The organism is Streptomyces sp. NPDC004327 (assembly GCF_042873935.1).
Taxonomy (GTDB): Bacteria; Actinomycetota; Actinomycetes; order Streptomycetales; family Streptomycetaceae; genus Streptomyces.
Window position 1 is genome coordinate 910458 of the sequence record NZ_JBIAME010000002.1, and the last position, 40605, is coordinate 951062.

Sequence of the window (40605 nt, forward strand, 5' to 3'; positions counted from 1 at the left end):
GGTCCACCGCGCCCGAGCGCCCCACCGGCACCTCGGTCACCGTCCCGCCCGCCGCCGCGTGCGCCTCGCCGGCGTGCAGCACGGAGGAGTGCTCGACCGCCGACACCACGAGCCGGTCCCCGGCCCGCCGGCGCCCGGCGAGCGCCCCGGCGACGCCCGCGTGAACCGCGCGCGTCCCCGAAGGAGTGAACACGAGCTCGTCGGGCCGGCAGCCGACCGCCTCCGCCGCCGCCTCCCGCGCCGCGTCGAGCAGCATCCGGGCCCGCCGCCCCTCCCGGTAGAGCCGGGCCGGATCGGCCCAGCCCTCGTCCAGGGCGGCGAGCAGCGCCTGACGGGCGACGGGGTGCAGCGGAGCCGCCGATGCGGCGTCGAAGTACGGCATCCCGTCACGCTATCCCCGCCCGGGCGACTGGCCGTCAGAAGCCCCGCCCGTGCGGCCCGTACGCCGCCGAACGGCCCCCTGGTACCCGCCTCCAACACGCCGGAGTCCACCCCTTCGGGGGCTCGGACGGCGCGTTGGGCACCCTCCCCGCGCGACCCCAAATAGCGTCCAGTAGGGTTTGGTCCGCATAAACATCCAAACCCCTGCCCGCGGCCGGGGCGGCGACCGACCAGCGAGACGGACGGCCGTGGCAGCCGACCTCGCGGGCCGAGACTCTCGGGAAGGCGCTACGTGAGTCCCAACGGCTCCGACCGCTCGTCGCGGCGCCCGATGCGGCGGAAGCTGCCGCAGGTGCTGACTGCGGGCCTGATCCTGGCGACAGCCACCGGCTGCTCGTACAACTGGAAAGACTTCCCCCGCCTTGGCATGCCCACCCCGGTGACGGAAGAGGCTCCGCGGATCCTCTCCCTGTGGCAGGGTTCCTGGGCCGCCGCGCTCGTCACCGGCATCCTGGTGTGGGGCCTGATCATCTGGGCCACCATCTTCCACCGGCGCAGCCGCACCAAGGTCGAGGTACCTCCGCAGACCCGTTACAACATGCCCATCGAGGCGCTGTACACGGTCACGCCGCTCATCATCGTGTCGGTGCTCTTCTACTTCACCGCGCGCGACGAGTCCAAGCTCCTCGAGCTCACCCCGAAGCCGGCACACACGGTCAACGTGGTCGGCTACCAGTGGAGCTGGGGCTTCAACTACATCGAGAACGTTCCCGGTGTGACCGGTGACGCCAAGAAGGACAAGAACCTCTCGGCGATCCCGGACAAGTTCCAGAACGATTTCCCGGACAGCGCGGGCGGCGTCTACGACGCCGGCATCCCCGGCACCCGGAACCCGCAGACCGGCAACCCGGGCCCGACCCTGTGGCTGCCGAAGGGCGAGAAGGTCCGGTTCGTCCTGACCTCGCGTGACGTCATCCACTCCTTCTGGGTGGTGCCCTTCCTGATGAAGCAGGACGTCATCCCGGGTCACACCAACTCCTTCGAGGTCACCCCGACCCAGGAGGGCACGTTCCTCGGCAAGTGCGCCGAGCTGTGCGGTGTCGACCACTCCCGGATGCTCTTCAACGTCAAGGTGGTCTCCCCGGAGCGCTACCAGGCGCACCTGAAGGAGCTCGCGGCGAAGGGGCAGACCGGCTACATCCCGTCGGGCATCGAGCAGACGGACCCGGCTCGGAATGCGGAGAAGAAGTCGCTGTGAGCATTCTCAACGAACCCCATGGGGCGGCCGCGGCTGAGGACTCGTACGAGAACGAGCTCCCGGTCAGCCGCAAGCAGCCCGGCAACGTCGTGGTCAAGTGGCTCACCACCACCGACCACAAGACGATCGGCACGATGTACCTGCTGACGTCGTTCGTGTTCTTCATCATCGGCGGCATCATGGCGCTCTTCATGCGCGCCGAGCTGGCCCGTCCGGGCACGCAGATCATGTCGAACGAGCAGTTCAACCAGGCGTTCACGATGCACGGCACGATCATGCTGCTGATGTTCGCGACGCCGCTGTTCGCCGGTTTCGCGAACTGGATCATGCCGCTGCAGATCGGCGCGCCCGACGTGGCGTTCCCGCGGCTGAACATGTTCGCCTACTGGCTGTACCTCTTCGGCTCGATCATCGCCGTCGCCGGCTTCCTCACCCCGCAGGGTGCCGCCGACTTCGGCTGGTTCGCCTACTCCCCGCTGTCGGACGCCGTCCGCTCGCCGGGTGTCGGCGCCGACATGTGGATCATGGGTCTGGCCTTCTCCGGCTTCGGCACGATCCTCGGCTCGGTCAACTTCATCACCACGATCATCTGCATGCGCGCTCCGGGCATGACGATGTTCCGCATGCCGATCTTCACCTGGAACGTGCTGCTGACCGGTGTCCTGGTCCTGCTCGCCTTCCCGGTCCTGGCGGCCGCGCTGTTCGCCCTGGAGGCGGACCGCAAGTTCGGTGCCCACGTCTTCGACGCGGCCAACGGCGGCGCACTGCTCTGGCAGCACCTCTTCTGGTTCTTCGGACACCCAGAGGTGTACATCATCGCCTTGCCCTTCTTCGGCATCATCTCCGAGGTCATCCCGGTCTTCAGCCGCAAGCCGATGTTCGGCTACATCGGTCTGGTGGCCGCGACCATCGCGATCGCCGGTCTGTCCGTGACCGTGTGGGCGCACCACATGTACGTCACCGGTGGCGTGCTCCTCCCGTTCTTCTCCTTCATGACGTTCCTCATCGCCGTTCCGACCGGCGTGAAGTTCTTCAACTGGATCGGAACGATGTGGAAGGGCTCGCTGTCCTTCGAGACCCCGATGCTCTGGGCCGTCGGCTTCCTGGTCACCTTCACCTTCGGTGGTCTGACCGGCGTCATCCTGGCCTCGCCCCCGATGGACTTCCACGTCTCCGACTCGTACTTCGTCGTGGCGCACTTCCACTACGTGATCTTCGGCACCGTGGTCTTCGCGATGTTCTCCGGCTTCCACTTCTGGTGGCCGAAGTTCACCGGCAAGATGCTGGACGAGCGCCTCGGCAAGATGACCTTCTGGACGCTGTTCGTGGGCTTCCACGGCACGTTCCTGGTGCAGCACTGGCTGGGTGCCGAGGGCATGCCGCGTCGTTACGCGGACTACCTCGCCGCCGACGGCTTCACCACGCTGAACACGATCTCGACGATCTCGTCGTTCCTGCTCGGCCTGTCGATGCTGCCGTTCTTCTACAACGTGTGGAAGACCGCCAAGTACGGCAAGAAGATCGAGGTCGACGACCCGTGGGGCTACGGCCGTTCGCTCGAGTGGGCGACGTCCTGCCCGCCGCCGCGGCACAACTTCCTCACCCTGCCGCGGATCCGTTCCGAATCCCCGGCGTTCGACCTGCACCACCCTGAGATCTCGGCTCTCGACCAGCTCGAGAACAAGCCTCACGAGGTGGCGGCCCTCAGCGGCGGCAAGGAGGCCGGCAAGTGAAGATCCAGGGCAAGATGTTCATCTGGCTGAGCGTCTTCGTCCTCGCCATGGCGATCGTCTATGGCGTGTGGTCGAAGGAGCCGGTCGGTACGACGGCGCTGTTCCTGGCGTTCGGCCTCTGCATCATGATCGGCTACTACCTGGCCTTCACGGCCCGGCGGGTCGACGCCATGGCGCAGGACGACAAGGAGGCCGACGTCGCGGACGAGGCCGGCGAGGTGGGCTTCTTCGCCCCCCACAGCTGGCAGCCGCTCTCGCTGGCCATCGGCGGTGCGCTCGCGTTCCTCGCCATCGCGATGGGCTGGTGGCTGCTGTACTTCTCGGCGCCGCTGATCCTCGTCGGCATCTGGGGCTGGGTCTTCGAGTTCTACCGCGGTGAGAACCAGAACCAGTAGCAGGCAGCAGCACGAGCAGGACCCCGCAACACCCCGAGGGGCCCGGTCACTTCGCTTCGGAAGTGACCGGGCCCCTCGTTTGCTCCGCTCGGCGCGCCGGGCGCGGGGATTGTTCTTAACGTGAAGTCATGAACGACACGCCGCGCATTCGGACTGTTCTGAGCTGCACCCTTCTGGCCCTCACCGTCACCGCCGGTGCCACCGCGTGTGCGGGCTCCGAGGACCATCCGCTGTCGGCGAGGCCCTACGACGCGTCCGACGAGATCGCCTTCAACGCCCCCGGCGGCGGGAAGAAGGCGGACCCCGACAAGCCCCTGGAGATCACCGCCAAGGCCGACGACGGGCGGATCACCGACGTCACCGCCACCGACGAGACCGGACACCACCTGGCCGGCGAACTCAGCGCCGACGGCCGCAGATGGCGCTCCACGGCCGCTCTCGCGGCCGGCGCGCGCTACACCGTCCAGGTGGCCACCGAGGACGCGGACGGCGCTCCAGGGACCCGTACGTTCACGTTCGAGACGGCACCGGCCAAACGGGCCCTCACCGTCGCGTTCGGCCCCGAGGCGGGCAAGTACGGCGTCGGGCAGCCGATCACGGCCGAGCTGAGCGTCCCGGTCAAGGACAAGGCGGCCCGCGCCGTCGTCGAACGGGCGCTCAAGGTCCGCTCCACGCCCGCCGTCGAGGGCGCCTGGTACTGGGTGGACGACAAGGAACTGCACTTCCGTCCGAAGGAGTACTGGCCCACCGGCGCCACCGTCACCGCCACCGGCAACCTCGACGGCCTGAAGGTCGGCGACAAGCTCTACGGCGGCGCGTCCAAGCCGCTCACGCTCACCATCGGCGACCGCATCGAGGCGACCGCGGACGCGAGCGAGCACCAGATGACGGTGAAGCGGAACGGAGAAGTGATCAACACCATTCCGGTGACCACCGGAAAACCGGGCTTCTCCACCCGAAACGGCATCAAGGTGGTGCTCGGCAAGGAGTACTACGTCCGGATGCGGGGCACCAGCATCGGCATCTCCGAGGGCAGCTCCGACTCGTACGACCTGCCCGTCTACTACGCCACCCGGGTGACCTGGAGCGGCGAGTACGTGCACGCCGCCCCCTGGTCGGTGGGCTCCCAGGGCGTCGCCAACGTCAGCCACGGCTGTGTCGGCATGTCGACCGACAACGCCGCCTGGTTCTACGAGACCGTCCGCCCCGGCGACATCGTCCAGGTCGTCAACAGCGAGGGCGAGATGATGGACCCGTTCGGCAACGGCTTCGGCGACTGGAACGTCTCCTGGGCCAAGTGGCGCAAGGGCAGCGCCCTGGTGACGGACGGCGGCTCGGACCCCGGCGCCACCGAGGACGCCAAGGCCCGCCTGCGGCCCTCCCTCTAGCCCCTGCGGGCGCCCCGCGCGCCCACAGGCCTTCCTAGGCGTCCACGGACAGCCGTGAGCGCAGCAGACCCGCCAGCGACGCCGCGAACTCCACCGGTTCCACCGGAAGGGTGATCGCGGCGTCCGCGCGGCTCCAGGTGGCCAGCCAGGCGTCCTGCGGACGGCCGATCAGCAGCAGGACGGGAGGGCAGTGGAACACCTCGTCCTTGATCTGCCGGCACACGCCCATGCCGCCGGCCGGCACCGCCTCGCCGTCCAGCACGCACACGTCGATGCCGCCCCGGTCCAGCTCCTCCAGGACCGCCGGCAGCGTCGCGCACTCGACGAACTCGACCGGGGGAACATCGGTGGCGGGCCTGCGCCCGGCCGCCAGACGCACCTGCGCCCGGGTGTTGGCGTCGTCGGAGTAGACCAGGACCGTGGCGCTCGACTGCATCGTTCCTCCGTGAAGGTGGTCGGCCGTTGCGCGGATGCTACTCCGGTCCACACCTCGTCAACACCCGTTCAACACCTGTTCGAAGGGTGTCGGAACCCCGCCGCGATGGGCCGTTCGGGCAGGACACGCGGCCCGGACACTCCGAACGGCACCCCCCGGAGTGAGGGCGGGATAAGCGACCGACATAATGTCGGTCGTGGCGACAGTAACGACAGTAGAAACCGGGCACGCGCACCCGTCGGTCAATCGACCGAACCTCACCAGCGTCGGAACCATCATCTGGCTGAGTTCCGAGCTGATGTTCTTCGCGGCCCTCTTCGCGATGTACTTCACCCTGCGATCCGTGATGGGTCCGGAGTTCTGGGCGGAAAAGGCTCATGCCTTGAACCTCCCGTTCTCCGCGACGAACACCACGATCCTGGTGCTCTCCTCCCTCACCTGTCAGCTCGGCGTCTTCGCCGCCGAGCGGGGCGACGTGAAGAAGCTCCGGACGTGGTTCATCATCACCTTCGTGATGGGCGCGATCTTCATTGGCGGCCAGGTCTTCGAGTACACCGAGCTGGTCAAGAAGGACGGCCTCTCGCTGTCCTCGGACCCGTACGGCACGGTGTTCTACCTGACCACCGGCTTCCACGGCCTGCACGTGACGGGCGGTCTCATCGCCTTCCTGCTGGTCCTCGGCCGGACGTACGCCGCCAAGAGGTTCACTCACGAGCAGGCAACCGCCGCCATCGTCGTGTCCTACTACTGGCACTTCGTCGATGTCGTCTGGATCGGCCTCTTCGCCACGATCTACTTGATCAAGTAATCGGGCTCCGCCCTCCGGGCGGAGACACATCCAGCAAGCATCGACGCAGAAGATCCTGACACCGGGGTAATCCGTGAAAAAGCTCTCCGCACGACGACGCCATCCGCTGGCGGCGGTCGTCGTCCTACTTCTCGCGCTGGCGGCAACTGGGGGGCTGTACGCCGCGTTCGCGCCCGCGGGCACGGCCAAGGCCGATGACACCGCCCAGTCCCTCGCCATCGAGGAGGGCAAGAAGCTCTACTCCGTCGGCTGCGCCAGCTGCCACGGAACCGGCGGTCAGGGCACCTCTGACGGCCCGTCCCTGGTCGGCGTGGGTTCGGCGGCGGTGGACTTCCAGGTCGGCACCGGCCGTATGCCCGCCCAGCAGCCGGGCGCCCAGGTCCCGAGGAAGAAGGTCATCTACACGCAGGCTCAGATCGACCAGCTTGCGGCGTACGTCGCCTCTCTCGGCGCCGGCCCGATCGCGCCGAAGGAAAGCCAGTACAGCCCTGACGGCGCCGACATCGCCAAGGGTGGCGAGCTGTTCCGCAGCAACTGCGCCCAGTGCCACAACTTCACCGGCGAGGGCGGCGCGCTGACCTACGGCAAGTACGCACCCTCCCTCGAGGGCGTGGACCCGAAGCACCTCTACGAGGCCATGCAGACCGGCCCGCAGAACATGCCCTCCTTCCCCGACACCACGATGCCGGAGAAGCAGAAGAAGGACATCATCGCCTACGTCCAGGCCGTCAACAGCGACAAGGCCGACAACCCGGGTGGTCTCAAGCTCGGTGGCCTCGGCCCCGTCAGCGAGGGTCTGTTCGCGTGGGTCTTCGGCCTGGGCGCGCTGATCGCAGTTGCCATCTGGGTCGCGGCCCACACCGCTAAGGCCAAGAAGTCATGAGTACCCAAGAGAATCCAGAAGAGAACCTGCCGACCGTGCAGGACACCGCGCACGGCGCGGTGAAGGTCGCCGACGACCCGTTCGCCGACCCGGGCCTTCCGCCCCACAAGCCGCGCATCCAGGACATCGACGAGCGGGCCGCCCGCCGGTCCGAGCGTGCGGTCGCCTTCATGTTCGCGCTGTCGATGCTGGCCACGATCGGCTTCATCGCCTCGTACGTGATCTTCCCGGTCGACCAGATCGTGTACATCTGGCCGCTCGGCCGGGTGTCCTCGCTCAACTTCGCGCTGGGTCTGACCCTCGGTGCGGCGCTGTTCTTCATCGGCGCGGGCGCGGTCCACTGGGCCCGCACCCTGATGTCCGACGTCGAGATCGCCGACGAGCGTCACCCGATGGCGGCGTCGCCCGAGGTCAAGGCGAAGGTCATGGCGGACTTCGCGGCCGGTGCCGCCGAGTCCGGCTTCGGCCGCCGCAAGCTGATCCGCAACACGCTCTTCGGAGCGATGGCGATGGTTCCGCTGTCCGGCATCGTCCTGCTGCGTGACATGGGTCCGCTGCCCGAGGAGAAGCTCCGCAGCACGCTGTGGTCCAAGGGCAAGCAGCTCATCAACATGAACACGCACGAGCCGCTGCGTCCCGAGGACGTCGCGGTGGGTTCGCTGACCTTCGCGATGCCCGAGGGCCTCTCGGAGCACGACGAGCACTTCCAGACCCAGATCGCCAAGGCCGCCCTGATGATCGTCCGGATCCAGCCGGACGACATCAAGGACAAGCGCGAGCTCGAGTGGTCTCACGAGGGCATCGTCGCCTTCTCGAAGATCTGCACCCACGTCGGCTGCCCGATCTCGCTGTACGAGCAGCAGACGCACCACGTGCTCTGCCCGTGCCACCAGTCCACCTTCGACCTGTCCGACGGCGCCCGCGTCATCTTCGGCCCGGCCGGCCACGCCCTGCCGCAGCTGCGGATCGGCGTGAACGACAAGGGTTACCTCGAGGCGCTCAGCGACTTCGAAGAGCCCGTCGGTCCTGCCTTCTGGGAGCGCGGATGAGCACCGTGACCAACACGCGTAAGCAGGCGCCCCGCGGTGAGCGGATCGCCGACTGGGCCGACGGACGCCTGGGGATCTACACGCTGGCCAAGGCCAACATGCGGAAGATCTTCCCGGACCACTGGTCCTTCATGCTGGGCGAGGTCTGCCTCTACAGCTTCCTCATCATCATCCTGACCGGTGTCTACCTGACGCTGTTCTTCCACCCGTCTATGAACGAGGTGGAGTACATGGGGCCCTACGTCCCGCTCCAGGGTCAGCTGATGTCCGAGGCGTTCAACTCGACCATGCACATCTCCTTCGAGGTGCGCGGTGGTCTGCTGATCCGGCAGATCCACCACTGGGCGGCGCTGATCTTCCTCGCCGGCATGTTCGTGCACATGATGCGCGTCTTCTTCACCGGCGCGTTCCGCAAGCCGCGTGAGATCAACTGGCTGTTCGGCTTCCTGCTGTTCTTCCTGGGCATGTTCACCGGCTTCACCGGTTACTCGCTCCCGGACGACCTGCTCTCCGGCACCGGTGTCCGCTTCATGCAGGGCGCGATCCTGTCCGTGCCGATCGTCGGCACGTACATCTCGATGTTCCTGTTCGGCGGCGAGTTCCCGGGCGGCGACTTCGTCGCGCGCTTCTACTCGGCGCACATCCTGCTGCTCCCGGGCATCATGCTCGGCCTGGTGGTCGCGCACCTCATCCTGGTGTTCGTCCACAAGCACACCCAGTTCGAGGGCCCCGGCCGCACGAACAAGAACGTCGTCGGCATGCCGCTGCTGCCGGTCTACATGGCGAAGGCCGGAGGCTTCTTCTTCCTGGTCTTCGGTGTGATCGCGGTCGTCGCGGCCATCGCCTCGATCAACCCGATCTGGGCCATCGGCCCGTACCGGCCGGACCAGGTGTCCACCGGCGCCCAGCCCGACTGGTACATGGGCTTCGCCGAGGGTCTGATCCGTGTCATGCCGGGCTGGGAGATCAACCTGTGGGGCCACACGCTGGTCCTCGGCGTGATGATCCCGCTGGCGATCTTCCCGCTGGTCCTCGCGGCCATCGCGGTGTACCCGTTCATCGAGTCGTGGATCACCGGCGACAAGCGCGAGCACCACATCGCGCAGCGCCCGCGCAACGCTCCGACGCGCACCGCCTTCGGTGTCGCCTGGATCACCGCGTACATGGTCATGCTCGTGGGTGGTGGAAACGACCTCTGGGCGACCCACTTCCACCTGTCGCTGAACTCGATCACCTGGTTCGTCCGGATCTTCTTCTTCCTCGGCCCGGTCATCGCGTTCATCGTCACCAAGCGGATCTGCCTCGGCCTCCAGCGCCGGGACAAGGACAAGGTGCTGCACGGACGCGAGTCCGGCATCATCAAGCGCCTGCCGCACGGTGAGTTCGTCGAGGTCCACACGCCGCTCAGCCAGGGTCAGCGCTACAAGCTCACGGCGCACGAGCAGTACGAGCCGGCCGCGCTGCCGCCGGCCGTCGACGAGAACGGTGTGGAGCGCAAGGTCGGCCGCATGGAGAAGCTCCGGGTCAAGCTGAACCGGGGTTACTACGGCGGCGACAGCCAGGTCGCCAAGCCCACCGTCGAGGAGTTCAAGGAGATCGAGAGCGGCCACGGCCACCACTGATCACCGCTGACCTCCTGACCCAGGTCGCCACGGCGAGAGCCCCGTCCATTCGATGGACGGGGCTCTTTGCCGTCACCGCGGCTCGATAGGGTGAGTCCATCACCTATTGCGTGCGCCGTAGGTCATAGGTCGTGGACCAGAAGCCCTGGAGCTGTCATGAGTGCTGTGAACCCCGCTGGAGGCGACACCGCGGCGGGCCGCTCCTGGCCCGTCCTGCTGAACGGACTCCTCGAAGGCCGGAACCTGTCCGCCGACGACACCGCCTGGGCGATGGACCTGATCATGCGCGGCGAGGCGACCGACGCGCAGATCGCCGGGTTCATGGTGGCCCTGCGGGCCAAGGGGGAGACGGTCGAGGAGATCACCGGCCTCGTCCGGACCATGTACGCGCACGCCAACGTCATCGAGGTGCCCGGCCCGGCCGTCGACATCGTCGGCACCGGCGGCGACGGCGCCAAGACGGTGAACATCTCCACCATGGCGTCGATCGTGGTGGCCGGCACCGGCGTGAAGGTCGTCAAGCACGGCAACCGCGCCGCGTCCTCCGCCTCCGGCTCCTCCGACGTGCTGGAGAAGCTCGGCATCAACCTCGACCTCACCCCGCAGCGGGTCGCCGAGGTCGCCGGGGAAGCCGGCATCACCATCTGCTTCGCGGTGAAGTTCCACCCCTCGCTGCGGCACGTGGCCACCGCCCGCGGCCAGCTCGGCATCCGGACCACCTTCAACGTGCTCGGTCCGCTGACCAACCCGGCGAAGGTACGGGCCCAGGCCGTCGGCGTCGCCGACCCGCGGATGGCGCCGATCGTGGCCGGCGTGCTCGCCCAGCGCGGCAACTCGGCCCTGGTCTTCCGCGGTGACGACGGCCTGGACGAGCTGACCACCACCGGCACCTCCCGGGTGTGGGTGGTCAGGGACGGCGCGGTGCGCGAGGAGCGCTTCGACCCGCGCGACGTCGGCATCGAGACGGTGACCCTGGACGCGCTGCGCGGCGGCGACCCGTCGTACAACGCCGACGTCGCCCGGCGGCTGCTCGCCGGCGAGACCGGGCCGGTGCGCGACGCCGTGCTGCTCAACGCGGCGGCGGCGCTGACCGCGCTCGCGCCCGGCGAGGGCACCCTCGCGGAGCAGCTGTCCGCCGGCATCGCGAAGGCCGCCGAGTCCGTCGACTCCGGCGCCGCCCGGCGGTCCCTGGAGCGCTGGATCGCCGCCAGCAACGCCTGACGTCGTATGAACGGACTGTTGCGACCCCGTCCCGGATGCCGGGACGGGGTTGCGGCGTCGTGATCGTCTGGCATAGGTTTTTCAACAGGTCATGAGTGACAGCTACAAGCCCCGGCTGGCTGTCCGGCAACCCTCCGTCCGTGGCGGGGTGCCCCGGGTGAAGACCAGGCCGTACGTGCAGAAGCCTGCGGCAAGCGCGGACCCCTGCGCACCACCCTGGGGTCCTTGGTCCTCTAGGGAGCGGTGTCTCGTGAGCAAGCGAATGCGTTAGGGCCCCTCGGCCCCTCATCGGATCAACACCCGTCCGCGGCACACCTTTCCGCGCCCTCGCGCGCTGCCGCCCCACGGGCCTCGTACGCCTTTTCGCGCCCTTTTCGTCCCGGGAGACTCCGCTATGTCCGCACGCCCGAACGCCGCCGTCGCCACCGCCGCCGCCACCGAGTCCGAGCCCTGCTGCGACGCCCCGCTGCCCGTCCTCGGCCGCGACGTCACCGTCCCGCTCGTCACCGGCGGCGAGGTCACCTACGCGGCGCTCGACTACGCCGCCAGCGCCCCGGCCCTGCAGCGCGTCTGGGACGACGTCGCCGCCTACGCCCCGTACTACGGCAGCGTCCACCGCGGCGCCGGCTACCTCTCCCAGCTCTCCACCGACCTCTTCGAGAACAGCCGCGCAACCGTCGCCGAGTTCCTCGACTGCCGCCCCGGCGACCAGGTCGTCTTCACCCGCTCCACCACCGACTCGCTCAACCTGCTCGCCCAGGTCGTCCCCGCCGACTGCCGGGTCTTCGTCTTCGAGACCGAGCACCACGCCTCGCTCCTCCCGTGGCGCGATGCCCAGGTGACCTACCTCGACGCGCCGCGCACCCCGCGCCAGGCCGTCGAGATCCTGGAGCGGGCGCTCGCCGGCCGAGAGCCCTACGGCCCGGCCCTGGTCTGCGTGACCGGCGCCTCCAACGTCACGGGCGAGCTGTGGCCGGTACGCGAACTCGCCGCCGCCGCCCACGCGCACGGCGCCCGGATCGTCCTGGACGCCGCCCAGCTCGCGCCCCACCACCCCGTCTCCGTGCGGGAGTTGGACGTCGACTGGGTCGCGTTCTCCGGGCACAAGCTGTACGCGCCGTTCGGCTCCGGCGTGCTCGCCGGCCGGGCCGACTGGCTCCAGGACGCCGAGCCCTACCTCGCGGGCGGCGGCGCCTCCCGCAAGGTGGCCCGCCGGGCCGACGGTGGTGTGGACGTGGAGTGGCACACCACCGCGGCCCGGCACGAGGCCGGCTCGCCCAACGTCATCGGCGTCTACGCCATCGCCGCCGCCTGCAAGGCGCTCACCGACGCCGGCTTCGACCGCCTCGTCGCCCGCGAGAAGCACCTGATCGCCACCGTGCGTGCGGGCCTGGCCGAGGTCCCCGAGGTCCGGGTGCTCTCCCTCTTCGGCGACGACGCCGACCGCGTCGGCGTGATCTCCTTCGTCGTCGACGGCTGGAACAGCTCCCACTTCGCCGCCGCGCTCTCCGCCGAGTACGGCATCGGCGTCCGCGACGGCCTGTTCTGCGCCCATCCGCTGGTGCGCACCCTGCTCGGCAGCGACCCGCAGGACCCGGGCGAGTGCGGCGCCCCCGAGGCGGCGCCCGGCGAGAGGTCCCTCAACGCCATTCGCGTCAGCTTCGGCGCGGGCACGCCCGACGAGCACGTCGAGCGCTTCGTCGGCGCGGTGAAGGAACTGGTCCGCGACGGCGCCCAGTGGAAGTACCGCACCGAGGACGGCCGCTGCGTCCCGGACCGCGGCTGACCGCGGGGGCTCTGATCCCTCATACGGGTGAAGCCGGCCTCCCGCGGGGGAGAGGCCGGCTTCAGCTGCTTTCAGCCGCCTACGACTCCAGCCCGATGGCGAAGGCCGCGTCCAGGTCGTTCTGCGAGTAGGCGCGGAACGCGACGTGCGTGTCGGTGCCCTCGACGCCCGGGATCTTGGAGATCTGGCCGGGGATGACGTCGGCCAGGTCGTCGTGCCGGCCCACCCGGACCATGGCGATCAGGTCGTACGTGCCGGTGACGGAGAAGACCTCGCTGACGCAGTCGATCGCGGCGATCTCCTCGGCGATCTCCGGGATGCGGTCCACGCTGGTCTTGATGAGCACGATCGCGGTGATCACGGCTGGCTTTCTCCCTCAATGGCCGCGGCTGATGGCTTCACTCTAGCCCGCCCGTCACCCGCCACCACCCTTCCAGCGAATCGCTTCGCGAGCCCCTCTCCTCACCCTGTACCGCGCCCACGCGTAGAGGAAGCCGAGCGCGAAGCCGATCACGTGCGCCAGGTACGCCACCCCCGGCCCCGCCCCCGCCGAGCGCGCCGCCAGCCACTGGAGCACGAACCAGAAGATCAGCACGATCCAGGCGGGGAAGCGCAGCGGCAGGAAGAAGAGGAACGGGAACAGGCTGGTCACGCGGGAGCGCGGGAAGAGACAGAGGAACGCCCCGAGCACCCCCGAGATCGCCCCCGACGCCCCCACCAGCGTCTGCTCGCTGTCCGCGTGCGCCGCCGCGTACCCGAGCAGCGCGACGTAGCCGCAGCCCAGATAGAACAGGCCGAACTCGGCCGCGCCCATCCGTTCCTCGGCCATCGCCCCGAACACGTACAGGAACAGCATGTTCCCGAGCAGGTGCAGCCAGCTGCCGTGCACGAAGAGCGCGGTCAGCGGGGTGAGCAGGGCGCCCGGCCGGCCCGCCGTCAGCTCGGCCGGGATCACTCCCCAGCGCTGGAAGTACGCGCCCTGCGCCGCGAGCAGCCCGTCGCCCGTGCCGTAGCCGGGGTTCAGGCCCGACACCGGGCTCAGCGCGAAGAGCAGCCCGCAGGCGGCGATGATTCCGTACGTCACGGTCGGTCCGTTGCGGGCGCCCCGCCACGCGTCGAGGGCCGCGCTCCGCCAGTCGATCATGGACAGATCATGGCGTACCGGGGCCCACCTGGACAGAGTGCCTCGCCGTGACACGGGGTACCCGGGAGGCCGTAGGGTTACGGGCAGTACCCCCGCAGTTCGACGGCGCACCGCGGGCCCGTAATGCCTCGTATAAAGCCTCACACTGAGCCTCGTACGGAAAGAGGACGGCAACGATGACGACGGTTCCCCTGCCGACCGCCGAGACCCGCTGGCGCTGCACCCTGTGCGGCAATCTGACCCGCTTCGACGTGACGCGCTCGTCCAAGGTCGTCGAATACGTCCATCTGGACCTCGCCGGAGACCCGAAGGTCGAGGAGCGCGAGGTGGTCAGTGAGACCATCGAGTCGGTCCGCTGCCGGTGGTGCAACGCGGTGGACCAGATCGAACTGGTGGACAGGCCGGGCGCCGCTTCCTGAGAAGCGGCCCGGCGAGGGCTTCGGAGCCCCGGCGAGGGCGACGGACAGGGAGAGGGTGACGGATCGTGGAGCAGCCCGCGCGCGGTGATGAACCGGCGGGCGGCGGCCCGGCAGGCGACGCTGCCGCCGAGGCGCTCGACCGACCGCTTCCCGAGGCCGTACGGCGCAAGGTGGTCGCGCTCGTGGCCGACGCCTTCGGCGGTCTGACCGTCGGCGAGCTGCCCGCGCCGCTGCGCCAGTACGCCCGCTTCACGGCCTCCCGGCGGGCCAAGTTCGCCGGGAACGCGATGGCCGCCGCCCTGGAGAGCGACCCGCTGTTCCGGCAGCGGATCGGCGAACGCTTCAAGGAGGCGCAGCCCGAACTGGCCGGCGCCGTCGAGTCCGGCGCCCCGCCCGCCGCCGCCGATCCGGTCGACGTGGCCGCGGCCGCCTATGTGCTGCGCCCGGCCGGCTGGGGCAAGCTCGTCGCCGCCGCCGGCGAGGAGGCCGAGCGCGCCGACGCCGAGCGCGCCGACGAGCTGAGCCGGCGTGAGCTGGAGCGGCTGCGCGAGGAGGTCGTGGCAGCCAAGGACCGCTCCAGGATCGAGACCGAGCAGCTGCGGCACGACCTGGAGGCCGCCCGCAAGGAAGCGGAATCGCTTCAGCGCAAGCTGCGCAGCGCCCAGAGCGACGTCAAGCGCGGCGAGGCGGCGCTGCGCCGGGTGCGGGCCGAGATCGACGCCGTTCGCACCGAGGCCGCCGCCCAGGTGTCCGCCGCCGAGAGCGAGACCCGGCGGCTCAAGGCCCGGCTCGGCGAGGCCGAGGCCGCCCTGGAGGCCAGCCGGCGGGCCGCCCGCGAGGGCCGCTCGGTGGAGGACATGCGGCTGCGGCTGCTCCTGGACACCGTGCTCGACGCCGCGCAGGGCCTGCGCCGCGAACTCGCCCTGCCGCCGGTGTCGGTGCATCCGGCGGACACCGTGGACGCCGTGGAGCCCGGCCGGATGTCGCCGAAGGACATCGCGGCCCGCGCGCTGTCCGAGACCGACCCGGCGCTCCTCGACCAGCTGCTCGAACTGCCGCAGGCGCACCTGGTGGTGGACGGCTACAACGTCACCAAGACCGGCTATCCGACGATGCCGCTGGAGAAGCAGCGGCTGCGGCTGCTCGGCGGTCTGTCCGCGCTCGCGGCCCGCTCGGGCGCCGAGATCACCTGTGTCTTCGACGGTGCCGAGCTGGCCGCGCCGGTGCTGCTCGCGCCGCCGCGCGGCGTGCGCGTGCTGTTCTCCAAGCCCGGTGTCACGGCGGACGAGTTGATCCGCCAGCTGGTCCGGGCGGAGCCGCCGGGCCGTCCGGTGGTCGTGGTGTCCACCGACCGGGAGGTGGCCGACGGGGTCGCCAAGTCCGGTGCGCGGCCGGTCGCGTCCGCCTTGTTGCTGAAGCGGCTTTCGCGCCTCTCGTAACTCCTTGCCGGTTCTGCCTGTTGCGTCCGATTTCTGATCCGCGCAGGGTCAACTGACCATTACTGCCCGTGCGATGTCGGTAAATAAGTTGTGGCGTGAGGCAGATTTTGACCCTTGGGATTTGAACTGATCACAAGATGGTCACTAGGGTCGGGGCTCGAACCTACGCGCGGTCGATCATCCATCCGGGGTGTCAGCGTTGGTACCGCCTGCCGTTGACCGGTCGGGCGGCTCGAGGAAGAAGGAGCTCGCCCCCGTGGCGTCCCACCGTCGTCCCAAGCAGCCGAGCCGCACCCGTGTGACCGTGCTCACCGCGACCGCCGCAGCGGCCGTCGCGCTCTCCGCCCAGTCCGGTGCCCAGGCGGCCCCGAAGCCGAAGATCGACGAGGTCAAGGCCAAGGTCCACACCCTCAACGAAGAGGCCGAGGTCGCCACCGAGCAGTACAACCAGGCCAACGAGCGCCGGGAGACGCTGCAGAAGGAGATCAGCGCCCTCCAGGACAAGGTGGCCCGCGGCCAGCAGGAGCTCAACACCCTGCGCGACCAGATCGGTTCGGTCGCCACCGCGCAGTACCGCTCCGGCGGCATCGACCCGGCGCTCCAGCTCTTCCTCTCCGCCGACCCGGACACCTACCTCGACAAGGCGTCCGCGATCGACCAGATCGGCGCCAAGCAGGCCGACGTGCTGGCCACCATCCAGGCCAAGCAGCGCACCCTCGCCCAGGAGCGGACCGAGGCGGCGACCAAGCTCGCCGACCTCGAGGACGTCCGCAAGACCCTCGGCGAGAAGAAGAAGCAGTTCCAGGGCAAGCTCGCCGAGGCGCGCACCCTGCTCAACACGCTGACCGCCGCCGAGCGCGCCAAGATGCAGCAGGACGAGCAGCGCGCCAGCCGCGGCGCCGCCGACCGCGTCGACCTCGGCAACGAGGTGCCGGCCTCGCAGCGCGGCGCCGCCGCCCTCAACGCCGCCGCCACGCAGCTCGGCAAGCCGTACGTCTCCGGCGCCGAGGGCCCCAACTCGTACGACTGCTCCGGCCTGACCATGTGGTCCTACCGCCAGGCCGGCGTCGGCATCACCCGCACCACCTACACCCAGCAGAACGACGGCGTGAAGATCGGCCGCAGCCAGCTCAAGCCGGGCGACCTGGTCTTCTTCAACAACCTGGCGCACGTCGGCCTCTACGCGGGCAACGGCCAGGTCCTGCACGCCCCGCACTCGGGCGCGGTGGTCCGCTACGAATCGATGAGCACCATCGGCAGCTTCATGTTCGGCGTCCGTATCTGACGTACCCCGCACCTTCGGTGACACGCCCTCCGAACGGGTGGTTTGCCGGAACCCCGACTGACGTGACGCCCCGCCGGTGACCTTTGGTCCCACGGCGGGGCGTCATTTTGTGTGCCCGGCGGCCTCGTTGGAGGGGGCGGCGCGAGCGGCTACTGTCTGGCGCTGCCAGTCCGACCAGCCGAACGGAGCGCGATCCGTGTCGTCCCACCGACGACCCGCCAGGGTCACCGTCCTCACCGCAGCCGCGGCCACCGCGGCCACGGCCCTCGGTGCCGTACCCGCGCACGCCGACCCGGGCGGCAACCCGCCGCAGACCACCCGCGCCACCGTCGACCGGCTCTTCGAGGAGGCCGAGCGGGCCACCGAGGGCTACAACCGGGCCGACGAGAAGGCCGGCCGGCTGCGCCGCACGGTCTCCCAGGCCCAGGACCGGCTCGCCCGCGGCCAGGAACGGATCAACCGGATGCGCGGCGCGCTCGGTTCGGCCGCCGGCGCCCAGTACCGCTCCGGCGGCATCGACCCGGCCCTCGCCCTGCTGCTCTCCGCCGACCCGGACACCTACCTCGAACGCGCCTCCGTGCTCGACCGGGTCACCGCCCGGCAGAGCGCCGCCCTCGACGAACTCCGCGGCGAACTGCGCGAACTGGCGCAGGAACGAACCGAGGCCGGCCGCGCCCTCGCCGAACTGGAGCGCAGCCGCGCCGACGTGGCCCGCCACAAGCGCACCGTGGAGCGCAAGCTCGCCGAGGCCCGCCGCGTCCTCGCCTCGCTCTCGCCGGACGAGCGGGCCGGCTACGACCGCGCCTCCCGCTCCGGCCGCGACGCCCTCGACGAGCAGCTGCCGCCGCTTCCCGACCTCGGCCCCTCGCGCGCCGCCGCCGCGGTGGTCGCCGCGCGCAGCGCGATCGGCAGGCCGTACGTGTGGGGCGCCGCCGGGCCGTCCGCCTTCGACTGCTCGGGCCTGATGGTCTGGTCGTACCGCCAGGCCGGCATCGCCCTGCCCCGCACCTCCCAGGCCCAGCGCAACGCCGGCCGCCGGATCCCGCTCTCCCAGGCCCAGCCCGGTGACCTCGTCACCTACCGCAGCGACGCCAGCCACGTGGCGATCTACGCCGGCAACGGCCAGGTCATCCACGCCCCCTACCCGGGCGCCCGGGTCCGCTACGACCCGGTGAACATGATGTCCCACGTGACGGTGACCCGGGTCTGATCGCCGGGGGCACTTGCGGGCCGCCCGTACGATCAAGGGCGTGGCGGGTCAGCGGAGCAGGACGGGTGCGTGGCTGCTCGGCGCCCTGCTCCTGGTCTCCGGGTGCACCGCGCCCGGGCCGGCCGGACCGCCCCGCGGCGAGATCCAGGGGCTGCTCGACCGGCACGCCGAGGCGCTGCTCGACCGCGACGAGCCCGGCTACCTCGCCGGCCTCGACCCGGCCCTCGTGCCCGCCGCGCGCACCGAGTTCGAGCGGGTCGGCAAGATCCCGCTGGCCGATCTGGAGTACCGGGTCACCGGCGTCGAGCCGGCCGGCGAGGGCCGCGCCACCGCCCGCGCCGAGCTGGGCTACCGCATCAAGGGCTACGACTCCGGGCCCGCCACCAGCGAGCGGATCCTCGACCTCGCCGAGCGGCACGGCCGCTGGTACGTCACCGGCGACCGTCCCGCCGACGGCGCCCCGCAGCAGCTCTGGCAGCAGGGCGACGTCCGGGTGGTGACCGGCCGCCGCAGCCTGGTGCTCGGCGTCGGCCAGAGCGCCGAGCGGCTGAGCGGGATCGCCGACGCCGCCGACCGCGCGGTGCCCGCCGTCGGCGCCGCCTGGCCCTCGCCGTGGGCCGGCCGGATCGTGGTCCTCGTCCCGGCCTCGGTGGACGCCATGGGCCGGCTGCTCGGCGCGCCCGCGGCCTCGTACCGGGGCATCGCGGCGGTCACCACCGGCGAGATCGGCGGCGGTCCCAAGGCGCCCGCGGACCGGGTGATCGTCAACCCGGACGCGTACGCGGTGCTCGGCGACTTCGGCAAGCGCTTCGTGCTCACCCACGAGACCACCCATGTCGCCACCCGCACCCAGACCACCGCGGCCACCCCGCTCTGGCTCTCCGAGGGCTTCGCCGACTGGGTGGCCTACCGCGGCACCGGCCGCACCGCCCTCCAGGCCGCCCCCGAACTCGCCCGCGCGGTGCGGGCCGGTGACGTCCCGGCGGCGCTGCCGGACGACCGGGCGTTCGCCTTCGGCGGCGACGCCGAGGCGCTGGCCCGCGCCTACGAGGGCGGCTGGCTGGCCTGCGCGATGATCGCCGACCGGTGGGGCGAGGCCAGGCTGACCGCGTTCTACCGGGCGGTCGGCGCCCATCCGCAGCGCGACGGCGCGGTGGAGAAGGCGCTGGACGACGTGCTGGGCACCACGCCGGAGGAGTTCACGGCGCGGTGGCGGACGTATCTGGGCGAGCGGCTCGGCTAGGGCCTGTCCGGCGGATCAGGGTCGGACAGGACCTTGGGGGGTCACTGACCCGGCCTGATCGACAAGACACCCCTGGCTCCCGGCGGCCTCGCGGTCCAGCTCGGCGAGGGTCTCCGCGAGCCACGCCTTCTCCTCCGTGCCGGTGGCCCGGGCGATCCGGAGCATCCCGCGCCGGAACGGATCGGGTTCCTCCTCCGCGCGCACCGGCGCCCCGCCCGCGTAGAAGAAGCTGGCCGGGGCGAGCAGGAACTCCTGGCGGCGGCGGAGCACGGCGGCCTGCTCGGCCGGGTCGGGGAGCAGGCCCAGGAAGGCGAGCAGCGTGAAGAAGCGCTGGCCGTCGGTGATCTCGGCGTCCTTGGGGGCGCGCAGCCGGGCGAGCAGCTCGGCCCGGCCGTCCGGGGTCAGTGAGAGGGTGCGGCGCTGGGCGGCGCCGGTGCCGGGCTCCGTACGGCTGTCGACCAGGCCGTTCTTCACCAGGCGGGTGATCGCCGGGTAGAGCGCGCCGTCGCTGACCGGGCGGACGTGGCCGCTCAGGCCCTGGATGCGCTCCTTGAGCTCGTAGCCGTGCAGCGGCTTCTCGCAGAGGAAGCCCAGGATCGACAGCTCCAGCACGGTTCCGCTCCTCAGTCGCTCGTCGACGGCCGCTCGTCGGTTCTCGCCCGTCGATTGTCGCTCGTCGATTGTCGCTTGTCGGGGACGCGCCACTGATGATACCTCTTTTCGAGGTGCCTCGAATCGAGGTATCTCGAAAAGAGGGGGACTCCTGTGACCAGTGCCGCCGTCCACCGCCGTACGCTCGTCCGGCTCGCCGGACCCGTCTACCTCGAACTCCTCGCCGGAGTCGCCGCCGGGATCATCAACATGGTCTGGGTCGCCCGGCTCGGCGGGGACGCCGTCGCCGCCGTCGCCGTGGCCACCAACGTCGAGAACCTGCTCCTCGGCGTCGTCCTCATGGCCGCCTCCGGCACCACCGTGCTCGTCGCCCGCGCCCGCGGCGCCGGCGACCCGGGCGCACTGCGCTCCGCCGTCCGCGGCGGCGCCGCCCTCGGCGCGCTGCTCGTCCCGCCCGTCGCCCTCGGCGGCTATCTGCTGCGCGACCCGCTCGCCGTGCTGCTGCTCGGCGGCAGCGGTCACCCCGCACACGCCCTGGCCACCGCCTACTTCGCGATCTCACTGCCCGGCACGGCCGTCTTCTTCGCCACCACCGTCCTCGACGGCGTCCTCAAGGGCACCGGCGACACCCGCACCCCGATGCGGCTCGCCTTCCTCGCCAACGGACTGATCCTGCTGCTCGACCCGCTGCTCGTGCACGGGTACGGGGTCGAGGGCGCCGCCGTCTCCACCGTCGCCGGCCGCACCGCCGCCCTCGCCGCCGGACTGATCGCGCTGCGCCGCAACCGGCTGCTGCGGGCCGCCCGTGCCGCCCGCCCGGCCGCCGGTACCGCCGCCGCGCTGCGCCGCACCGCCGCCCTCGGCCTGCCCATGTCCGTCGACTTCGTCGTCCGGATGGGCGGCGCACTCGCCCTCGTCTCCGTCGTCGCCCGGATCGGCGTCACCGAGACCGCCGCGTACGGCATCGCCACCAAGGCCATGTACGTCGCCACCATGGCCTTCTACGCCGTCCGCCAGGCCGCCTCCCTCCACACCGCCCATCTGCTCGGTGCCGGACGCGACGAGCGCGGGCCCGTCGGCCGGCAGGCCCTGCTGCTCGGCGGAGCGCTCGGCGCGGGCGCGGCCGTGCTGCTGCTCCTCGCCGCCGGGCCGGTCATGCGCGGCTTCGGCGCCGAGCCCGCGGTGGCCGACGCCGGCGCCCTCTTCCTGCGCTGCCTCGGGCCCTACCTGCTGCTCATGGCCGGGTTCATCGCCCTGAGCGGAGTCTTCGAGGGCAGCGGCGACTCCCCGAGGCTCGCCCGGATCACCGTCGCCGGAGTGCTGCTCCAGCTGCCGCTCGCCTACGCGCTCTCCGGGCCGCTCGGCCTCGGCCTCGCCGGGATCTGCCTGGCCATGGCCCTGGCGATGGCGGCCCAGTGCACCGCCCTGGGCGTGCTGCGCCACCGGACGCACCGCCCGGCGGCCCCGCGTCAGCGCGCGGAGGAGGGGACGGAGACCGCCGCGCTCTCGCGGTCACGGTGACGCTCGCGGTCCGTCTGCACCGGGATCCGCACCCGGGCCGCGGCCGCGAGCCGCGGCTCGGTGACCGTCTGCCGCCACAGGATCCGGCACGCCGACAGCGAGGCCGCCACCAGGAGCCCGTTGCGCACGAGCAGCAGCGCGATGCCCAGCGGGTCGCTGTGCGAGACGTGCGAGAACCACACCGGGAACTCGAACTGCGTCACCGCCGTCGCCCACAGCACCAGATACGCGGGCCGCCGCATCCGGCTCGCCCGGTACACCAGGCACACCGCCGCGAGCCCGACCAGCCAGATCATGTACTGCGGGCTGATCACCCGGCTCGTCGTCACGAACAGCAGCACTGCCGTGAAGGCCGCGTCCGCCACCGTCGTCGACGTACGGTGCCGGGCCCGCAGCCGCCACACGAGCAGCCACGCGAAGGCGGCACCGGTCAGCGCCATCGCCGCCGCCGACACCACGTGCACACCCGGGCCCAGGAACTCGATCGAGCCGTAGTTCATCCGCGCCTCGCCCGGCCAGCCGAAGTTCCGGGCCACGTGGAAGACCAGCGCGCCCAGCGACTCGACCTCCGTGCCCCGGTCCCGCTGGAAGCCCAGGAACGACAGCGCCCCCGGCGCCGCCAGCACGCACAGCGCGACCACCCCGGCCGCCGCGCCCACCGCCGTCGCCCAGCAGCGGACCGTGGCCCGGCCGCGCGCGGTGCCCGCGACCAGCAGCACCGGCCACACCTTCAGCGTCGCGCCGAACCCGGCGAGCGCGCCGAGCACCGCCGGGCTGCGGACCGCCGCGAGCAGGCCCGCGACCGCGACCGCCGTCACCATCAGGTCGTAACGGGAGTACGCGGTCGGGCCGAGGAGCGGCACAGCGGCCAGCCACAGCCAGGCGCCCCGCATCGAACGGCCCGGGCGCCGGCCCGCGTACACGAGGAGACCGAAGACGAAGGCGTCGCAGAGCAGCGAGAGCACGAAGAAGGCGGCCGAGTAGCCGAGGAAGGGCAGCAGCGCGGGGGCGAGGATCGCGAGGGCGGCGGCCGGCGGATACTGCCAGGTCACGTCGTCCAGGGGGTAGGTGCCGGTCCGCAGGACCTCGTACCAGCCCTGGTAGATCTGCTCGACGTCGCTGGTGACGTCGGGGCCGGGTATGACGACGATCCGGAAGACCGTCAGGAGTATCAGGACCCGGGTGAGGCCCCAGAACCCGAGGATCTTCCGCAGTCCGCCGTCCTGCCCGCGGTCGCACAGGTCCGTGCCCGCAGTCGTGCTTCCGGCCGTGACCGTGCCCGCTCCGCCGCCCGTCATCCTGTCGTCGTCCTGTCCTGTCGGTCCGCCGTGGCGGAGGGTGGTGGTGCCGGGCCCGGGGCGCGATCGCGGTACTGTCGGCCACGATGCACAAGACCCTGATCGTAACCAACGACTTTCCGCCGCGACCCGGCGGAATCCAGGCATTCCTGCACAACATGGCGCTCCGGCTCGATCCCGAACGGATCGTGGTCTACGCCTCCACGTGGAAGCGCAGCCGCGAGGGGATCGAGGCGACGGCCGCGTTCGACGCGGACCAGCCTTTCACGGTCGTCCGCGACCGCACCACCATGCTGCTGCCGACGCCCAGGGTCACCGCGCGGGCCACGGCGCTGCTGCGCGAGCACGGCTGCGAATCGGTCTGGTTCGGCGCGGCCGCCCCGCTCGGCCTGATGGCCCCGGCGCTGCGGCGCGCGGGCGCCAAGCGGCTCGTCGCCACGACGCACGGGCACGAGGCGGGCTGGGCGCAGCTGCCGGCCTCCCGGCAGCTGCTGCGGCGCATCGGCGAGGGCACGGACACCCTCACCTACCTCGGCGAGTACACCCGCTCCCGGATCGCCGCCGCGCTCACGCCGGCCGCGGCCGCGCGGATGACCCAGCTGCCGCCCGGCGTCGACGAGAAGACCTTCCACCCCGACTCCGGCGGCGCCGAGGTGCGCGCACGGCTCGGGCTCAGCGACCGCCCGGTGGTCGTGTGCGTGTCGCGCCTGGTGCCGCGCAAGGGCCAGGACACCCTCATCCTCGCCCTGCCGGAGATCCTGCGCCGGGTGCCCGGCGCGGTCCTGCTGATCGTCGGCGGCGGCCCGTACGAGAAGGACCTGCGCGCCCTCGCGGCCCGCACCGGCGTCGCCGCGTCCGTCCGCTTCACCGGCGCCGTCCCGTGGTCCGAGCTCCCGGCGCACTACGGCGCCGGCGACGTCTTCGCCATGCCGTGCCGCACCCGCCGCGGCGGCCTCGACGTCGAGGGCCTCGGCATCGTCTACCTCGAAGCCTCCGCCACCGGCCTCCCGGTCGTCGCCGGCGACTCAGGCGGCGCCCCCGACGCCGTCCTCGACGGCGAGACCGGCTGGGTGGTCCGCGGCGACGCCCCCGAGGAGACCGCCGACCGCGTCGCGACCCTCCTCCTCGACCCCGAGCTGCGCGCCCGCATGGGCGAACGCGGCCGCCAGTGGGTCGAGGAGCGCTGGCGCTGGGACCTGCTGGCGGAGCGGCTGCGCGAACTGCTGTAGGGAGCGGCGGGCCCGGCGCCGCGGGCGGGCCGGGGCCCTACTCCGGCAGGTAGTCCGTCAGCGCGCACCCGTCCACCAGCAGCTTCTCCTTGCGGTAGCCGTCCGGGACCTTGAAGCCCTTCTCGCAGGTGAAGAGCAGCAGGTCGGCCTTGACCAGGGCCTTGGCCGCCGCCGGGTCGGTCGTGGCCACGGCGAAGTCCTGGCCGAGGAGGAAGCGGGTGTCGTGGCCCGCCGACGCGGCCTTCTTGTTCGCCTGCTGGAACTTCTCCATGTCGGACAGGGACAGCAGGGTGAGGGTGTCGCCGGCGTCGTTGCCGCACACGCCGCGCTCCTTGACCGCCCAGGCCGGGTCCTTCGCCTCCAGGCCCATGGCGCCGCTGTCGCCGCTGCCCGTGCGCAGGTCGCTGCACATGGTGTGGGCGCCGACCAGCTTCTCGATGGCCGCCATGTCCCCGGCCGCGGGCAGGCCGGCGTCCTCGCCCCAGGAGCTGCACCCGGTGAGGGTGACGAGGGCGGTGAGGGCCGTGCCGAGGACGGCGCCGGTGCGCTTGAGCCGCATGACTGCCTTTCATGTCGTGTGTGCGGAACGGTGTGTACGGAACGGCCTGTGCGGAACGGTCTGTGCGGAATGGTCCGTTCCGGCCCGACGTGCGCGAAACGCCCCCGGCCGGCCCGGAACCCGGGCCCACCAGGGGCGTTCGACGACCGTCAGGACGGTCAGGACGGACGGTCAGGCCGAGTAGATCGCCTCGATCTCGTCGGCGAAGTCCTTCGCCACCACGTTGCGCTTCAGCTTCAGCGACGGGGTGATGTGCCCCGCCTCCTCCGTGAACTGCGCGGACAGGATACGGAACTTCCGCACCGACTCCGCCTTCGAGACCGCCGCGTTGCCGTCGTCCACCGCCCGCTGGACCTCCGCGAGCAGCTCCGGGTCCTCGCGCAGCGACGCCGCCGTCGCACCGGCCGGCTTGCCGTGCTCGGCCGCCCAGCGGCCCAGGAACTCCTCGTCGATGGTGACGAGCGCGCCCACGAACGGCCGTCCGTCGCCGACCACCATGCACTCCGCGACCAGCGCGTGCGCCCGGATCCGGTCCTCGATGACCGCCGGGGCGACGTTCTTGCCGCCCGCCGTCACCAGGATCTCCTTCTTGCGGCCGGTGATCGCGAGGTAGCCGTCCTCGTCGAGCGTGCCGATGTCACCGGTGTGGAACCAGCCGTCCGCCAGCGCCTCCGCCGTCGCGGCCTCGTTGTTCCAGTACCCGGAGAAGATGTGCTCGCCGTGCAGCAGCACCTCGCCGTCGTCGGCGATCCGGACCACCGAGCCCGGCAGCGGCTGCCCGACCGTGCCGATCTTCTGCCGGTCCCACGGGTTGAACGCGGTCGCCGCGCACGACTCCGTCAGGCCGTAGCCCTCCAGGACCGTGAAGCCGATGCCCCGGAAGAAGTGGCCGAGCCGCTCGCCCAGCGGCGCGCCGCCGGAGATCGCGTACTCGCCGCGCCCGCCGAGGACCGCGCGCAGCTTCCCGTACACCAGCTTGTCGAAGATCTTGTGCTTCAGCTTCAGACCGAAGGCCGGACCCTGCGGCGTGCTCAGCGCGCGGCTGTACGCGATCGCCGTGTGCGCGGCCTTGTCGAAGATCTTGCCCTTGCCGTCGGCCTGCGCCTTCGCCCGGGCGCCGTTGTAGACCTTCTCGAAGACGCGCGGCACGCCGAGGACCAGCGTCGGCTTGAAGGACGCCAGCTCGTCGGTGAGCGTCTTGATGTCCGGCAGACAGCCCAGCTTGATCGGCGCCATCACACAGCCGACCTCGATCAGCCGGCCGAAGACGTGCGCGGCCGGCAGGAACAGCAGCGCCGAGGACTCGCCGGTGCGGAACAGCGGCTTCAGCCGCTCCACCACGTTGCCGCACTCGGCGAAGAAGGCACGGTGGGTCAGCACGCAGCCCTTGGGGCGGCCGGTGGTGCCCGAGGTGTAGACGATCGTCGCCGGGTCGTCCGCGTGCGCCGTGGACATCCGCTGGTCGAGCAGCTCGTCGGAGACGTCCGCGCCGCCGGCCGTGAGCCGCGCGACCGCGTCGTCCTCGATCTGCCAGATGCCCTGGAGGCCCGGCAGGTTCGCCCGCACCGACTCCACCGAGGCCCGGTGCGCCGCGCTCTCGACGAGCGCCAGCTTCGCGCCCGAGTCACCGAGGATCCACTGGATCTGCTCCGGCGAGCTGGTCTCGTACACCGGCACGGTCACCGCGCCCGCGCTCCAGATCGCGAAGTCGAGCAGCACCCACTCGTAGCGGGTGCGGGACAGCAGCGCGACCCGGTCGCCCGGCTCGATCCCGGCCGCGATCAGCCCCTTCGCCGCGCCCCTGACCTCGGCGAGGAACTGCTTCGCGGTGACGTCGGCCCACGCGCCCGCGACCTTCTTCGCCATCACGGCGACGTCTGGATGCTGGGAGGCGTTGCGGCGGATGAGATCCGTCAGGTTGCCGTCCGTGGGGACCTCGTACAGGGCCGGAAGGCTGAACTCGCGCAAGACTGCTGCTCCTCATCGGGCGCCGGCGCCACGGCTCTGTGGATGCACCGGTGCGGTCCAAGATCGGGCAGGGTGCTCTGGGTGGGGGTGAGCACGACTGGACTGCCCGGACGTTACCCATCAGTACGTGGTTCCCGATAGGGGGTCCTGGCCAGATGTTCCATGCGTCACACATCTATGGCGTACCTGGCCGCACAGTAGTCGACCGCTTCGGCGACTCCCAAGTAACCGCAGGTCGCAACCCATAGGCTGACGCCATGCGGATCAACGTGGTGAGCGACGTGCACGGCAACACGGCTGCCCTCGCCCGGGCGGGGGACGGCGCCGACGCGCTGATATGCCTCGGCGACCTGGTGCTCTTCCTCGACTACGCCGACCACAGCCGCGGCATCTTCCCCGACCTCTTCGGCACCGAGAACGCCGACCTCATCGTCGAACTGCGCACCGCCCGCCGCTTCGACGAGGCCCGTGACCTCGGCCGACGGCTCTGGGGCGAGCTCGCCGTGGACCGCGCGAGCGCCATCGAGTCCGCCGTCCGCCGCCAGTACGCCGAGATGTTCGCCGCCTTCCCCACTCCGACGTACGCCACCTACGGCAACGTCGACATGCCGACCCTCTGGCCCGAGTACGCCGGCCCCGGCACCACCGTCCTCGACGGCCAGCGCGTCGAGCTCGGCGGCCTCGTCTTCGGCTTCGTCGGCGGCGGCCTGCGCACCCCCATGCGCACCCCGTACGAGATCCCCGACGAGGAGTACGCCGCCAAGGTCGAGGCCCTCGGCGACGTCGACGTGCTCTGCTCGCACATCCCGCCGGAGGTCCCCGAACTCACCTACGACACCGTCGCCCGCCGCTTCGAACGCGGCAGCCGCGCCCTCCTCGACGCCATCCACCGCGTCCGCCCCCGCTACGCCCTCTTCGGCCACGTCCACCAGCCGCTCGTCCGCCGGATGCGGATCGGCGCCACCGAGTGCGTCAACGTGGGGCACTTCGCGGCGACGGGCCGCCCCTGGACGCTGGAGTGGTGACGGGCGGCGGGTGACAGCCCCGCAACAGGGGCGCGATAGCCTGCACGCTGAAGACTGAAGACGAGTCGCGTCCATACGAGGAGCCCCCGCGATGGCGGAACACACCAGCTCGAGCATCACCATCGAGGCGGCCCCGGCCGAGGTCATGGGCGTCATCGCCGACTTCGCCCGCTACCCCGAGTGGACGGGCGAGGTGAAGGAGGCCGAGGTCCTCCAGACCGACGCGGCCGGCCGCGCGGAGAAGGTCCGCCTCCTCCTCGACGCGGGCGCCATCAAGGACGACCACACCCTCGCCTACACCTGGACCGGCGACAACGAGGTCTCCTGGACCCTCGTCAAGTCCCAGATGCTCCGCACCCTCGACGGCTCCTACCGCCTCGCCCCGGCGGCGGGCGGCGCCACCGAGGTCACGTACCAGCTGACGGTCGACGTCAAGATCCCCATGCTCGGCATGATCAAGCGCAAGGCGGAGAAGGTCATCATCGACCGTGCGCTGGCGGGCCTGAAGCAGCGGGTCGAGTCGGGCCGGTAGCCCTCGAACCCCCGGGCTGCGCCCCCGGCCCACACCGTTGTGGGCAATCGTCCCGCAGGGCGGGACGGGTGGGCACAACGGACGTCGCCCCTTGCCGGGCCTGGGCTTCTCGCGCGTTGACCCGCACCCGTAGGGCGTCGCGGTCATGGCGCGGGTTCAGGCGCAAGACGAAGTCTGAGGGAGGGCCGATGCCCCACACGGGGGGAACCGGCCCAGACGTGAGCGCCGGCGCGCGGCGCCGGTACCGTCGCCCCATGCGGATCATTCTTGTCACCGGTACGGGCGGCGCCGGCCGGACCACCGTCGCCTCCGGCACCGCCCTCGCCGAGGCCCGCGCAGGCCGCCGGGTGCTGCTCGTCTCCGGCGAGGCGGACGGCGCGACCGGGCTCCCGGCCGGCGAGGCTCCGGCCGGGAGGCCGCGGCCGGTGCGGCTGACGCAGCCCGGCGACACCGCCACGCACCCCGCCGGCAGCCTCCATCTCCTCGTGCCCGACCCCGCCGGTGACTTCCGGAGCGAGTTCCTCTCCCTCCAGGCACGCTCCGGCGCCGCGCTCGACCTCCTCGGCGCCGCGCCCCTCGAAGAGGCGGAGCTGACCGAGCTGCCCGGCAGCGGCCAGTTCGCGCTGCTGCGGGCGCTGCGGGACGCGGCGGACGGGGACTGGGACCTGGTCGTCGTCGAGCTGCCGCCGGTCGGCGAGGCGCTCGCGCTGCTCGCGCTGCCCGAGCAGCTCCGCCGCTATCTGCGCCGCCTGCTCCCGCAGGAGCGGCAGGCCGCCCGCGCGCTGCGCCCGATGCTCGCCCAGCTCGCCGGCGTACCGCTGCCGGCGCAGTGGCTGTACGAGACCACCGGCCGCTGGGAGGCGGAGCTGGCCGCCGTCCAGCAGGTCGTCGGCTCCCCGCGCACCGCCGTCCGGCTCGTCGTCGAACCGGGCCCGGCCGCCACCGACGCCCTGCGCGACGCCCGCCTCGGGCTCGCCCTCCAGGGCCTCGCCCTCGACGGCGTCGTCGCCAACCGCGTCCTGCCCGACGGCTCGGCCGACCCCTGGTTCGCCGGGCTCGCCGCCGAGCAGCACCGTCACCTCGCCGCGCTGCGCGCCGACCACCCGGAGCTGCACGAACTGCCGCACCTCGGGCGCGGGGTGCGCGGGCCGGAGGACCTGGTCCTGCTCGCCGTACCGGTCGCCACCGCCACCGCCACCGCCACCGCCACCGCACCCGCCACCGACTGGACCGTCGAGGACCGCCGCGCCGAGGACGGCATCCTCGTCTGGCACGTCCCGCTGCCCGGCGCCGTCAAGGACGGCCTCTCCCTCGTCCGCCGCGGGGACGAACTCCTCCTCGCCGTCGGCCCGTTCCGCCGCGCCGTCCCGCTGCCCGCCGTGCTGCGCCGCTGCACCGTCACCGGCGCCGGACTCGTCGACGGCGATCTGCGGATCCGCTTCACCCCGGACCCCGGACTCTGGCCGAGGACCGCTCCCTGAGCCCTCGCCGGACGTGTACCGTCGACGGTAGGAGCACGGAGGAGTACGCCATGAGCGACAGCGACCAGGACGCCTGGGCCAAGGCCTGCGCCGAGGACCTGGAGGCCGAGAAGGCCCGCCGCCGCGCCCGGCAGGGCGAGGAGCCGGGCACTCCGGCCGAGGAGTTCCGCAAGCTGTTCGAGGCCGTCGCCGACAAGCTCTCCGGAACGCTGGGCGGCGGGCTCGGCGGCCCCGCCGCAGGTCAGGCAGCGGCCACCGTCCAGCAGGTCGTCCAGCAGGCGAAGGCGCTCGTCGAGCCCGTCATCGAACGCAACCCGCAGGTCTTCGACCACCTCGCGGCCGCCGGGACCGAGCTGCTCGCCGCCTACCGGTCCGCCGTCCAGGGCCATGAGACGCGCTGGACCCGCGGCGACACCCGGCAGGCGACCGGAGCGGACGCCGAGGCCGGCACGGACACCGGTGCCGAGACCGGCACGGACACCGGCACCGGCGCCGACCCCGAGGACCACCGCAAGGACGAGGGCCCGGGAACCGGTCAGCACATCGACCTGGACTGATCCGGGACCGGTCCAGGACCGCTCCGGGGCCGGTCCCGGATCGGTCCGGGACCGGCCCCGGAGCGATCGGGAGGCCCGGCCTCCTCGGGTACGGTGGGCCCTAGCGGGGCTCGACCGAAAACTGAGGGACACATGGGACTCACCATCGGCGTCGACATCGGCGGCACGAAGATCGCGGCCGGCGTGGTCGACGAGGAGGGCAACATCCTCGACACCCACACCGTGCCGACGCCGCCGACGCCGGAAGGCATCGTCGACGCCATCTGCGCCGCGGTCTCCGAGGCCGGCAAGGGGTACCAGATCGAGGCCGTCGGCATCGGTGCCGCGGGCTACGTCGACGACAAGCGCGCCACCGTCCTCTTCGCGCCGAACATCCACTGGCGGCACGAGCCGCTGAAGGACAAGGTCGAACAGCGCGTCGGCCTCCCCGTCGTCGTGGAGAACGACGCCAACGCCGCCGCCTGGGGCGAGTACCGCTTCGGCGCCGGCCAGGGCCACGAGGACGTCATCTGCATCACGCTGGGCACCGGCCTCGGCGGCGGCATCATCATCGGCAACAAGCTGCGCCGCGGCCGCTTCGGCGTGGCCGCCGAGTTCGGCCACATCCGGGTCGTCCCGGACGGCCTGCTGTGCGGCTGTGGCAGCCAGGGCTGCTGGGAGCAGTACGCCTCCGGCCGCGCCCTGGTCCGCTACGCCAAGCAGCGCGCCGCCGCCACCCCCGAGAACGCCACGGTGCTCCTCGGCCTCGGCGACGGCACCCCCGACGGCATCGAGGGCAAGCACGTCAGCGAGGCCGCGAGGGCCGGCGACAAGGTCGCGGTCGACTCCTTCCGCGAGCTCGCCCGCTGGGCCGGCGCCGGCCTCGCGGACCTGGCGTCGCTCTTCGACCCGTCGGCGTTCATCGTCGGCGGCGGCGTCTCCGACGAGGGCGAGCTGGTCCTGGACCCGATCCGCAAGTCGTTCCGGCGCTGGCTGATCGGCGGCCAGTGGCGGCCGCACGCCCAGGTGCTCGCCGCACAGCTCGGCAACAAGGCCGGCCTCGTCGGCGCGGCCGACCTGGCCCGCCAGGGCTGAGCGTCCACTCGTTCGGGAGCGTGCCCGCCGTGCCCTCTGGGGCGCGGCGGGCACAGCGCTTATGTTGACGTCATGGCGACGAGTGCGATCAGCGAGCTGCCCAACTCCCGTACCGAACCGGATGGTTCGGCCATCGTCCGGGTCCTCTCGTACAACGTGCGCTCGATGCGCGACGACGAGGACGCCCTCGCCCGGGTCATCCGGGCCTGCGCCCCCGACCTGGTCTTCCTCCAGGAGGCGCCGCGCTTCTTCCGCTGGCGCAAGCACGCGGCCCGGCTCGCCGCCAGGAGCGAGCTCGTCATCCTGAGCGGCGGCGCGACCGCCGCCGGACCGATGCTGCTGTGCTCGCTGCGGGCCACCGTCGAGCACACCGAGGACGTGCTCCTGCCCCTCACCCCCGGCCGCCACCGGCGCGGCCTCGCCACCGCCGTGGTCCGCCTCGGCGGCGCGCGCCTCGGGCTGGTCAGCTGTCATCTGAGCCTGTACGCGGACGAGCGCCACGCCCAGGCCGGCCTGCTCCTGGACCGGGTGGCCGCGCTCGGCACGCCGTACGCGATCGTCGCCGGCGACCTCAACGAGCGCCCCGGCGGCCGCGCCTGGACCCGCCTGACCACCCGCCTGCGCGACGGCCACGCGGTCGCCCCCTGGGGCAGCGCACCCACCTGGCCCGCCCCGGCCCCCGACCGCCGCATCGACGCGATCCTCGCCACCCCGGGCGTCGACTTCCTCTCCTGCGGCGTCCCGACCGACCTCGACCCGTCGGACCTCCACAAGGCGACGGACCACCTGCCGGTGCTGGCGGTGGTCCGTGTCCCGTCTTCGTAAAGCCCTGAGCGAGCCCCGGCCAAAGCCCTCAGCGAGCCCCGGCGCGGCTACACCACCGCGCCCCGGCCCGGGTCGTCGAAGCCGTCGTCGTCCTCGTCGTCGCTCTTCATCCGGGCCACCAGGGTCACGAAGCCGCCCAGGAAGCCGCCCACGCACAGCGTGGTCAGCCACCAGGTCATGTCCCACTGGAGCAGCACGGCCAGCAGCATCAGGACCGGGCCGCCGACCGCCGCGAGCCAGGCGAACTTGGTCGTGGTGTCGGCCTCCGGCAGGGGCGGGGGCTCCGGCGGGACGAAGTGGCCCTCGTCGCGGCCCTCGGCGCCCTCGGGGAGGTCCTCCGGGTCGTCGAGCGCGTAGTCGCGCGGACCGCCGACGCCCAGGCCCGCACCCGCACCCGCGCCCGGGCCCACGCCCGGCGCGAAGACGATCGACGAGCCGAGGGCGGGCTTGTCCGGGCCGGCGTCCGGGCCGGCGGGCTCGGCCGGCGGCTCCGGCTTGCGGAACTTGTCCGGCTTCTCCGGAGACCCGGAGGCCGCGGGCCCGGGCGGCGCCGTCCCGCCGTCGTCCGGCGCGTCCGGCAGCTCCGGCAGCGGAAGGTCCCGCACCGGACGGTCCGGACGGAACGGGCGCGCGCCCGGAGGATCCGCCGGCTCCTCGCCGTACCCCGCGACGATCGCGGCCCAGGCCGCCTCCTCGTCGATGGGCTGCGGTTCGCGCTCCCCGTCCTGCTGCTCAGCCACCGCTCGCGCTTCCCTTCTCGACCGTCCCGGCCTGCTCGACTTCCGGAGCGAGCCGGGACACGAACGCCCAGCTCTCCTCGAAGATCCGCTCCGCGTCATGGTCCAACGTCGCGACGTGGTAGCTCTGTTCCAGCAGGATCTCCTTGACGTCCGTCGAGGACACCCGGCTGAGGACGCGCGCCGAGTCGGCCGGCGGCACGACGTGGTCCTGCGGGCTATGCAGCAGCACCATCGGCTGCGTGACCTGCGGCAGCTCGCCGTCGACGACCTGGAAGAAGCGCCGCAGCGAGTGCGCGGCGTGCAGCGGCACCCGGTCGTAGCCGACCTCGTCCGAGCCCGGCTTGGCGATGTCGCTGGCGATGCCCTTGGTGGACGGCACCAGGTGCCGGACGACGGGCAGCGCCTTCGCGGCCAGGCCGTGCACCTTGTTGCCGGGGTTGACGAGCACGATGCCGCTGATCGCGTCGCCGTGCCGCGCCGCCAGCCGCAGCGTCAGCGCGCCGCCCATCGACAGGCCCATCACGAAGACCCGCGAGCAGCGCGCCGTGAGCTCGCGCAGCTCGCGGTCCACCTCCGCGTACCAGTCGTGCCAGGTGGTGAGCTGCATGTCCTGCCAGCGGGTGCCGTGTCCGGGCAGCAGCGGCAGCGAGACCGTCAGCCCGCGCCCGGCCAGGTACTCGGCCCAGGGGCGCAGCGACTGCGGGGAACCGGTGAATCCGTGACAGAGGAGGACGCCGACCTCTCCGCCCTCGTGGCGGTACGGCTCGGCTCCAGGAAGGACCGACACGGGGTCTCCTGTTCGGGGTTCGACTGCGAAAAGGGGAAGGCTTTCACCGTACGCGACCGGACCGACACCCGACCAGGTCCGTTCGCACGAAGTGGCGGCGCCTGTGGCGGTCCGGCCGGAGCGGTAAGGGATAAGGTCGTCGTGACGGCACACGGAAGGCATGACGAGTTGATCTACGGCGCTATGAAGTTCTCCCTCGGAGGGTCCCTGAAGATCGCCTTCAGGCCCTGGGTGGAGGGCCTCGAGAACATTCCCGCCGAGGGGCCGGCGATCCTCGCGAGCAACCACCTGTCCTTCTCGGACTCCTTCTTCCTGCCCGCGGTGCTCGACCGCAAGGTCACCTTCATCGCCAAGGCCGAGTACTTCACCTCTCCCGGCGTCAAGGGCAAGCTGACGGCCGCCTTCTTCAAGGGCGTCGGCCAGCTCCCGGTCGACCGCTCCGGCGCGCGCGGCGCGGGCGAGGCGGCGATCAAGGCCGGCATCGAGGTCATCGAGTCGGGCGGCCTGTTCGGCATCTACCCGGAGGGCACCCGCTCGCCCGACGGCCGGCTCTACCGCGGCAAGCCCGGCGGTCTCGCGCGCGTGGCGCTCGCCACCGGCGCGCCGGTGATCCCGGTCGCCATGATCGACACGGAGAAGATCCAGCCGCCCGGCAAGCTCGTGCCCAAGCTGATGCGCCCGGGCATCCGGATCGGCAAGCCGCTCGACTTCAGCCGCTACCACGGCATGGAGGGCGACCGCTTCATCCTGCGCTCGGTGACCGACCAGGTCATGTACGAGATCATGAAGCTGTCCGGCCAGGAGTACGTCGACATCTACGCGACCGCCGCCAAGCGGCAGATCGCGGACGCCGAGAAGGCCGCCAAGGAGGCCGTCAAGGCCGAGATCGCTGCACGGGAAGAGTCCGGCGCCTGACCCTCTGACGAGGGGCGCCCGGGGGTGGGGGAGATGGCCAGGCGCGAGCGTGTCGTGCGCATGTCGGTCGAGCAGCCGCTGTGGCGCGCGCTCACCGGCTACCGCGTCCTCACCATGGGCTACGCGGTGCTGCTCTGCGTCTTCGGCTGGCGGCACTACGAGCGGCACTGGGTCGCGGTCGGCTATCTCGCCTTCCTGTGCGTGTGGACCCTCGCCACCCTCCCCAAGGTGGCGGACGCGGCCAGCTGCACCAAGCGCTTCCTGGTCGCCGACCTCGCCGTCGCCCTCGCCGGCATCCTGCTCACGCCGCTCGCGGACGAGCAGGTCAGGTCCGTCGACGCCGGCACCCTGCCGTCGATATGGACCGCCGGCGCCGTCCTCGCCTACGCCATCAAGGGCGGCTGGCGCTGGGCCGGCTTCGCGTCCTCGCTGGTCGCCGTCGCCAACATCGTCGAGCGCGGCCGGCCCACCCTCGACACCCTGCACAACGTGCTGCTGGTCTGGGTCGCCTCCATCGCCATCGGTTACGTGGTCGAGGTCGCCCGCGCCTCCGAGCGCACCCTCGCCCGGGCCCTGGAGATCGAGGCCGCGACCCGGGAACGGGAGCGGCTGGCCCGGGACATCCACGACAGCGTGCTCCAGGTCCTCGCCATGGTGCAGCGGCGCGGCACCGCCCTCGGCGGCGAGGCCGCCGAGCTGGGCCGGATGGCCGGCGAGCAGGAGGTCGCGCTGCGCACCCTGGTGGCCGGCGGGCTGATCCGCACCTCGTACGTCTCCGAGGACGAGTCCGAGGGCGCGGTCGTCCGGCTCGTGGAGGAGCCTGAGGACACCGCGGACGACGTCGACCTGCGCACCCTGCTCGCCCCGCGCGCCGGCGCCCGCGTCACCCTCGCCGACCCCGGCGCCCCGGTCCCGCTGCCCGCCCCGGCCGCCCGCGAGCTGGCCGCCGCCGTCGGCGCCGCCCTGGACAACGTCAGGGCGCACGCGGGCGAGACGGCCCGGGCCTGGATCCTGGTCGAGGACTGGGGCGACGAGGTGATCGTGACCGTACGGGACGACGGCCCCGGCATCCCCGAGGGCCGGCTCGCCCAGGCCGAGGGCGAGGGCCGGATGGGCGTGGCCCTGTCCATCCGGGGCAGACTGCGTGACCTCGGCGGCACCGCCGAGCTGATCTCGGTCCCCGGCCAGGGCACCGAAGTGGAACTGAAGGTCCCGCGCGCGCCGCGGGAACAGCGGGGGAAGGCAGGAGCGAAGTGAGCGAGCAGCAGCAGGCGGCGGAGCAGCAGCGGCCGATCCGGGTCATGGTGGTCGACGACCACCCCATGTGGCGGGACGCGGTCGCGCGCGACCTCGGCGAGGCCGGCCTCGCCGTCGTCGCCACCGCGGGCGACGGCGAGCAGGCCGTCCGCCGCGCCGCCGCGGCCGACCCCGACGTCCTCGTCCTCGATCTGAACCTGCCGCTCAAGCCGGGCGTCCAGGTCTGCAAGGAGCTGGTCGGCGCCAACCCGCGGCTGCGGGTCCTGGTCCTCTCGGCGAGCGGTGAGCACGCCGACGTCCTGGAGGCCGTGAAGTCCGGCGCCACCGGCTATCTGCTGAAGTCGGCCAGCACGGAGGAGCTGCTCGACGCGGTGCGCCGCACCGCCGTCGGCGACCCGGTCTTCACGCCGGGCCTGGCCGGCCTGGTCCTCGGCGAGTACCGCCGGCTCGCCACCGAGCCCGTCCCCGCCGCCGGCGCCGACGAGCCCAAGGCCCCGCGGCTCACCGAGCGCGAGACCGAGGTGCTGCGCCTGGTCGCCAAGGGCCTGAGCTACAAGCAGATCGCCGAACGGCTCGTCATCTCCCACCGCACGGTGCAGAACCACGTCCAGAACACGCTCGGCAAGCTCCAGCTGCACAACCGCGTGGAGCTGGTCCGGTACGCCATCGAGGTCGGCCTCGACGACGCCTGAGGCCGTCCGGGGCGCGGGCCCGTATATTCGCCTGTGATCGGACAAAACCGGCGCATCCCCCGGAGGGGCCCGTGGAGATCCTGGCATTCGGCGTGCAGGCGGACGAGAAGCCGCTCATGGAGGCGGCGTTCCAGGGCCACCACGAGGTCCGCTGCCTCGACGTCTTCCTCACCGAGGACACCGCGCCCATCGCCTCTGGCTACGAGGTCATCTCCACCAGCGTCAACGCCAACCTCGACAACCGCGTGCTGCAGACCCTCGCCGCCGGCGGCACGCAGATGGTCGCCCAGCGCTCCACCGGCTTCAACAACATCGACCTGGAGGTCGCCGAGCGGCTCGGCCTCACCGTCGCCCGCGTCTCGTACTACTCGCCGTACTCCGTCGCCGAGTTCGCCTGGACCCTCGCCATGGCCGTCAACCGGCGGATCGTCCGCGCCTCCAACCGGACCCGCGACTTCGACTTCCGGCTCGACGGCCTCATGGGCCGCGACCTGCGCGGCCGCACGGTCGGCGTGCTCGGCACCGGCAAGATCGGCGCGGCGTTCACCCGGATCGCCCACGGCTTCGGCATGAAGCTGCTCGGCTGGGACATCGCCGAGAACCCCGCCTGCCTCGACCTCGGCATGGAGTACGTCGCCAAGGAGCGCCTCTTCGCCGAGGCCGACCTCGTCAGCCTGCACGTCCCGCTCCTGCCGGCCACCCACCACCTCGTCGACGCCGCCGCCCTGCGCGCCATGAAGGACGACGCCATCCTGGTGAACTCCAGCCGCGGCGGCCTCGTCGACACCGAGGCCCTCGTCGGCGAACTGCGCGCCGGCCGCTTCGCCGGCGTCGGCCTCGACGTGTACGAGGCGGAGGCCGGGCTCTTCTTCCTCGACAAGTCCCTCGCGGGCATCGAGGACGACACCCTGGCCCGCCTGGTGACCTTCCCGAACGTGGTGGTCACCTCCCACCAGGCGTACTACACGACCGACGCGGTCGGCCAGATCATCGACACCACGGTCCAGAACGTCCTCAACTACCTCGCGCGGCGGCGCGACGAGAACGTCCTGGTACCGAGGGTCTGACAGCCGTCAGACCAGCACGCCCGCCAACAGCGAGGCGGTCACCGCGGCCCCGTCCATCGTCAGCACCGACTCCGGGTGGAACTGCACGCCCGCGAAACCGGGGCCGCGCAGCGCGTGCACCTCGTCCGTCGCCGCGTCCCGGCTCACCTCGATCCGGTGCAGCGCCAGCTCCGTCGCCGTCCGCTCGTCGCACCGCGCCGTGAAGCTGTTGTAGAAGCCGACCGTCTGCTCCTGCCCGAACAGGTCGATCCGCACCTGCGCGCCCTGGAACGGCGTCCGCTTCCGCACGATCTCCAGACCCAGCTCCGCCGCGATCAGCTCGTGGCCCAGGCACACCCCGAGCAGACCGTGCCGGTGGCCGCGCAACAGCTCCGCCGTCAGCCCGCGCAGGAAGCGCATCTTCGGGTCGGCCGCGTCCTGCGGGTCGCCCGGGCCGGGGCCCAGGACCACCGGACCGTCATGGGCGAGCGCCAGCTCGCGCAGGCCCGGCTCGTCATAGCGGAGCACGGACACCTCCAGGCCCGACGAGCGCAGCAGATGCGCCAGCATCGCCGTGAAGGTGTCCTCGGCGTCGATCACCAGCGCGTGCCCGGTCAGCTCCGCCGACCTGACCTGCATCTTCAGCCAGAACGGCGCCAAATCCGCGCGCCGCGCGTCGAGCGCCGCCCGCACCCGCGGGTCGTCGGCGAGCCGTGCCGGCGCCGCGCCCTCCTCGCGCGGCCGCCCCTCCCGTACCCCGAGCGCCGCCAGCACGCCCGCCGCCTTCGCGTGCGTCTCCGCGACCTCGCCCGCCGGGTCCGAGTGCCGGACGAGCGTCGCGCCGACCGGGACCCGCAGCGTGCCTCCGGCGTCGATGTCGGCGGTACGGATGAGGATGGGGGAGTCCAGCGTCTGCGCGCCGTTCTCGTCGGTGCCGAGCAGCGCCAGCGCGCCCGCGTAGTAACCGCGGCCGCCGACCTCGTGCCGCTCGATGACCCGGCACGCGTTCTGCAGCGGCGAGCCGGTGACCGTCGCCGCGAACATCGTCTCGCGCAGCACCTCGCGCACGTCGAGCGAGGAGCGGCCGCGCAGCTCGTACTCCGTGTGGGCGAGATGGGCCATCTCCTTCAGCCGGGGTCCGATCACCACCCCGCCCATGTCGCCGACCGTGCACATCATCTTCAGCTCCTCGTCGACGACCATCGACAGCTCCTCGGTCTCCTTGCGGTCGGCCAGGAACGCGAGCAGGTCCTCGGGCGTCGGCGCGGCGCCCGCCGGGTAGCGGTAGGTGCCGCTGATCGGGTTCATCACGACCGTCCCGCCCGCGCGTCTCCCACCACCGCCCTCAACCGAGGGCGCTTCGCGCCGGCCTCCTTCTCCTGTCATCCGGACGTGCACCTCCGGGCTGGCCCCGACGAGGGTCCGCTCGCCGGTGTGGACGACGAAGGTCCAGTACGCGCCGCGCTCGCCCGCGAGCAGCCGCCGGAAGAGCGCGAGCGCGTCGGCCCGCCCGAAGCCCGGGATCGCGCCGGTGAAGGTGCGCCGGATGACGAAGTTCGCGCCCTCGCCGCCCCCGATCTCCTCGTCGATCACCCGCCGCACGATCCGCCCGTACTCCTCGTCGGACACGTCGAACCCGCCGCCCTCGACCCGCACCTCCCGGTCCGGGAGCTGTGCGAGGGCGTCGGCGAGCGGCAGCTCGTACGCCTCCTCGGCGGCCAGGACGGCGAGCGGCGTGCCGTCGTCGCGGACCTCGAACCCGCGCTCGCGGATCTGCCGGAAGGGCACCAGGGCCAGCGTCGGCAGCTCGCGCACGGGCAGTTCGGCGAGTGTCCCGGCCTCGTGCACCGGGCCGATCAGCAGCTCGACGGTGTCGTGGTCACGGCCGGGCGTGCGGCGGCGCAGCAGCGCGAACGGCGGGCAGGAGTCGTCGAGGAGACGGGAGAGGTCGGGACGGGAGAGGTCGGGACGGGCGAGGTCCATGGGTGTTCCTTCCTTCGGGGGACTGAGGAGAGGAACGGCCTCGCGGGTACGAGAAAGGCCGCCCCTCGGGCGGCCTTCGCGTGGTTTCGGTGTACGCGCAGTCAGTGGGCCGCCGGATGAGCGGTCCACCACCAGTTCTGGGTCGTCTGCGTGAACATGGCGCCGATCGTAGCCCACCCGCAGGTGTCGGGTCCGTCTGATTCGTCGCTTCCGCTGTTTTCGTCTCATCAGGCGGTCACTGGCGTGGACGCGGGCCTCGGACCCGTACTGTGGGGGCGTGACCGTGAACGCTGATACCCACGCCGTCGCCAAGGCGACCTGGCGAGACCTGCCCGCGGCGCAGCAGCCTGAGTACCCCGATGCCGAGGCTCTGCGCGACGTCGTCGCGGAGCTCGAGTCCTATCCTCCGCTCGTCTTCGCCGGCGAGTGCGACCAACTGCGCGCCCGGATGGGAGCCGTCGCCCGTGGCGAGGCGTTCCTCCTCCAGGGCGGCGACTGCGCCGAGGCCTTCGACGCGGTGTCCGCCGACCACATCCGCGCCAAGCTGAAGACGCTGCTCCAGATGAGCGCCGTCCTCACCTACGCGGCGTCCGTGCCGGTGGTGAAGGTCGGCCGTATCGCCGGCCAGTACTCCAAGCCGCGCTCCAAGGGCACGGAGACGCGGGACGGGGTGACGCTGCCGACGTACCGGGGTGACTCGGTCAACGGTTTCGAGTTCACCGAGGCCGCGCGGATCCCGGATCCGGAGCGGCTGAAGCGGATGTACCACGCGTCGTCGTCGACGCTGAACCTGGTGCGTGCGTT

40 protein-coding genes and 1 riboswitch (1 of these 41 cut by a window edge) are annotated in these 40605 nt (G+C 71.8%); of the genes, 28 read left to right on the forward strand and 12 right to left on the reverse strand.

Going from position 1 to position 40605, the window contains the following annotated elements; translation table 11 throughout:
• On the reverse strand, positions 1-382 hold the 5' end (the start) of the coding sequence (locus ACFYU9_RS10240; RefSeq protein ID WP_389205383.1) for a cysteine desulfurase/sulfurtransferase TusA family protein. The gene continues 1007 nt to the left of window position 1, outside the view; 382 of the gene's 1389 nt are visible here — the first part of the coding sequence; the start codon lies at positions 380-382; the stop codon falls past the left edge of the window.
• A 291-nt stretch (positions 383-673) separates the two neighbouring features.
• Here ACFYU9_RS10240 and coxB point away from each other — a divergent pair, with 291 nt between their 5' ends.
• From coxB to ACFYU9_RS10260, 4 genes are all read left to right on the forward strand, one after another.
• On the forward strand, positions 674-1639 hold the full coding sequence (gene coxB / locus ACFYU9_RS10245; protein WP_389205381.1) for a cytochrome c oxidase subunit II: 966 nt from the start codon (positions 674-676) through the stop codon (positions 1637-1639).
• Positions 1636-3372: a cytochrome c oxidase subunit I gene (ctaD, locus tag ACFYU9_RS10250; RefSeq protein WP_389205379.1), complete on the forward strand. Its 1737-nt coding sequence runs from the start codon at positions 1636-1638 to the stop codon at positions 3370-3372. The genes coxB and ctaD overlap by 4 nt, the downstream gene beginning before the upstream one ends.
• Positions 3369-3767, forward strand: coding sequence for a cytochrome c oxidase subunit 4 (locus ACFYU9_RS10255; protein ID WP_389205377.1), 399 nt, complete (start codon positions 3369-3371; stop codon positions 3765-3767). Before ctaD ends, ACFYU9_RS10255 begins: the two co-directional genes overlap by 4 nt.
• A 128-nt stretch (positions 3768-3895) precedes the next feature.
• Entirely contained in the window at positions 3896-5155 is a 1260-nt protein-coding gene (locus ACFYU9_RS10260; protein ID WP_389205375.1) for an Ig-like domain-containing protein, read from the forward strand.
• A gap of 34 nt (positions 5156-5189) precedes the next feature.
• Here ACFYU9_RS10260 and ACFYU9_RS10265 read toward each other — a convergent pair whose 3' ends face one another.
• On the reverse strand, positions 5190-5591 hold the full coding sequence (locus ACFYU9_RS10265) for a hypothetical protein (protein ID WP_389344086.1): 402 nt from the start codon (positions 5589-5591) through the stop codon (positions 5190-5192).
• 187 nt (positions 5592-5778) lie between these two features.
• Here ACFYU9_RS10265 and ACFYU9_RS10270 point away from each other — a divergent pair, with 187 nt between their 5' ends.
• The 6 genes from ACFYU9_RS10270 (at position 5779) to ACFYU9_RS10295 (ending at position 12960) form a co-directional block, all read left to right on the forward strand.
• The gene (locus ACFYU9_RS10270; RefSeq protein ID WP_389205371.1) at positions 5779-6399 is read left to right on the forward strand and encodes a heme-copper oxidase subunit III; all 621 of its coding nucleotides are present in this window, start codon (positions 5779-5781) and stop codon (positions 6397-6399) included.
• A gap of 73 nt (positions 6400-6472) precedes the next feature.
• On the forward strand, positions 6473-7282 hold the full coding sequence (locus ACFYU9_RS10275) for a c-type cytochrome (RefSeq protein WP_389205369.1): 810 nt from the start codon (positions 6473-6475) through the stop codon (positions 7280-7282).
• On the forward strand, positions 7279-8331 hold the full coding sequence (locus ACFYU9_RS10280; RefSeq protein WP_389205367.1) for a Rieske 2Fe-2S domain-containing protein: 1053 nt from the start codon (positions 7279-7281) through the stop codon (positions 8329-8331). The genes ACFYU9_RS10275 and ACFYU9_RS10280 overlap by 4 nt, the downstream gene beginning before the upstream one ends.
• The gene (locus ACFYU9_RS10285) at positions 8328-9953 is read left to right on the forward strand and encodes a cytochrome bc complex cytochrome b subunit (RefSeq protein WP_389205365.1); all 1626 of its coding nucleotides are present in this window, start codon (positions 8328-8330) and stop codon (positions 9951-9953) included. Before ACFYU9_RS10280 ends, ACFYU9_RS10285 begins: the two co-directional genes overlap by 4 nt.
• Before the next feature lie 156 nt (positions 9954-10109).
• A complete protein-coding gene (trpD, locus tag ACFYU9_RS10290; RefSeq protein ID WP_389344088.1) occupies positions 10110-11174 on the forward strand; it encodes an anthranilate phosphoribosyltransferase in 1065 nt (354 codons plus the stop codon).
• 87 nt (positions 11175-11261) lie between these two features.
• A riboswitch (SAM riboswitch) is annotated at positions 11262-11377 on the forward strand.
• A gap of 191 nt (positions 11378-11568) precedes the next feature.
• Positions 11569-12960 carry an aminotransferase class V-fold PLP-dependent enzyme gene (locus ACFYU9_RS10295; protein WP_389344090.1) on the forward strand — a complete coding sequence of 464 codons (1392 nt, stop codon included), beginning with the start codon at positions 11569-11571 and terminating at the stop codon, positions 12958-12960.
• Positions 12961-13039: 79 nt separating this feature from the next.
• Here ACFYU9_RS10295 and ACFYU9_RS10300 read toward each other — a convergent pair whose 3' ends face one another.
• Both ACFYU9_RS10300 and ACFYU9_RS10305 read right to left on the reverse strand, forming a co-directional pair.
• Positions 13040-13321 (reverse strand): Lrp/AsnC family transcriptional regulator, encoded by a 282-nt coding sequence (locus ACFYU9_RS10300; protein WP_389205359.1) that lies wholly within the window; start codon positions 13319-13321, stop codon positions 13040-13042.
• 54 nt (positions 13322-13375) lie between these two features.
• The gene (locus ACFYU9_RS10305; RefSeq protein WP_389344092.1) at positions 13376-14104 is read right to left on the reverse strand and encodes a rhomboid family intramembrane serine protease; all 729 of its coding nucleotides are present in this window, start codon (positions 14102-14104) and stop codon (positions 13376-13378) included.
• A gap of 176 nt (positions 14105-14280) precedes the next feature.
• Here ACFYU9_RS10305 and ACFYU9_RS10310 point away from each other — a divergent pair, with 176 nt between their 5' ends.
• The 5 genes from ACFYU9_RS10310 to ACFYU9_RS10330 all read left to right on the forward strand — a co-directional run bounded on the left by ACFYU9_RS10310 (position 14281) and on the right by ACFYU9_RS10330 (position 19700).
• Positions 14281-14523 (forward strand): hypothetical protein, encoded by a 243-nt coding sequence (locus ACFYU9_RS10310; RefSeq protein WP_389205354.1) that lies wholly within the window; start codon positions 14281-14283, stop codon positions 14521-14523.
• A 62-nt stretch (positions 14524-14585) separates the two neighbouring features.
• Complete coding sequence (locus ACFYU9_RS10315) at positions 14586-15962, forward strand: NYN domain-containing protein (protein WP_389344160.1); 1377 nt, start codon at positions 14586-14588, stop codon at positions 15960-15962.
• A 256-nt stretch (positions 15963-16218) separates the two neighbouring features.
• Positions 16219-17247 (forward strand): NlpC/P60 family protein, encoded by a 1029-nt coding sequence (locus ACFYU9_RS10320; RefSeq protein ID WP_389205352.1) that lies wholly within the window; start codon positions 16219-16221, stop codon positions 17245-17247.
• 196 nt (positions 17248-17443) lie between these two features.
• Entirely contained in the window at positions 17444-18457 is a 1014-nt protein-coding gene (locus ACFYU9_RS10325; protein WP_389205350.1) for an NlpC/P60 family protein, read from the forward strand.
• Positions 18458-18497: 40 nt separating this feature from the next.
• Positions 18498-19700: a hypothetical protein gene (locus tag ACFYU9_RS10330; RefSeq protein ID WP_389205348.1), complete on the forward strand. Its 1203-nt coding sequence runs from the start codon at positions 18498-18500 to the stop codon at positions 19698-19700.
• Between the two features lie 15 nt (positions 19701-19715).
• Here ACFYU9_RS10330 and ACFYU9_RS10335 read toward each other — a convergent pair whose 3' ends face one another.
• Positions 19716-20312: a PadR family transcriptional regulator gene (locus tag ACFYU9_RS10335; protein WP_389344094.1), complete on the reverse strand. Its 597-nt coding sequence runs from the start codon at positions 20310-20312 to the stop codon at positions 19716-19718.
• Between the two features lie 153 nt (positions 20313-20465).
• On the opposite strand from ACFYU9_RS10335, the gene ACFYU9_RS10340 reads away from it, so the two are divergent.
• Positions 20466-21833, forward strand: coding sequence for an MATE family efflux transporter (locus ACFYU9_RS10340; RefSeq protein ID WP_389344096.1), 1368 nt, complete (start codon positions 20466-20468; stop codon positions 21831-21833).
• Here ACFYU9_RS10340 and ACFYU9_RS10345 read toward each other — a convergent pair.
• Positions 21782-23131, reverse strand: coding sequence for a glycosyltransferase 87 family protein (locus ACFYU9_RS10345; protein ID WP_389344098.1), 1350 nt, complete (start codon positions 23129-23131; stop codon positions 21782-21784). The genes ACFYU9_RS10340 and ACFYU9_RS10345 overlap by 52 nt on opposite strands.
• An 86-nt stretch (positions 23132-23217) precedes the next feature.
• Between ACFYU9_RS10345 and ACFYU9_RS10350 the strand changes: the two genes are divergently transcribed.
• The gene (locus ACFYU9_RS10350) at positions 23218-24360 is read left to right on the forward strand and encodes a glycosyltransferase family 4 protein (RefSeq protein ID WP_389205340.1); all 1143 of its coding nucleotides are present in this window, start codon (positions 23218-23220) and stop codon (positions 24358-24360) included.
• A 37-nt stretch (positions 24361-24397) separates the two neighbouring features.
• On the opposite strand, the gene ACFYU9_RS10355 is transcribed toward ACFYU9_RS10350, so the two are convergent.
• Positions 24398-24919, reverse strand: coding sequence for a hypothetical protein (locus ACFYU9_RS10355; RefSeq protein ID WP_389205338.1), 522 nt, complete (start codon positions 24917-24919; stop codon positions 24398-24400).
• A 171-nt stretch (positions 24920-25090) separates the two neighbouring features.
• Positions 25091-26887, reverse strand: coding sequence for an AMP-dependent synthetase/ligase (locus ACFYU9_RS10360; RefSeq protein WP_389344099.1), 1797 nt, complete (start codon positions 26885-26887; stop codon positions 25091-25093).
• A gap of 269 nt (positions 26888-27156) precedes the next feature.
• Here ACFYU9_RS10360 and ACFYU9_RS10365 point away from each other — a divergent pair, with 269 nt between their 5' ends.
• The 6 genes from ACFYU9_RS10365 (at position 27157) to ACFYU9_RS10390 (ending at position 32381) form a co-directional block, all read left to right on the forward strand.
• Positions 27157-27912, forward strand: coding sequence for a metallophosphoesterase (locus tag ACFYU9_RS10365; protein WP_389206695.1), 756 nt, complete (start codon positions 27157-27159; stop codon positions 27910-27912).
• Positions 27913-28003: 91 nt separating this feature from the next.
• Positions 28004-28444 carry an SRPBCC family protein gene (locus ACFYU9_RS10370; RefSeq protein ID WP_389205334.1) on the forward strand — a complete coding sequence of 147 codons (441 nt, stop codon included), beginning with the start codon at positions 28004-28006 and terminating at the stop codon, positions 28442-28444.
• A gap of 254 nt (positions 28445-28698) precedes the next feature.
• Positions 28699-29925, forward strand: coding sequence for an ArsA family ATPase (locus tag ACFYU9_RS10375; protein ID WP_389344101.1), 1227 nt, complete (start codon positions 28699-28701; stop codon positions 29923-29925).
• A gap of 50 nt (positions 29926-29975) precedes the next feature.
• Positions 29976-30482, forward strand: coding sequence for a DUF5304 domain-containing protein (locus ACFYU9_RS10380; RefSeq protein WP_389344103.1), 507 nt, complete (start codon positions 29976-29978; stop codon positions 30480-30482).
• 132 nt (positions 30483-30614) lie between these two features.
• The gene (locus ACFYU9_RS10385; RefSeq protein ID WP_389205328.1) at positions 30615-31556 is read left to right on the forward strand and encodes an ROK family glucokinase; all 942 of its coding nucleotides are present in this window, start codon (positions 30615-30617) and stop codon (positions 31554-31556) included.
• Positions 31557-31628: 72 nt separating this feature from the next.
• The gene (locus tag ACFYU9_RS10390) at positions 31629-32381 is read left to right on the forward strand and encodes an endonuclease/exonuclease/phosphatase family protein (RefSeq protein ID WP_389344105.1); all 753 of its coding nucleotides are present in this window, start codon (positions 31629-31631) and stop codon (positions 32379-32381) included.
• A 47-nt stretch (positions 32382-32428) separates the two neighbouring features.
• Here ACFYU9_RS10390 and ACFYU9_RS10395 read toward each other — a convergent pair whose 3' ends face one another.
• Both ACFYU9_RS10395 and ACFYU9_RS10400 read right to left on the reverse strand, forming a co-directional pair.
• Positions 32429-33121, reverse strand: coding sequence for a hypothetical protein (locus ACFYU9_RS10395; protein ID WP_389344107.1), 693 nt, complete (start codon positions 33119-33121; stop codon positions 32429-32431).
• Positions 33114-33908: an alpha/beta hydrolase gene (locus ACFYU9_RS10400; protein ID WP_389205323.1), complete on the reverse strand. Its 795-nt coding sequence runs from the start codon at positions 33906-33908 to the stop codon at positions 33114-33116. Before ACFYU9_RS10400 ends, ACFYU9_RS10395 begins: the two co-directional genes overlap by 8 nt.
• A 183-nt stretch (positions 33909-34091) precedes the next feature.
• Between ACFYU9_RS10400 and ACFYU9_RS10405 the strand changes: the two genes are divergently transcribed.
• From ACFYU9_RS10405 to ACFYU9_RS10420, 4 genes are all read left to right on the forward strand, one after another.
• Entirely contained in the window at positions 34092-34823 is a 732-nt protein-coding gene (locus tag ACFYU9_RS10405; RefSeq protein ID WP_389205320.1) for a lysophospholipid acyltransferase family protein, read from the forward strand.
• A 33-nt stretch (positions 34824-34856) separates the two neighbouring features.
• Positions 34857-36080: a MacS family sensor histidine kinase gene (gene macS / locus ACFYU9_RS10410; protein ID WP_389344109.1), complete on the forward strand. Its 1224-nt coding sequence runs from the start codon at positions 34857-34859 to the stop codon at positions 36078-36080.
• 44 nt (positions 36081-36124) lie between these two features.
• Positions 36125-36772, forward strand: coding sequence for a response regulator (locus ACFYU9_RS10415; protein ID WP_389206694.1), 648 nt, complete (start codon positions 36125-36127; stop codon positions 36770-36772).
• A 71-nt stretch (positions 36773-36843) separates the two neighbouring features.
• A complete protein-coding gene (locus ACFYU9_RS10420; protein WP_389205316.1) occupies positions 36844-37839 on the forward strand; it encodes a 2-hydroxyacid dehydrogenase in 996 nt (331 codons plus the stop codon).
• A gap of 6 nt (positions 37840-37845) precedes the next feature.
• On the opposite strand, the gene ACFYU9_RS10425 is transcribed toward ACFYU9_RS10420, so the two are convergent.
• Together ACFYU9_RS10425 and ACFYU9_RS10430 are read right to left on the reverse strand one after the other, a co-directional pair.
• Positions 37846-39801, reverse strand: coding sequence for an anthranilate synthase family protein (locus tag ACFYU9_RS10425; RefSeq protein WP_389344111.1), 1956 nt, complete (start codon positions 39799-39801; stop codon positions 37846-37848).
• Between the two features lie 101 nt (positions 39802-39902).
• On the reverse strand, positions 39903-39959 hold the full coding sequence (locus ACFYU9_RS10430) for a trp operon leader peptide (protein ID WP_123954659.1): 57 nt from the start codon (positions 39957-39959) through the stop codon (positions 39903-39905).
• Positions 39960-40078: 119 nt separating this feature from the next.
• Between ACFYU9_RS10430 and ACFYU9_RS10435 the strand changes: the two genes are divergently transcribed.
• Positions 40079-40605: 3-deoxy-7-phosphoheptulonate synthase (locus ACFYU9_RS10435; protein ID WP_389205312.1), on the forward strand; the 527-nt coding region annotated here is incomplete at its 3' end.

Coding starts and splice junctions, on each gene's coding strand:
- ACFYU9_RS10260 (WP_389205375.1), top strand. CDS start 3,896: ATGAACGACACGCCGCGCATTCGGACTGTTCTGAGCTGCACCCTTCTG.
- ACFYU9_RS10265 (WP_389344086.1), bottom strand. CDS start 5,591: ATGCAGTCGAGCGCCACGGTCCTGGTCTACTCCGACGACGCCAACACC.
- ACFYU9_RS10270 (WP_389205371.1), top strand. CDS start 5,779: ATGTCGGTCGTGGCGACAGTAACGACAGTAGAAACCGGGCACGCGCAC.
- ACFYU9_RS10280 (WP_389205367.1), top strand. CDS start 7,279: ATGAGTACCCAAGAGAATCCAGAAGAGAACCTGCCGACCGTGCAGGAC.
- ACFYU9_RS10285 (WP_389205365.1), top strand. CDS start 8,328: ATGAGCACCGTGACCAACACGCGTAAGCAGGCGCCCCGCGGTGAGCGG.
- trpD (WP_389344088.1), top strand. CDS start 10,110: ATGAGTGCTGTGAACCCCGCTGGAGGCGACACCGCGGCGGGCCGCTCC.
- ACFYU9_RS10295 (WP_389344090.1), top strand. CDS start 11,569: ATGTCCGCACGCCCGAACGCCGCCGTCGCCACCGCCGCCGCCACCGAG.
- ACFYU9_RS10305 (WP_389344092.1), bottom strand. CDS start 14,104: ATGATCGACTGGCGGAGCGCGGCCCTCGACGCGTGGCGGGGCGCCCGC.
- ACFYU9_RS10310 (WP_389205354.1), top strand. CDS start 14,281: ATGACGACGGTTCCCCTGCCGACCGCCGAGACCCGCTGGCGCTGCACC.
- ACFYU9_RS10345 (WP_389344098.1), bottom strand. CDS start 23,131: ATGACGGGCGGCGGAGCGGGCACGGTCACGGCCGGAAGCACGACTGCG.
- ACFYU9_RS10350 (WP_389205340.1), top strand. CDS start 23,218: ATGCACAAGACCCTGATCGTAACCAACGACTTTCCGCCGCGACCCGGC.
- ACFYU9_RS10355 (WP_389205338.1), bottom strand. CDS start 24,919: ATGCGGCTCAAGCGCACCGGCGCCGTCCTCGGCACGGCCCTCACCGCC.
- ACFYU9_RS10370 (WP_389205334.1), top strand. CDS start 28,004: ATGGCGGAACACACCAGCTCGAGCATCACCATCGAGGCGGCCCCGGCC.
- ACFYU9_RS10375 (WP_389344101.1), top strand. CDS start 28,699: ATGCGGATCATTCTTGTCACCGGTACGGGCGGCGCCGGCCGGACCACC.
- ACFYU9_RS10380 (WP_389344103.1), top strand. CDS start 29,976: ATGAGCGACAGCGACCAGGACGCCTGGGCCAAGGCCTGCGCCGAGGAC.
- ACFYU9_RS10385 (WP_389205328.1), top strand. CDS start 30,615: ATGGGACTCACCATCGGCGTCGACATCGGCGGCACGAAGATCGCGGCC.
- ACFYU9_RS10390 (WP_389344105.1), top strand. CDS start 31,629: ATGGCGACGAGTGCGATCAGCGAGCTGCCCAACTCCCGTACCGAACCG.
- ACFYU9_RS10405 (WP_389205320.1), top strand. CDS start 34,092: ATGAAGTTCTCCCTCGGAGGGTCCCTGAAGATCGCCTTCAGGCCCTGG.
- macS (WP_389344109.1), top strand. CDS start 34,857: ATGGCCAGGCGCGAGCGTGTCGTGCGCATGTCGGTCGAGCAGCCGCTG.
- ACFYU9_RS10415 (WP_389206694.1), top strand. CDS start 36,125: ATGGTGGTCGACGACCACCCCATGTGGCGGGACGCGGTCGCGCGCGAC.
- ACFYU9_RS10425 (WP_389344111.1), bottom strand. CDS start 39,801: ATGGACCTCGCCCGTCCCGACCTCTCCCGTCCCGACCTCTCCCGTCTC.